At 67.9% G+C, this 55,052-nt stretch carries 55 protein-coding genes (1 of these 55 running past the window's edge); 31 read left to right on the forward strand and 24 right to left on the reverse strand.

The features are described 5' to 3' along the window. Together ASE63_RS27735 and ASE63_RS11505 are read left to right on the forward strand one after the other, a co-directional pair. The coding region (locus tag ASE63_RS27735) for a hypothetical protein (RefSeq protein ID WP_056801061.1) at positions 1-207 on the forward strand (207 nt) is incomplete at its 5' end. Positions 208-478: 271 nt separating this feature from the next. Next, entirely contained in the window at positions 479-1,447 is a 969-nt protein-coding gene (locus ASE63_RS11505) for a LysR substrate-binding domain-containing protein (RefSeq protein WP_348271351.1), read from the forward strand. Positions 1,448-1,526: 79 nt separating this feature from the next. Here the strand turns inward: ASE63_RS11505 and ASE63_RS11510 are convergent, their stop codons facing one another. The 3 genes from ASE63_RS11510 to ASE63_RS11520 are packed head-to-tail and all read right to left on the reverse strand — an operon-like array spanning position 1,527 to position 3,827. Further along, positions 1,527-2,690, reverse strand: a complete 1,164-nt coding sequence (locus tag ASE63_RS11510; protein WP_056801064.1) for an acyl-CoA dehydrogenase family protein — start codon at positions 2,688-2,690, stop codon at positions 1,527-1,529. 13 nt (positions 2,691-2,703) lie between these two features. Continuing rightward, positions 2,704-3,297 (reverse strand): thiamine pyrophosphate-dependent enzyme, encoded by a 594-nt coding sequence (locus ASE63_RS11515; protein WP_056801066.1) that lies wholly within the window; start codon positions 3,295-3,297, stop codon positions 2,704-2,706. Then, positions 3,285-3,827, reverse strand: coding sequence for a thiamine pyrophosphate-binding protein (locus ASE63_RS11520; RefSeq protein WP_056801068.1), 543 nt, complete (start codon positions 3,825-3,827; stop codon positions 3,285-3,287). Before ASE63_RS11520 ends, ASE63_RS11515 begins: the two co-directional genes overlap by 13 nt. Positions 3,828-4,215: 388 nt before the next feature. Between ASE63_RS11520 and ASE63_RS11525 the strand changes: the two genes are divergently transcribed. The 7 genes from ASE63_RS11525 to ASE63_RS11555 are packed head-to-tail and all read left to right on the forward strand — an operon-like array spanning position 4,216 to position 10,034. Further along, entirely contained in the window at positions 4,216-5,445 is a 1,230-nt protein-coding gene (locus tag ASE63_RS11525; protein WP_056801070.1) for an ABC transporter substrate-binding protein, read from the forward strand. Positions 5,446-5,487: 42 nt separating this feature from the next. Beyond that, a complete protein-coding gene (locus ASE63_RS11530; RefSeq protein ID WP_056801072.1) occupies positions 5,488-6,348 on the forward strand; it encodes a branched-chain amino acid ABC transporter permease in 861 nt (286 codons plus the stop codon). Next, positions 6,345-7,328 (forward strand): branched-chain amino acid ABC transporter permease, encoded by a 984-nt coding sequence (locus tag ASE63_RS11535; protein ID WP_056801074.1) that lies wholly within the window; start codon positions 6,345-6,347, stop codon positions 7,326-7,328. The genes ASE63_RS11530 and ASE63_RS11535 overlap by 4 nt, the downstream gene beginning before the upstream one ends. Beyond that, a complete protein-coding gene (locus tag ASE63_RS11540) occupies positions 7,328-8,050 on the forward strand; it encodes an ABC transporter ATP-binding protein (protein WP_056801076.1) in 723 nt (240 codons plus the stop codon). Before ASE63_RS11535 ends, ASE63_RS11540 begins: the two co-directional genes overlap by 1 nt. A gap of 16 nt (positions 8,051-8,066) precedes the next feature. After that, positions 8,067-8,786: an ABC transporter ATP-binding protein gene (locus ASE63_RS11545; RefSeq protein WP_056801079.1), complete on the forward strand. Its 720-nt coding sequence runs from the start codon at positions 8,067-8,069 to the stop codon at positions 8,784-8,786. Positions 8,787-8,822: 36 nt separating this feature from the next. After that, positions 8,823-9,218, forward strand: a complete 396-nt coding sequence (locus tag ASE63_RS11550) for a carboxymuconolactone decarboxylase family protein (RefSeq protein ID WP_056801080.1) — start codon at positions 8,823-8,825, stop codon at positions 9,216-9,218. A gap of 9 nt (positions 9,219-9,227) precedes the next feature. Further along, the gene (locus tag ASE63_RS11555; protein ID WP_244491379.1) at positions 9,228-10,034 is read left to right on the forward strand and encodes an N-acyl homoserine lactonase family protein; all 807 of its coding nucleotides are present in this window, start codon (positions 9,228-9,230) and stop codon (positions 10,032-10,034) included. 6 nt (positions 10,035-10,040) lie between these two features. On the opposite strand, the gene ASE63_RS11560 is transcribed toward ASE63_RS11555, so the two are convergent. From ASE63_RS11560 to ASE63_RS11570, 3 genes are all read right to left on the reverse strand, one after another. Beyond that, positions 10,041-11,249: an alpha/beta hydrolase gene (locus ASE63_RS11560; protein ID WP_056801084.1), complete on the reverse strand. Its 1,209-nt coding sequence runs from the start codon at positions 11,247-11,249 to the stop codon at positions 10,041-10,043. Next, on the reverse strand, positions 11,246-12,160 hold the full coding sequence (locus tag ASE63_RS11565) for an NAD(P)-dependent oxidoreductase (protein WP_056801086.1): 915 nt from the start codon (positions 12,158-12,160) through the stop codon (positions 11,246-11,248). The genes ASE63_RS11560 and ASE63_RS11565 overlap by 4 nt, the downstream gene beginning before the upstream one ends. Before the next feature lie 71 nt (positions 12,161-12,231). Continuing rightward, entirely contained in the window at positions 12,232-12,930 is a 699-nt protein-coding gene (locus ASE63_RS11570; protein ID WP_056801088.1) for a GntR family transcriptional regulator, read from the reverse strand. Positions 12,931-13,012: 82 nt separating this feature from the next. On the opposite strand from ASE63_RS11570, the gene ASE63_RS11575 reads away from it, so the two are divergent. Further along, the gene (locus ASE63_RS11575; RefSeq protein ID WP_056801090.1) at positions 13,013-14,014 is read left to right on the forward strand and encodes a tripartite tricarboxylate transporter substrate-binding protein; all 1,002 of its coding nucleotides are present in this window, start codon (positions 13,013-13,015) and stop codon (positions 14,012-14,014) included. 107 nt (positions 14,015-14,121) lie between these two features. Next, a complete protein-coding gene (locus tag ASE63_RS11580) occupies positions 14,122-15,054 on the forward strand; it encodes a lipid kinase (RefSeq protein ID WP_056801092.1) in 933 nt (310 codons plus the stop codon). Positions 15,055-15,084: 30 nt separating this feature from the next. Here ASE63_RS11580 and ASE63_RS11585 read toward each other — a convergent pair whose 3' ends face one another. Then, the gene (locus tag ASE63_RS11585; protein WP_210169314.1) at positions 15,085-16,053 is read right to left on the reverse strand and encodes a LysR substrate-binding domain-containing protein; all 969 of its coding nucleotides are present in this window, start codon (positions 16,051-16,053) and stop codon (positions 15,085-15,087) included. 248 nt (positions 16,054-16,301) lie between these two features. Between ASE63_RS11585 and ASE63_RS11590 the strand changes: the two genes are divergently transcribed. From ASE63_RS11590 to ASE63_RS11625, 8 genes are all read left to right on the forward strand, one after another. After that, on the forward strand, positions 16,302-17,465 hold the full coding sequence (locus tag ASE63_RS11590) for a mandelate racemase/muconate lactonizing enzyme family protein (protein WP_056801094.1): 1,164 nt from the start codon (positions 16,302-16,304) through the stop codon (positions 17,463-17,465). Between the two features lie 195 nt (positions 17,466-17,660). Next, on the forward strand, positions 17,661-18,956 hold the full coding sequence (blh, locus tag ASE63_RS11595) for a bifunctional sulfur transferase/dioxygenase Blh (protein WP_056801096.1): 1,296 nt from the start codon (positions 17,661-17,663) through the stop codon (positions 18,954-18,956). Positions 18,957-19,133: 177 nt separating this feature from the next. Further along, positions 19,134-20,075, forward strand: a complete 942-nt coding sequence (locus ASE63_RS11600; RefSeq protein ID WP_056801098.1) for an aminotransferase class IV — start codon at positions 19,134-19,136, stop codon at positions 20,073-20,075. 2 nt (positions 20,076-20,077) lie between these two features. After that, the gene (locus ASE63_RS11605) at positions 20,078-21,559 is read left to right on the forward strand and encodes a M81 family metallopeptidase (RefSeq protein ID WP_056801100.1); all 1,482 of its coding nucleotides are present in this window, start codon (positions 20,078-20,080) and stop codon (positions 21,557-21,559) included. Positions 21,560-21,804: 245 nt separating this feature from the next. Further along, positions 21,805-22,845, forward strand: coding sequence for an ABC transporter substrate-binding protein (locus tag ASE63_RS11610; protein WP_156410331.1), 1,041 nt, complete (start codon positions 21,805-21,807; stop codon positions 22,843-22,845). A gap of 71 nt (positions 22,846-22,916) precedes the next feature. Continuing rightward, positions 22,917-23,978, forward strand: a complete 1,062-nt coding sequence (locus tag ASE63_RS11615) for an ABC transporter ATP-binding protein (protein WP_056801708.1) — start codon at positions 22,917-22,919, stop codon at positions 23,976-23,978. Next, positions 23,975-25,144 carry an ABC transporter permease gene (locus ASE63_RS11620; protein WP_056801105.1) on the forward strand — a complete coding sequence of 390 codons (1,170 nt, stop codon included), beginning with the start codon at positions 23,975-23,977 and terminating at the stop codon, positions 25,142-25,144. Before ASE63_RS11615 ends, ASE63_RS11620 begins: the two co-directional genes overlap by 4 nt. Further along, positions 25,144-25,935 carry an ABC transporter permease gene (locus ASE63_RS11625; RefSeq protein WP_056801106.1) on the forward strand — a complete coding sequence of 264 codons (792 nt, stop codon included), beginning with the start codon at positions 25,144-25,146 and terminating at the stop codon, positions 25,933-25,935. The genes ASE63_RS11620 and ASE63_RS11625 overlap by 1 nt, the downstream gene beginning before the upstream one ends. Positions 25,936-25,944: 9 nt before the next feature. Here the strand turns inward: ASE63_RS11625 and ASE63_RS11630 are convergent, their stop codons facing one another. The 4 genes from ASE63_RS11630 to ASE63_RS11645 all read right to left on the reverse strand — a co-directional run bounded on the left by ASE63_RS11630 (position 25,945) and on the right by ASE63_RS11645 (position 31,718). Beyond that, on the reverse strand, positions 25,945-26,154 hold the full coding sequence (locus ASE63_RS11630) for a hypothetical protein (protein ID WP_056801108.1): 210 nt from the start codon (positions 26,152-26,154) through the stop codon (positions 25,945-25,947). Positions 26,155-26,240: 86 nt separating this feature from the next. After that, positions 26,241-28,046, reverse strand: coding sequence for a DUF882 domain-containing protein (locus tag ASE63_RS27905; protein ID WP_056801111.1), 1,806 nt, complete (start codon positions 28,044-28,046; stop codon positions 26,241-26,243). 180 nt (positions 28,047-28,226) lie between these two features. Next, positions 28,227-30,104 (reverse strand): L,D-transpeptidase family protein, encoded by a 1,878-nt coding sequence (locus ASE63_RS11640; protein ID WP_056801113.1) that lies wholly within the window; start codon positions 30,102-30,104, stop codon positions 28,227-28,229. Between the two features lie 120 nt (positions 30,105-30,224). Beyond that, positions 30,225-31,718, reverse strand: coding sequence for a sigma-54 dependent transcriptional regulator (locus ASE63_RS11645; protein ID WP_056801114.1), 1,494 nt, complete (start codon positions 31,716-31,718; stop codon positions 30,225-30,227). 209 nt (positions 31,719-31,927) lie between these two features. On the opposite strand from ASE63_RS11645, the gene ASE63_RS11650 reads away from it, so the two are divergent. Beyond that, entirely contained in the window at positions 31,928-33,790 is a 1,863-nt protein-coding gene (locus tag ASE63_RS11650) for a M3 family oligoendopeptidase (protein ID WP_056801709.1), read from the forward strand. A gap of 48 nt (positions 33,791-33,838) precedes the next feature. Here the strand turns inward: ASE63_RS11650 and ASE63_RS11655 are convergent, their stop codons facing one another. Next, positions 33,839-35,365 carry an outer membrane beta-barrel protein gene (locus ASE63_RS11655; RefSeq protein ID WP_056801116.1) on the reverse strand — a complete coding sequence of 509 codons (1,527 nt, stop codon included), beginning with the start codon at positions 35,363-35,365 and terminating at the stop codon, positions 33,839-33,841. Between the two features lie 154 nt (positions 35,366-35,519). Between ASE63_RS11655 and ASE63_RS11660 the strand changes: the two genes are divergently transcribed. Further along, a complete protein-coding gene (locus tag ASE63_RS11660) occupies positions 35,520-36,494 on the forward strand; it encodes a KpsF/GutQ family sugar-phosphate isomerase (protein ID WP_056801118.1) in 975 nt (324 codons plus the stop codon). Between the two features lie 126 nt (positions 36,495-36,620). Here the strand turns inward: ASE63_RS11660 and ASE63_RS11665 are convergent, their stop codons facing one another. From ASE63_RS11665 to ASE63_RS11685, 5 genes are read right to left on the reverse strand one after another with little or no spacing between them, the layout of a single operon-like run. Continuing rightward, positions 36,621-36,956, reverse strand: coding sequence for a nitrile hydratase accessory protein (locus ASE63_RS11665; protein ID WP_156410332.1), 336 nt, complete (start codon positions 36,954-36,956; stop codon positions 36,621-36,623). Between the two features lie 37 nt (positions 36,957-36,993). Continuing rightward, positions 36,994-37,653 carry a nitrile hydratase subunit beta gene (gene nthB, locus ASE63_RS11670; RefSeq protein ID WP_056801122.1) on the reverse strand — a complete coding sequence of 220 codons (660 nt, stop codon included), beginning with the start codon at positions 37,651-37,653 and terminating at the stop codon, positions 36,994-36,996. Beyond that, positions 37,650-38,270, reverse strand: a complete 621-nt coding sequence (nthA, locus tag ASE63_RS11675) for a nitrile hydratase subunit alpha (protein WP_056801124.1) — start codon at positions 38,268-38,270, stop codon at positions 37,650-37,652. The genes nthB and nthA overlap by 4 nt, the downstream gene beginning before the upstream one ends. 29 nt (positions 38,271-38,299) lie before the next feature. Continuing rightward, on the reverse strand, positions 38,300-39,496 hold the full coding sequence (locus tag ASE63_RS11680) for an amidase (RefSeq protein ID WP_056801125.1): 1,197 nt from the start codon (positions 39,494-39,496) through the stop codon (positions 38,300-38,302). Positions 39,497-39,510: 14 nt separating this feature from the next. Next, a complete protein-coding gene (locus ASE63_RS11685) occupies positions 39,511-41,100 on the reverse strand; it encodes a gamma-glutamyltransferase (protein WP_056801128.1) in 1,590 nt (529 codons plus the stop codon). Between the two features lie 181 nt (positions 41,101-41,281). Here ASE63_RS11685 and ASE63_RS11690 point away from each other — a divergent pair, with 181 nt between their 5' ends. Together ASE63_RS11690 and ASE63_RS11695 are read left to right on the forward strand one after the other, a co-directional pair. Continuing rightward, entirely contained in the window at positions 41,282-41,521 is a 240-nt protein-coding gene (locus ASE63_RS11690; RefSeq protein WP_056801711.1) for a hypothetical protein, read from the forward strand. Between the two features lie 209 nt (positions 41,522-41,730). After that, entirely contained in the window at positions 41,731-43,365 is a 1,635-nt protein-coding gene (locus ASE63_RS11695) for a glucan biosynthesis protein D (RefSeq protein WP_056801130.1), read from the forward strand. On the opposite strand, the gene ASE63_RS11700 is transcribed toward ASE63_RS11695, so the two are convergent. Beyond that, the gene (locus tag ASE63_RS11700; protein ID WP_056801132.1) at positions 43,347-44,093 is read right to left on the reverse strand and encodes a hypothetical protein; all 747 of its coding nucleotides are present in this window, start codon (positions 44,091-44,093) and stop codon (positions 43,347-43,349) included. The two genes, ASE63_RS11695 and ASE63_RS11700, sit on opposite strands and share 19 nt — an antisense overlap. Positions 44,094-44,225: 132 nt before the next feature. Here ASE63_RS11700 and ASE63_RS27210 point away from each other — a divergent pair, with 132 nt between their 5' ends. The 7 genes from ASE63_RS27210 to ASE63_RS11730 all read left to right on the forward strand — a co-directional run bounded on the left by ASE63_RS27210 (position 44,226) and on the right by ASE63_RS11730 (position 49,582). Beyond that, a complete protein-coding gene (locus ASE63_RS27210) occupies positions 44,226-44,375 on the forward strand; it encodes a hypothetical protein (protein WP_156410309.1) in 150 nt (49 codons plus the stop codon). Positions 44,376-44,389: 14 nt separating this feature from the next. Further along, a complete protein-coding gene (gene aztA, locus ASE63_RS11705) occupies positions 44,390-45,124 on the forward strand; it encodes a zinc ABC transporter ATP-binding protein AztA (protein WP_056801134.1) in 735 nt (244 codons plus the stop codon). Positions 45,125-45,317: 193 nt separating this feature from the next. After that, on the forward strand, positions 45,318-46,148 hold the full coding sequence (locus ASE63_RS11710; protein ID WP_056801713.1) for a metal ABC transporter permease: 831 nt from the start codon (positions 45,318-45,320) through the stop codon (positions 46,146-46,148). A 36-nt stretch (positions 46,149-46,184) separates the two neighbouring features. Beyond that, positions 46,185-47,120, forward strand: a complete 936-nt coding sequence (locus ASE63_RS11715) for a metal ABC transporter substrate-binding protein (RefSeq protein WP_056801136.1) — start codon at positions 46,185-46,187, stop codon at positions 47,118-47,120. A 44-nt stretch (positions 47,121-47,164) separates the two neighbouring features. Next, positions 47,165-48,127 carry a GTP-binding protein gene (locus ASE63_RS11720; RefSeq protein ID WP_056801716.1) on the forward strand — a complete coding sequence of 321 codons (963 nt, stop codon included), beginning with the start codon at positions 47,165-47,167 and terminating at the stop codon, positions 48,125-48,127. A 178-nt stretch (positions 48,128-48,305) separates the two neighbouring features. Further along, the gene (locus ASE63_RS11725; RefSeq protein WP_056801139.1) at positions 48,306-49,316 is read left to right on the forward strand and encodes a hypothetical protein; all 1,011 of its coding nucleotides are present in this window, start codon (positions 48,306-48,308) and stop codon (positions 49,314-49,316) included. Next, positions 49,316-49,582 (forward strand): hypothetical protein, encoded by a 267-nt coding sequence (locus ASE63_RS11730; RefSeq protein WP_056801141.1) that lies wholly within the window; start codon positions 49,316-49,318, stop codon positions 49,580-49,582. The genes ASE63_RS11725 and ASE63_RS11730 overlap by 1 nt, the downstream gene beginning before the upstream one ends. Positions 49,583-49,589: 7 nt before the next feature. Here ASE63_RS11730 and ASE63_RS11735 read toward each other — a convergent pair whose 3' ends face one another. Beyond that, positions 49,590-50,147 (reverse strand): flavin reductase family protein, encoded by a 558-nt coding sequence (locus tag ASE63_RS11735; RefSeq protein WP_056801143.1) that lies wholly within the window; start codon positions 50,145-50,147, stop codon positions 49,590-49,592. Positions 50,148-50,294: 147 nt separating this feature from the next. Between ASE63_RS11735 and ASE63_RS11740 the strand changes: the two genes are divergently transcribed. Further along, positions 50,295-51,482: a crosslink repair DNA glycosylase YcaQ family protein gene (locus ASE63_RS11740; RefSeq protein WP_244491381.1), complete on the forward strand. Its 1,188-nt coding sequence runs from the start codon at positions 50,295-50,297 to the stop codon at positions 51,480-51,482. Between the two features lie 19 nt (positions 51,483-51,501). On the opposite strand, the gene mutT is transcribed toward ASE63_RS11740, so the two are convergent. The 5 genes from mutT to ASE63_RS11765 all read right to left on the reverse strand — a co-directional run. Continuing rightward, positions 51,502-51,906, reverse strand: coding sequence for an 8-oxo-dGTP diphosphatase MutT (mutT, locus tag ASE63_RS11745; protein ID WP_056801146.1), 405 nt, complete (start codon positions 51,904-51,906; stop codon positions 51,502-51,504). A gap of 10 nt (positions 51,907-51,916) precedes the next feature. Then, a complete protein-coding gene (locus ASE63_RS11750) occupies positions 51,917-52,432 on the reverse strand; it encodes a hypothetical protein (RefSeq protein WP_056801148.1) in 516 nt (171 codons plus the stop codon). Further along, the gene (locus ASE63_RS11755) at positions 52,429-53,355 is read right to left on the reverse strand and encodes a DMT family transporter (protein WP_056801150.1); all 927 of its coding nucleotides are present in this window, start codon (positions 53,353-53,355) and stop codon (positions 52,429-52,431) included. Before ASE63_RS11755 ends, ASE63_RS11750 begins: the two co-directional genes overlap by 4 nt. A 115-nt stretch (positions 53,356-53,470) precedes the next feature. Beyond that, complete coding sequence (gene argJ, locus ASE63_RS11760) at positions 53,471-54,721, reverse strand: bifunctional glutamate N-acetyltransferase/amino-acid acetyltransferase ArgJ (protein WP_056801152.1); 1,251 nt, start codon at positions 54,719-54,721, stop codon at positions 53,471-53,473. Between the two features lie 231 nt (positions 54,722-54,952). Further along, positions 54,953-55,052 carry the final stretch of a peptidylprolyl isomerase gene (locus ASE63_RS11765; protein WP_056801154.1) on the reverse strand. It continues 746 nt past the right edge of the window, so the window shows 100 of its 846 coding nt (coding positions 747-846); its start codon lies off the right edge, out of view — the gene reads right to left on this strand; it ends in the stop codon at positions 54,953-54,955.

Here is a 55,052-nt window from a genome sequence, read left to right on the forward strand (position 1 = left end):
GACACGGTCACCGACTTCAGGACGACGGGCTCGAGTTCGGACGTCCTCGAGTTCGACACGGACGTCTTCGCCGATTTCGCGGCGGCGATGGAAGCGGCTGCGCAGGTCGGCAACGACACGGTGTTCACCGTCGATGCCGACACCACGCTGACGCTGAAGGGCATCCAGCTCACCAGCCTAGCCCAGGACGACTTCCGCTTCGTCTGAGCGGCGGTCTCCTCAAATGTCACCGACGGCGCTACGGCGCCGTCGGCCGGCCAGAGCCGGAAATCTGACGCCATGGGCTGCCGGCTTGCGTGGAATGCCCAGGCTCCAGATGGCTGAGCGATGACGTCACTTGATTTCGCCGGATCAACTGCGTCTGGTTCCAAGGCTGTCTTTCTGGAGCGCTTCCGCGTTTCTCCGAATCGCGGAATCGCTCCAGCTATTTGTTTTGACGCATTTTCTTCACGCGAGCCGGGGCCCGCTTCGATCGAAAATGCTCTGGAACGGCGCTTGGACGATGGACATAGCACAACTGAAAACGCTGATTCATGTCGCCGAGCTGGGGAGCGTGAGCCGGGCCGCCGATCGGCTGAACATCGCGCAGCCGGCATTGAGCCGGCAAATCCGCCTGCTCGAGAAAGAGCTCGGCGTCTATCTGTTCGAGCGGCACGGCCGCGGCATGGAGATCACCGAGGTCGGCAGGGACGTCGTCGAGCATGCTGCGCGCATAATGGTGGAAATGGATGCGATCCGCGTCCTGGCTAATTCCGGTGCAAGCTCGCTACGCGGGACCGTGATGCTGGGCACGACACCGACCGTCGCGGAAATCGTGACTGTTCCCCTGGTCAGAAGGATCAGAGAGGCCCATCCTCAACTGGGAGTCCGTTTTTCATCGGCCTTCAGCGGTCATTTGCTCGACTGGCTCCAGCGCGGCGAACTCGAACTCGCAGTTTCCTACGACCCCGCACCGCTGCGCTCCCTGAAGGTCGTTCCAGTGATGATGGAGGAACTGCTTTTCGTCCACGCGGGTGAGACGCGGCGACCGGTTTCAGACCCGATGCCGTTTGCACAGCTCGCGAACGAGCCGCTGATTTTACCGAGTCCTCGTCATGGCCTTCGGGCAATCGTGGAAGAATGCGCGCGCCGCGCCGGAATCACCTTGCGAGCCCATGTCGAAGCCGATTCGTTCGGAGCGCAGATCGCCTTGGTCCGCAGCGGCTTCGGTGCAACGGTCCTGCCGCTGGCGCCGATCTACTCTCTGGTGCGGTCCAAGGAACTGCATGCCGTTCCGCTCACCGATCCGACGCCAAGTCGCAAGCTCGTCATTGCCTATCCGGCCGATCGGCCTGTCAGTGCCGCGGCACGCTTTGTCGGAGAGACCTTCATCGACATCGCCGGGGACCTGGTCGAGCGCGGGGTCTGGACCGGACATATGCTTGCGCCCCGCAAGGCGCGCCCGTAGCTGCGGCATTGCCCCGTCACATTCCAATCGCGGACCGATAGGCGGCGTTGTCGATCCTGCGCTGGCCGCGCCGAGGCCATCAGAACGACCTCGGCAGGCCGAGCACATGCTCGGCCACATAGGACAGGATCAGGTTCGTCGAGATCGGCGCGACCTGGTAGAGCCGGGTCTCGCGGAACTTGCGCTCGATATCGTATTCGCAGGCGAAGCCGAATCCGCCATGGAATTGCAGGCAGGCATTGGCCGCCTCCCAGCTCGCCTTGGCGGCTAGGTATTTGGCCATGTTGGCCTGGGTGCCGCAGGGCAGATGGGCGTCGTAGCGCCGGCAGGCCTCGTAGCGCATCAGGTTCGCCGCCTCGACCTCGATGAAACTCTCGGCGATCGGGAACTGCACGCCCTGATTCTGGCCGATCGGCCGGCCGAAGACGACGCGCTCCTTGGTGTATTCGGTGACCTTGTCGATGAACCAGTAGCCGTCGCCGATGCATTCGGCCGCGATCAGCGTGCGCTCCGCATTCAGACCGGTGAGGATGTACTTGAAGCCCTGGCCTTCCTCGCCGATCAGATTCTCGGTCGGGATCTCGAGATTGTCGAAGAAGAGCTCGTTGGTCTCGTGGTTGACCATGTTGAGGATCGGCCGGACCTCGAGCCCCTTGCCGATGGCCTCTTTCAGGTCGACGACGAAGATCGACATGCCTTCCGACTTCTTCTTCACCTGGTCGAGCGGGGTGGTGCGCGCGAGCAGGATCATCAGGTCGGAGTGCTGGATGCGGCTGATCCAGACCTTCTGGCCGTTGATGACGTAGCGGTCGCCCTTCCTGACCGCGGTCGTCTTGATCTTGGTGGTGTCGGTGCCGGTGGTCGGTTCGGTCACGCCCATTGATTGCAGGCGCAGCTCTCCGGTCGCGATCTTCGGCAGGTAGCGCTGGCGCTGCTCCTCCGAGCCGTGCCGGATCAGCGTGCCCATATTGTACATCTGGCCGTGGCAGGCGCCGGAATTGCCGCCGGCGCGGTTGATCTCCTCCATGATCACCGAAGCCTCGGTCAGCCCGAGCCCGGAGCCGCCATACTGCTCCGGGATCAGCGCCGCCATCCAGCCGGCCTTGGTCAGTGCGTCGACGAATTCCTCCGGGTAGCCGCGGGCCTCGTCGATCTTGCGGTGATACTCGGCGGGAAACGCGGCGCAAAGGTCGCGGATCGCGTCGCGGATCTCGTCGAAACCCTCTCCAGCGGTGGTCTGCATCGCTTGACGCTCCTCAGATCGGCGCGTGGCCGAGCGCGGCCCTGAAGCGGTTCTTGATATAGGCGCCGTCGCGGGGCGGCAGCACGCGCGGCGGGTTCTCGGGCCTGATCTTGACCGTGACGAACTTGGTGCCGTCGCGGGTCGAAAGCCGCGGCTTCAGGTCGTCGACCGCTGCCATGTCCTTGATCGCGCGCGTCCATGAGAAGCCGCAGATCTCCGCGACGCGCTCCAGATCGATGCCGCGGCCGGCATGGCTGATCTGCATGCCGGTCTCGCCGAAATGCCCGTTGTCGAGCACCACGATCGAGAGGTTCGCCGGCTTCTGCAAGGCGATGGTGGCGATGGCGCCGAAGCCCATCAGCATCTCGCCGTCGCCGGTGATGACGACCACCGACTTGTCCGGCTGGGCCCTTGCGAGGCCAAGGCCGACCATCGCGGCGCTGCCCATGGCCGCCCAGAGGTAATAGTTGTTGTCGTGGTCCCCGGCAGCCATGACGTCGTAGGAGGCCGAGCCGAGGCCGGTCACCACGAGCAGATCCTTGCGACCTTCCAGCAGCCTGGCGACCACCGCGCGGCGGTCGAGCGTTCCGCCCGTCACTTGAGCCATTTCTTCTCTCCGATCAGGCGCTGCCCCAGAAGCAGGGCGCAGGAGGAGTCGCCGTTGAATGCCATGGAGGCGGCGCCGTGGAGCAGGGGTTCGACCTCCGCGGGCTCGTCGGCACGCCAGGTCATCACGCCCATCAGGTTGAGCGCCTTCTCGGTCGCCTGGCCCATCGGGTTCTGCCAGCCGTTGAACTCGGCCCAGTCCCCGCGCATGGTTACGACCATCAGCAGCGGGAAGCGGGCCACGGCCGGCAGCGCCAAGGTGTTGATGCAGTTGCCGACGCCGCTCGACTGCATCAGCAGGGCGCCGCGCTCGCCGCCGAGCCAGGCGCCGGCGAGATAGCCGATGCCCTCTTCCTCAGTCGTCAGGACGACGGACTGGATCTCGTTATCGGCCTCGGCAAGCTTGATAGCTGTCGAATGGCCCGCATCCGGCACGTAGACGATATGCTTGACGCCATGGGCCTTGAGGACGCTGAACACGTTCTCCTGCCAACCGGCTTCGTATTCCGGCACCGTCTCTGCCACGCCCATATCGATCTCCCGAGGATCCGCGTTGGTTCGGTCTGCGGCCTTGCTATGCGCGTCGGATCGATAAAGCGAATAGCCATTTTGGCATTGAGATATGCCGATCTGCGATAGCGGCCGGGATGACAGAGCCGCCGAAGCCCGCAGCCGCGGCGCGCGCCTCGCGCATCGAAGGGGCGCGAGGGCTGTCAGGAAGCTGGAGCAGGCCTCTCGGTTATCGTCGCCGCGAGCCGTTGCGGCTTCAGAAATGTCCGGCCGAGCTCGAGGCGAGGCCTCGTCCAGGCCGTCGATCGTTTAGTATCAGACAATCTGTCAATCAGTTGACAGCTCAATTGTTTCAGAACACTGTCCCGGCAGCAAGCCCGCAGAAGGCAAGAGCTACCGGAGGAATCTGATGTCTGGATCGAAGAATTCGCAGTCGTCGCGCGGCATCGACCGCCGCAGCCTGATGCTTGCCGCAGCCGGCTCGGTCGCCGCGCCCTGTGTCATTCGCGACGCCGTCGCCCAGGGCAAGGCCGTCAATGTCGGCGTGATCATGCCGCTATCGGGCGCCAACGCGCAGTTCGGCATCAATTCGCGCCACGGCATCGAACTCGTCGCGGACGAGATCAATGCTGCGGGCGGCATCAAGGCGCTCGGCGGTGCCCGCATCAACCTCGTGGTGGCCGACTCGACCTCGACGCCCACGACCGCGGCGAACGTTGCGCAGCGCCTGCTGACCCAGAACGACGTCGTCGCCATCCTCGGCGCCTTCGCCTCCTCGCTCACCATCGCGATCTCCGAGGTCACGGAACGCCGCGGCGTCCCGCTCCTGACCATGTCCTTCTCGGACCAGATCACGGGCCGCGGTTTCGAGAACATCTTCCAGGTCGTCGCCAAGGCCTCGGTACTCGGCAAGGCGCAGTTCGACGGTACGGCCGCCATCGCCGCCGCTGCGGGCCAGAAGCTCGAGAAGGTCGCGATCATGTACGAGGACACCGCCTACGGCACCTCGCAGGCGGCGGGCCTGCGCGAGGGTGCCAAGGCGGCGGGCGTCCAGGTCGTGATGGACGATGCCTATCCGCTCGGCATCACCGACGTGACGCCGCTGATCAACAAGCTGCGCACCTCGGGGGCGCAGGCGGTGTTCCCGGTCTCCTATCTCAACGACTCGCTGCAGATCATCCGCGCGATGCGCCAGCAGCGCATCGCCATCCCGGCGATCGGCGGCGCCGCCGGCTACGTCATCCCCGATTTCGAGAAGGGTCTCGGTGAGTTCGCCGAGGGGGTGCTCTCGATCTCGCCGGCGAATTACGACCTGGCGCCGGAGCTGACCGAGCGCTTCCGCAAGCGCTACGGCTATTTCATGGTCCACGAGGCGCTCGAGCATGCCGTCTGCATGGATGTGCTCGCCCAGGCCATCGAGAAGGCCAAGTCGGTCAAGCCGGACGATCTGCGCAAGGCTCTCCAGGGCGCGCGCTTCGAGGGCGGCTGGACCAAGGCGATGACCGGCGGCGCCGTCCAGTTCGACAAGACCGGGCTCAATACGCTCTCCGTGCCGGTCATGGTGCAGTGGCGCAACAAGGAGCTGGTCTCCGTCTGGCCTTCCGACGTCGCCAAGGCGAAGGCGGTCTGGTCGAACTGAGGCGCAGGCCGGGCTGCTGGCTATGGGCGGAGAGTGACTGATATGGCGGTGGTGCAGGCCATCCTGGATGGGCTGATGATCGGCGGCGTCTATGCCGTGATCTCGATCGGATTGACCCTGGTGTTCGGCGTCATGGGCATCGTGAACTTCGCGCAGGCGGAGTTCCTGATGCTCGGCATGTTCGTCGCGTATTACGCCTGGGCCTGGCTGGGGCTGGACCCGCTGTTGGCGGCGCCGCTCGCCTTCGTCGTCGTCTTCCTGCTGGGGGCGGCGATGCAGCGCGTGCTGATCCGGCGGGTGCTGAAGGCGCCTGAAGTGGCGCAGATCTTCCTGACGGTCGGCCTGCTGATCGTGCTGGAGAACGCGGCGCTGCTGATGTTCGGATCGAGCTTCCGCTCGGTCTCGACGCCCTACCAGACCTCCTCGCTGCAGCTCGGCCCGCTCTTCGTCTCGGTGCCCTATCTCGCCGCCTTCGCCATGTCCGTCGCCTCGGGGCTGGCGCTCTGGATCTTCCTGAAGTCGAGCTGGTTCGGCCGGGCCATGCGCGCCACCGCCCAGGACCCGATGGCCGCGCGGTTGATGGGCATCAACGCCGATCGCATGCACATGCTCGCCTTCGCGCTCGGCGTCGGCCTCACCGCCTTCGGCGGCGCGGTGATCCTGCCCTATCTGACGGCCTCGCCGACGGTCGGCGCGCAGTTCGTCGTGCTGATGTTCACTGTCGTCGTGCTGGGCGGTCTCGGCTCGGTCGCAGGCGCCGTGGTCGGCGGGCTCGCGGTCGGCATCATCCAGTCCCTGTCGACGCTGGTCTTTCCGATACAGCTGCAGAACCTGGTGCTGTTCGTCGTCTTCATCGGGGTGCTCGCGTTCCGGCCCAAAGGCCTGCTGGGGGCAGCGCGATGAACCGCCTCTCCCCGACGCAGTGGCTCGGGCTCGCAGCGTTGGCCGCGCTCGCCATCGCGCTGCCCTTCGCCTTCGATCCGCGTGGCTACGGCATCCGCATCCTGTGCCTGGCCCTGCTTTTCGCCGCCATGGCGCAGGCCTGGAACATCGTCGCGGGGCTGGCCAACCAGATCTCGCTCGGCCATGCCGCCTTCTTCGGCATCGGCGCCTACACCTCGACGCTGCTGCTGATCCATTTCGGCGTCTCGCCCTGGCTCGGCATGGTCGCGGCGGCGGTGCTCGGTGGCATCGCGGCGCTGCTGATCAGCCTGCCGACGATGCGGCTGCGCGGGCACTATTTCGCGCTGGCGACGCTCGCCTTCGGCGAGGTGATGCGCGTGATCGGCAATAGCTGGGGCGGGTTGACCGGCGGGCCCGTCGGTATTTCGGTGCCGTTCTCACAGCCGAACTTCGTGCTGCTGCAGTTCCGCGAGACGCGCTCCTATTACTGGCTGATGCTGGCGGCGCTGATTCTCGTCACTCTCGTGTTCATCGCGATCAAGCGCAGCCGCCTCGGATACCGGCTGCGGGCGATCAAGGAGAATGCCGATGCTGCCGAGGTGATCGGCGTCGACACGACCCGGACCAAGATCATCGCGGCGGTGATCTCGGGCGCGCTGACCGCAAGCCTGGGCACGCTCTACGCGCAGTTCCAGTTCTTCTTCGACCCGGACACCGTGTTCGGCGTGGCGTCGGTCTCGGTGCGCATGGCCATGATCGCGATCGTCGGCGGCATCGGCACGGCGGCTGGCCCGGTGCTCGGAGCCTTTTTCGTGATCCCGCTCGAGGAGGTCGCCAACCAGGTCTTCTCGGCGCAGGCGGCGGGGCTTTCCCAGCTCGTCTTCGGCGTGCTGCTGATCCTCGTCATCCTGGTCGAGCCGCGCGGCTTCATGGCCATCGGCCCGCGGATCAAGCGCCTGCTCGGGAAGGGAGATCGCTGATGGCCACCCCTCTTCTCCAGGTCTCCGGCATCGGCAAGCGCTTCGGCGGCCTGCAGGCGCTATCCAATGTCTCGCTCACCGTCGGTACCGGCGAGATCGTCGGGCTGATCGGTCCCAACGGCGCCGGCAAGACGACGCTGTTCTCGACGCTGGTCGGGCTGTACAAGCCCGATAGCGGCTCGATCCGGCTCGACGGCCGTGATCTCGTCGGGCTGAAGCCCCACAGGATCGCCGCGGCGGGCATGGTCAAGACCTTCCAGAACGTGGCGCTCTTCCTCGATTCCTCGGTGCTGGACAATGTCCTGACCGGCGGGCTCATGCGGCATTCGGTCGAGGAGGCGCGTGCGCTCGCACGACGCTGCCTCGAACGCGTCGGCATCGGCGCGATCGCCGACAAACTCGCGCGCGATCTCTCCTTCCCGGAGCGGGCCCGCGTCGAGGTCGCCCGGGCGCTCTGCACCGAGCCGCGCATCCTGCTGCTCGACGAGGCGATGGCGGCGCTGAACCATGCCGAGATGGACGAGTTCATGACCCTGCTGCGCCAGCTGCGCGAGGAGGGGCTGACCCTGATCGTCGTCGAGCACCACATGCGCGCCATCATGTCGCTCTGCGAGCGCCTGGTGGTGCTGAACTTCGGGCAGATGATCGCGACCGGCACGCCGGCGGAGATCGCCCGCGATCCCGCCGTGGTCGAGGCCTATCTCGGCCGGTCGGCCGCGTGAGGGGGAGGAGGAGATCATGACGAGCGCATCTCCGCTCCTCGCGATAGAGGGACTCAATGCCGGCTACGGCGCGATCGACGTGCTGCACGACGTCTCGATCAGCGTTGGCGCGGGCGAATTCGTCTGCGTGATCGGCGCCAACACCGCAGGCAAGAGCGCGCTGTTGCGGACGATCTCGGGCCTGGTCGCTTCGCGCGGGAGCATCCGCTTCGACGGGACCGAACTGGTCGGGCGGCCCTCGCACCTGATTCCGGAGCTCGGCATCGCACATGTGCCGGAAGGCCGGCACGTCTTTCCGGAGATGACGGTCGAGGAGAACGTCATGCTCGGCGCCTATGCCGTGCGCTCCGCGAGCGATCTCGCCCAGCGCCGCGAGCAGGTGATGACGATGTTCCCCCGTCTGCGCGAGCGGCTGAGCCAGCTCGCGGGCACGCTGTCGGGCGGCGAGCAGCAGATGGTGGCGATCGGCCGCGCGCTGATGCTCAAGCCCCGCCTGCTGCTGCTCGACGAGCCGAGCCATGGGCTGGCGCCGAAGATCGTCGACGAGCTGCACGACACCTTCCTCGCCGTCAGCCGGACGGGGACGGCGATCCTGCTGGTCGAGCAGAACACGACGCTGGCGCTCTCGGTCGCGGGGCGCGGCTATGTGCTGGAATCCGGGCGGGTCGTGCTGTCGGGCACGAGCGCGGAGCTCTCCGGAAACGACGCCGTCAGGAGCGCCTATCTCGGGCTCTGACGGTTCCTGAAGATCGCATCACGAAAGGGCAGACAGATGTCGCACAGCGATCAGTTCAACAAGGGTCTCGAGGTTCGCCGCAAGGTGCTCGGCCCCGACTATGTCGATGGCAGCCTCGCCAAGGCCGACGATTTCATGATGGCCTTCCAGAACATCACCACCGAATGGTGCTGGGGCTATGCCTGGACGCGACCGGGCCTCGACCACAAGACCCGCTCGATGCTCAACCTCGCCATGCTGACGGCGCTCGGCAAGCCGGCCGAGCTGAAGCTCCACGTCAAGGGCGCGCTGACCAACGGCGTGACGGTCGACGAGATCAAGGAGATCCTGCTCCACGCCACGGTCTATTGCGGCATTCCGGCCGGCCTCGACGCCTTCAAGGCGGCGCATGAGGTCCTCAAGGCCGAGGGCGCCGTTCCTCCCGGCAAGTGAGCCGAGCAAGTGAGCCGAACCATGGCCTTCTGGGAGGTCTTCGCCCTGCGCTACGCCCTGCATGAGCGCAGGGCGTTCGAGAACTTCATTCGTGCGCCCGACCCGCATGACGCCCCCATGCCGATGGACTATTTCGTCTGGGTGGTGCGGCGGGGCGAGCGCGCGATCGTCGTCGACACGGGCTTCACCCCGGAAGGCGGGGCGCGGCGCGGGCGGGTCCTGGTCCGCCCCGTCGAGGTTGCGCTGCGGCAGCTCGGCGTCGCGCCGGAGGCGGTCGAGGACGTGGTGATCACGCATCTCCACTACGATCATGCCGGCAATCTCGATCTTTTCCCGAAGGCCAGGTTCCATCTCCAGGAGGCAGAGATGGGTTTCGCGACCGGCCGGCACATGTGCCAGGCCTGCCTGCGCTATCCCTTCGACGTCGAGGACGTGGTCAGGATGGTGCGCGCGGTCTATGCCGAGCGCGTCGTCTTCCATGACGGCGATGCCGAGCTTGCCGAGGGCGTCAGCCTCCACAAGGTCGGCGGCCACAGCGCCGGTCTGCAGATGCTGCGCGTCGAGACCGAGCGAGGCCCGGTGGTTCTGGCCAGCGACGCGGCGCATTTCCTCGCCAATATCGAGCGGCAGAACCCGTTCCCGATCTTCTTCGATCTCGGTGATCTCGCCCAGGGCTGGCGCGCGGCGCGGCGGCTGGCCGGCGGTGCCGACGAGCGCGTGATCCCGGGCCATGACCCGCTCGTGCGCGCGGTCTATCCCGCGGTGCCAGGCTCGGACGGCGAGACCGTCGCGCTCCACCTGCCGCCGCTAAGGTGAGTCCGCCTAGCTCGAGACGTGTTCCAGCGCCGCGACGAGATGCGGGCGGAACAGGTCGGGATGCTCGCACATCGGGAAGTGGCCGAGCCCGTCCATCACGCGCAACTGGGCGCCGGGGATGAGGGCTGCGAGCCGCGCGCCGTCCTCCGGCGTCGCCGAGTAGTCATAGGTACCGCAGAGCAGCGAGACCGGCATGCGTGCGGCGTCGATCCGTGGCGCGACCAGCGCCCCGTCGAACTCGTCCGAGTAGAAGGCAAGGTCCCCGGCATAGATCTCCGGCGCGCCTTGCGAATAGATCCAGGCGGCCCGGCGCCGGGCGTCGACCGGGCTGGTCGGGCTCATCAGCCCGCGCACGAAGGCGGCGTTGTGCAGGCCGGCATGCACGCCGACATGGTGCTGGAACGGGTTGCGCCGACCCGCCGAGCGGAAGGGCGGCTCGATCGCGATGACGCCTGCGACGAGATCGGGGCGCTCGGCCGCGATCAGCAGGGCGAGCGCGGCGCCCATCGAGCCGCCGGCGACGATCGCCTTCTCGCCGATGACCTGCTCGATGATCGCCGCGCACCAGCCGAGATAGCGCTCCCCGGTTAGGCGATAGGGTTCGCCCTGCCAGCCTTCGGGCGGCATCGAGCGACCGTGGAAGGGCAGGTCCGGCGCGATCATGCGCCAGTCGCGCGCCAGTTCGGTATCCGACAGCTGGCCGTGGAACTGGCGTGCATCCGCGCCGGCTGTGTGCAGGAGCAGCACGGGCCGGCCGCTGCCGGCCGTCTCGATATGCACTTCTGCCGCACCCTCGGGCAGGGTGAGGCGGTGATAGCGCCCGGCGATAAGGCTCATGTCGCGACCGACCGTCTCGGCCGGCGCGACCGGCGAGACCACGATCTGTTCGAATAGCCGCTCGATCACGGCGCGCGCCCGGGCGATCCGCAGCGGATCGCCCGAGAGCGTGAAGGCGGGGTTGGCGATGGCGAGCGCGGTGAAGGCCTGGAACCGCGGCGGTGGCGGCGTGCTCATCAGCCTGTGCCAGTCCTCGGACGCGGCCGAGAGCACGATGTCGGGCGCAGCCTCCATATCGAAACGGGGGATGCCGTCGTCGAGGCGCAGGACGATGTCCTTGCCGGCGCCCTCGATCCGGAGCACGGCGGTCAGGCCTGCGCCGAGCCTGCGGAGCTCGGCATCGGCCGCCGCGGCGGCGACCCGGGCGCGCAGGCTCATCGGGCGTTCTTGCCGGCCGCGCTCAACGCCTCGAGGTGGCGGTGGATCTTGGTGTGGTCGGCATCGGGCTCGAGGCCGGCCTTGGCCTCTTCCCAGAGGGTCGCGACGGACTGGATCTGCGGCAGCGGCAGGTCGAGATGATCGGCAAGGTCGGCGGCGATGCGCAAATCCTTGGCCATCAGCGCCAGCGAGAAGCCGGAATTGAACGCCTCGGTGATGACGAAGGGTTTCATCTTCACCTCGGTCGAGTTGTTGCGGCCGGTCGAGGCGTTGAGCACGTCGACGATCGTCTCGGGCGCGAGGCCGAACTTGCCACCGACGAGCAGCGCCTCGCAGGCCGCGATCAGGCCGGCGGCCGAAACATAGTTGTTCAGCGCCTTCATCGCATGGCCCGAGCCGACCGGCCCGGTCGCGAAGATCGACTTGCCCATCGCCGCCAGCACGGGGCGCGCCTGCTCGACGGCATCCGCAGGTCCGCCGGCCATGATCGCGAGCGAGCCGTCGATCGCGCGCTTGACGCCGCCGGAAACCGGCGCGTCGAGCAGCATCAGGCCGAGCGGCGCGAGATCGGCCGCGAGGGCGACCGTGTCGGTGGGCGCAGAGGAGCTCATGTCGATGATGAGCGTGCCCTTGGGCAGTCCATGCGCGGCGCCGCCGCTACCCAGCAGGACGTCGCGAACGACGCGGCCGTTCGGCAGCATGGTGATGACGGCAGCGGCACCCGTGACCGCCTCGGCTGCGCTGGCGAAGGCGGAGCCGCCGGCCTCGGTCAGCGCACGCCGCGCCGTCTCGGCGGGGTCGGCGCCGTGCAGCGTGAAGCCGGCTGCGATGAGACGCCGCGCCATCGGCATCCCCATCTGGCCGAGACCGATGAAGGCAATCGTGGCGGGGCCCGTGATCGGGTTCGACATGGCGGCTTCCTCCGATTTGACAGCGATGCGTGCGCTAGTCGCGGAAGTTCTGACCGCCGTCAGACAATCTGTCAATCAGCTCGACGACCGGCCGGTTGCGGGTCATGGGCCAGCACGGCGAGGGCGACCGTGGCGGCCATGGCGATGTGATGCTTGCAGGCCTGCTCGGCCCTCGCCCCGTCGCGCGCGGCGATGGCCTCGAAGATCGCCTCGATCTCCGCGACGCTGTCGTCGAGCCGGCCCTGCTGGGTCATCGAGGTGAAGCGGAGCAGGGTGATGCGGTTGTGCAGCATCGTCAGGGACTGCTTCACGAAGACATTGCCGGCCCCCTCCATCAGCACGCTGTAGAAGCGGGTCTTGGCTGCGACGAGCTGGGCGCGATCCCCGTTCTGGGCCGCCTGGCGAAAGCCGGCAACCGCCTGCTTCAGTTCGGCCATCGCCTCTTCGCTGCCCTGCTCGGCGAACGCCCGGCCGGCGAAGCCTTCCAGGAGCGCGCGCACCTCGTAAAGCTGCCTGGCCTCCTCGAAATTGATCGAGGAGACTTCCGGCCCCCGATGGGGGACTGTGATGACGAGGCCCTCGGCCTCGAGCTGCCGCAGAGCCTCGCGGACGGAGGTCCTGCCGACCCCGATCTGCTCGCAAAGCTCGCGCTCCACAAGACGCTGCCCGGGCTTGAAGTGGCCGGAGGCGATCGCCTCCCGGATGCGGTTCTCGACGAGAAGGCGAAGCGTGGCCGCCTGTCGCGGAATGCGAAGATTCATATCGGTCATGATGGGACACATTGCTGTGGCGAGCGCCGCCGTCAATCTCCATGCTTGACGCCAAGTCTGACTGATTGTCTGATAGCAGGCAATGACCAACAAGAAGCTCAACCTGGAGGAAGCAGTGAAGAAGATCGCGCTCACCGTTGCGGCAGTCGTCGCGCTCGCCGTCTCGCCGGCGGCGGCCCAGACCTATCCCGACCGCCCCGTGACCATGCTCGTGCCATTCGCGCCGGGCGGAACCACGGATGTGCTGGCCCGCATCGTCGCGGAGGCGATGGGCAAGGAACTGGGCCAGAACGTGATCGTGGAGAATGTCGGCGGTGCCGGCGGGCGCACCGGGACCGAGCGTGTCATCAAGGGAACGCCCGACGGCCAGACGATCCTGTTCGGCAATATGGGCCCCATGGCCGCCGGGAAGGCGCTGTTCAAGGACCAGCGCTATGACCCTAGGACCGACCTGAAGCCGATCGGCCTGGTCGCCGACGTGCCGATGGTCATCGCCGCCAGCAAGAAGAGCGGCATCACCGACCTGCAGTCCCTCGTCGCCAGGATCAAGGCGGAGGGGGACAAGGTGACCTTTGGCACCGCCGGTTTTGGCGCCACCTCGGATATGGCGCCGCACCTCCTCCTGCATCTGACCAAGCTCAAGGCGACCATCGTTCCGTACAAGGGGGCGGGGCCGGCAATCCAGGACCTGATGGGCGGCTTCGTCGACGGCGTCATCGACCAGACCGCGACCTTGCTGCCGCTGAGCAGCAGCGGCTCGGTGACGGCTCTCGCGGTGACCGGCGACAAGCGCCTGCCGCAGGCGCCCGACCTGCCGACCTTCGCCGAAGCCGGTGTTCCGGAATTCAACATGAAGGTCTGGAACGCGATCGCCGTCCATAAGGACACTCCGCCCGCCATCGCGGACCGCCTGGTCGCAGCCCTGGATGCAAGCCTGTCTTCCGAATTCGTGACGAAGCGCTTCGCGGATCTGGCCGTGCCGGTACCGCCGACCGAGATCCGTGGCCCGAAGCATCTCGGCAAGCTGGTGGAGACGGAGGTGGAGCGCTGGGGGAGCGTCTTCAAGGACGTGGCGAAGCCGTAAGGTCGATGGCGCCTGGATCGGCTTTGGCGGCGATGTGGCTTTGGCGTTGAAATTGCCGGCCGGCGACGCCACCTGCACGTCCCACGTATTCTTCGCTCCGAGGGCCGATGTCGCCGTTTCCAAAGAGGCGCGCCTTGCTGTTGCGCAATCCCAAGGCGCGGCGCGGGCAGGAGCCGATCGATCCCCTGCTTCGCCGCCTGGAGGCTGGCGGGCTCGATGTGACCGTCGAAACCTTCGAGGCCTTGCCCGAGCTGGCGCGCGATATCGTGCGGCTGAGGCATATCGCGGATCTTGTGATCGTTTGCGGTGGGGACGGCTCGATCTCGTCCTCGGCTCTCGCCGCGATGGAGAGCGGATTGCCGCTGGGCATCATTCCGATGGGCACCGCGAACGACCTCGCCCGCACCCTCGACATCCCGATGGAGCTCGTCGGGGCGGCCGACGTCATCGTGGAAGGCCAGGCACGGCTGGTCGATGTCGGCACCGTCAATGGCCACGCATTCTTCAATGTGGCCAGCATCGGCCTGAGCAGCGAGCTTGCACAGAGCCTCGACCCGGCGCTCAAGAAGCGTTTCGGACGCTTGGGCTATGCTGTGGCTGCGATGAAGGTCCTGACCCGCGCATCGCGATTCAGCGCGACCCTCACCGAGAAGGGGCGGGCGATCGACGTCGATACCTATCAGATCGCAGTCGGCAACGGCCGGCATTACGGCGGCGGCAACGTTGTCCAGGAGAGCGCCGAGATCGATGACGGCCATCTCGACCTGTACAGCCTCGAGATGAAGAACCTCTGGAAACTGGCGACGATGCTACGCTCGTTCCGATCCGGGACCCATGGCGCGTGGCGCGAGGTTCGGACGGCGCGATGCGTCGAGTTCGATATCGAGACCAAGGAGCCGATGCCGATCAACACGGACGGCGAGATCGTGACGGCCACGCCCGGCCATTTCAAGGTTCATCCGAAGGCGATCTCGATCTTCGCGCCGCCGGTCCTGGGGCCGCCGAAAGCGGCCATTCATCTCCCGATGTACCATCGCTGAGGCGCCCAAGATGCGGCCTGCCCCTGCAGGTCACGTCGCGGCAGCACCATTCGCGCGGGCGGGCCTTCCGTGCCCGGCCGCTCCGTGCGATGCGCATTCGACCAGGCTGTCGACCAAGAGCTGAACCGGCGGCCGGGGAGAAGCATCTCGCGTCACGATGACGAACTGGCGCAGCGCCCAATCATTGCTCAACGGTACGATGCTCAGCCCCAGTGCCTGCTGCATCGCCTGTGCCTCCTCGCGCGGCACGATCGCGACGGCGAGCTTGGCGGCTACGATACGGCAGGCGGCATCCACGGTCGAAACCTGGATGCGATAGCGCATCTGCTTTCCGCCTGTGGCCGCGGCACTTCGCTGGACAGCCTGCATGATGCTGCGTGCCGCGATGTCGACATGCTCGTAATCGATCGTCTCCTCGAAGGAGAGGCAGGTTCGGCCGGCGAGCGGATGGGTCGGGTGAGCCACCATGACGAGTTGGTCGCGATGATAGGGGCGCGTCGGCAGACCGCGCAGATCGACCGCATCCCAACAGACGCCGATATCGGCCCTGCCGTCTTCGACCGCGCGCACGACCTCCCAGATCTCGCGCTCTTCCAGGCTGACCCGCACATCCCGGTAACGCTGTGCGAACACGCCGACATCCTGCGGCAGGAACTGCGCGACGGCCGACTTGCTGCCGAAGACGCGAACATGACCCTGCACACCCTCGGCAAAGGCGGCGAGTTCTGCGCGCATCCGGTCAAGCAGCTGGAGCGACTCGCGCGCATAGCGCCAGAGCGTCTCACCCGCCGGGGTGATGGTCACGCCGCGCCGTCCGCGCTCCAGCAATGCGACGCCGGCCTCCTCCTCCATCAGGCTGATCCGCTTGCTCACCGCGGATGGCACGATCGCCTCGCGACGGGAGGCGGTGGCGATGTTCCGCTCCTCGCAGACGGCGATGAAGAGGCGAAGCGACACGGGGTCGAAGCTCCGCATGGCAAGCTCGCGGCCGGTCATCATGCCATCTCCAAATGGAACGGTTGCGGTGAAAAATTACCATTCCTGCGATGGCTGACAAGCGCCGCGCGTCGAATATCATCCAGTCCAACAATAACGCCGCCGAGGAACGATCGACCCGACAAGGCTACGCCCGCCGCCCTGGCCACGGCGCTCGAGAGCGAGGTCGCGCGATGGCGCCCCTCATCAATGCAGCCGGCCAAGACGCCGACTGACCGTCCCGCTGAACATCCCAAGGAGCTATCCTCCTCATGCGTATCGTCGACATCCGGGAGCGCACCGCTCCCATCGCTTCTCCCATCGCCAATGCCTTCATCGACTTCTCGAAGATGACGCTCAGCCTCGTCGCGGTCGTCACCGACGTCATCCGCGATGGCAAGCCGGTGATCGGCTACGGCTTCAACTCGAACGGCCGCTACGGCCAGGGCGGGCTGATCCGCGAGCGCTTCGCCCCGCGCGTGCTCCAGGCCGCGCCCGAAAGCCTGCTCGATGCGGAAGGTGGCAACATCGACCCGGGCAAGGTCTGGGCCGCGATGTTCACCAATGAGAAGCCGGGAGGCCATGGCGAGCGCTCGGTCGCCATGGGCACCATCGACATGGCGGTGTGGGATGCGGTCGCCAAGATCGCCGGCAAGCCGCTCTTCCGCCTGTTGGCCGAGCGTGCCGGCGTCGTCGCCGATCCGAAGGTCTTCGTCTATGCCGCCGGCGGCTACTACTATCCCGGCAAGGGGCTGGAGGGGTTGGCGGCCGAGATGCAGGGCTATCTCGACCGCGGCTACACCGTCGTGAAGATGAAGATCGGCGGGGCACCGCTCGCCGACGATCTCGAGCGCATCGAATCCGTGCTGAGGCTGCTGCCGGCCGGCTGCAAGCTCGCGGTCGACGCCAATGGCCGCTTCGACCTCGAGACCGCCATCGCCTATGCCAAGGCGCTGCGCCAATACGACCTGTTCTGGTACGAGGAAGCCGGCGACCCGCTCGATTACGAGCTTCAGGCCAGGCTCGCCGAGCATTATCCCGGCCCGATGGCGACTGGCGAGAACCTGTTCTCGATGCAGGACGCCCGCAACCTCATCCGCTATGGCGGGATGAGGCCCGATCGCGACTGGCTGCAATTCGACTGTGCGCTGAGCTACGGCCTGGTCGAATATCTGCGCACGCTCGACATGCTCAAGGAAAACGGCTGGTCCTGGCGCCGCTGCATTCCCCATGGCGGCCACCAGATGTCGCTGAACATCGCCGCCGGCCTCGGCCTCGGTGGCAACGAATCCTATCCGGACCTGTTCCAGCCCTATGGCGGCTTCCCCGACGGCGTGCGCGTCGAGGCCGGCCATATCGTCATGCCCGACCTGCCGGGGATCGGCTTCGAGGGCAAGTCGGACCTGATCAAGGAGATGCGAAGCCTGGCCTCGTGAGCGGGAGCGCCGATGGTCTGACCTGTCGGAGGCTCGGGGCGATCGCTTCGGCAGCGTGGCTCACATGCACCGTGGCGGCCGCCGCCGAGGCCGAGTAGCCTTGTGGAGAGGCCGCTGTTTCAGGCGGTCGGCAAGACTGCCCGGGAGCCCGGTGCGATTTCGAGGGCTCTGCCAGGCAGCGGGGGAGGCTCGACCATGAAGATCGTCAAGATCACCGAGCGGCTGTCCGTCGCCGCCCAGCCGGTGCCGGGGGATTTCGATGCATTCGCCGGGCAGGGCTACGGGGCGGTGGTCAATGTGCGGCCGGATGCGGAGGAGCCCGGCCAGATGGGCAGCGCAGCGGAAAGGGCGGCGGCCTGTAAGGCAGGGCTGTCCTACGGCTTCGTGCCCGTGACCGGTTCCACCATCACGGAGCCCGACATCCGAGCCTTCCAGCGGGCGCTCAGTGCGGCCGATGGGCCGGCCCTCGTCCATTGCCGGAGTGGCACCCGTGCGCTGACGCTCCATGCCCTCGGCGAGGTGCTGGACGGGCGGATGAAGCGCGAGGATCTCGCAGCCTTCGGCCGCGGGTTCGGTTTCGACCTCTCGGGCGCCGTGCGCTGGCTCGACAGCGAGGCTGCCCGCATCCCGCTGGTCAAGGGCTTCCACGAGGGCCGGACCGGCAGTGTCCAGTATGTCGTCACGGACCCGGCGACGAAGCGCTGCGCCATCATCGATCCGGTCCATGACTTCGACGAGAAGTCCGGATCGACGGCGACGACCCATGCCGATGCGATCCTCGCTTATGTCGCGGAGCAGGACCTGTCCGTCGCGTGGATCCTCGACACCCATCCCCATGCCGATCATTTCTCGGCCGCCCAATACCTCAAGCGGAAGACCGGCGCCCGGACCGCCACCGGCGCCCATATCGTCGATGTGCAGAAGCTCTGGAAGACGATCTACGACTGGCCGGAGCTCGAGACCGACGGCTCGCAATGGGACCGGCTCTTCGCCGAGGGCGACAGCTTCGAGCTCGGCGCGCTGACCGGCCGGGTGATGTACTCGCCCGGCCACACGCTCGCCTCGGTGACCTATGTCGTCGGCGACGCCGCCTTCATTCACGACACCGTCTTCATGCCGGATTCAGGCACGGCCCGTGCCGATTTCCCGGGGGGCAGCGCGAAGGCTCTGTGGAATTCCATCCAGCGAATCCTGGCGCTTCCCGACGAGACACGCCTCTTCACCGGCCATGATTACGAGCCGGGCGGGCGCCATCCGAAATGGGAGAGCACGGTGGCGGAGCAGAAACGCGGCAACGCGCATCTCGTCGACATGACGGGAGAGCGCTTCGTCGCTCTACGCGAGGCGCGCGACAGGAGCCTGCCGATGCCGAAGCTGATCCTGCATGCGTTGCAGGTGAATATCCGCGGAGGCCGCCTGCCCGAGCCCGACGGCAGCGGGAGGCGCTACCTCAAATTCCCGCTCGACGCCCTGCCGGGCGCCGCCTGGTGATAGCGCGTGAACCGGGTGGCGCCGTCCGGCCGCGCCTCTGCCCGTCCATTCTGGCGCCAGGCCCGGCCTGCGGAGCGCGCGGGGTGCGGCCCCGCGCGAAGTGGTTGCCGGGCTGGAACGTCACTGTCTAAGCTCCGCGTCTCGCCGCCATGTCGCGGCGAATAGCGGAGGCTAGCGATGAGCACGTCACGATTCGCCGATGGCGCAGCCTATGTCCGGGGCCGCTTCGTGCCGATGAGCGAGGCCACGCTGCCAGTGACCGACTGGGGCTTCACGCGCTCGGACGTGGTCTATGACGTCGTCCATGTCTTCAAGGGCGGCTTCTTCCGGCTGGAAGACCATCTCGATCGCTTCGAGTACGCCATGGCCGGGCGCCGCATCCGCCCGCCGGAGGATCGCGACGCGATCCGGGCGATCCTGCATCGCTGCGTCGCGCTGGCCGGCCTCTCCGACGCCTATGTGGCGATGGTCGCCTCGCGCGGGCGGCCGCGGGTGGCGGGCTCGCGCCGCCCGGCCGATTGCGACAACCACCTGATCTGCTACGCGATCCCCTGGATCGACGTGATCCCGAAGGACGTGCAGGAGCGCGGCGCGCATGTCTGGATCGCCTCGACGCCGCGCGTGCCGGACGCCTCCGTCGATCCAACGATGAAGAACTATCAGTGGAACGACCTGACCTCCGGCCTGCTGGAGGCTCATGACGAAGGTTTCGATACCGCGCTGCTCTGCGATGCCGAGGGTTTTCTCACCGAGGGGCCGGGCTTCAACGTCTTCATCGTCAAGGACGGGCGCGTCTCGACGCCCGATCGCGGCGCCCTGCACGGCATCACCCGCCGCTCGGTGCTGGAACTCTGCGAGGAACTCGGCATCGAGGCTGCCGTCGAGCCGATCCCGCGTGCGGCGCTCGAGGATTGCGACGAGGTCTTCCTGGCGACGACCGCCGGCGGCGTGATGCCGGCCTCGCGCATCGGCGGGCGCATCCTCGGCAACGACCGGCCGGGGCCGATCTCGGCACGGCTGAAGCAGGTCTATTGGGCGAAGCACGAGGAGGGGTGGCACCGCACGCCGGTGCTCCCGCTCGATGCGGACGAGAAGGCGGCGGCGGAACGGGCCGCCTGACCATGGCGCGCATCCTGGTCGGCCAGCTCTGGCATGAGGGCCATTCCTTCAACCCGGTCGTGACCGACCGTGACGAAGTCTCGATCCTGCGCGGCGACGAACTGCTCGCCCAGGCGCGGCAGTCCCAAACCGCCTTCAGCGGCATCGTCCGCGAGGCGGACAGGCTCGGCCACACCTGCGTGCCGGTGCTGGGTGCCCGCGCCCGTCCGGGCGGGCCGGTGGCGCAGGATCTGTTCGAGGAGATCGTCGCGGAGTTCGTCGCTGCGGCGCGCAAGGGCGATTACGACGCGATCTGCCTCGAACTGCACGGCGCCACCATCTCGCAGGATACCGTCGATACCGAGGGCGAGCTTCTGCAACGGCTGCGCGAGGCGGTCGGGCCGGAGATGCCGATCAGCGTCGCGCTCGATCTCCACGCCTATCTGACCGAGAGGATGGTCGCCAACGCCACGATCATCACCGGCTACCGCACCCAGCCGCATGCCGACATGGTCGAGACCGGCGAGCGCGCCATGGCGCTGCTCGACGCGCTGCTGAAGGGGACGCCGAGACCGACGGGGATGGTGACCTTCATCCCGTTCCTGATGCGCGGCAGCGACGAGACCGATGCCGAGCCGATGCGCGGCATCTGTGCGCAGGCCGATGAATGGCGCAGCCAGCCTGGCCTCGTCGATCTCTCGATCTTCAACATCCACCCCTTCATCGACGGGCCGCGCGCCGGGCAGGCGGTACTCGCCTATGACGATGGCGGCGATGCCGGCGAGCGCGCGTCGCGGGCGCTGTCCGAGACGCTGTGGCGGCTGCGGGACCGTTTCGTCGAGACGCTGCCGGGCGTGGCCGAAGTCCTGTCCAGAGCCGGCGAGAACAGCGGCCTGCCTTATGTCCTCGGCGATCAGGGCGACCGCGTGCTCGGTGCGGGACCGGGCGATTCCGTCGAGATCGCGCGGGTGGCGCTGGAGCAGTTCCCCAGGCTCGCGGTTGCGTTGCCGGTGTACGATCCGGAGGCGGTGGCCGCGGCGCAAGCGGCCGGCGCGGGCGCCACGCTGAGGCGCGCCATCGGGGCGTCCGTCAATCCGGCGCTGCATCCGCTGGAGGCGGAGTGGCAGGTCCGGCGTCTCGGCCGGGCCCGCTTCGTCAACAAGGGGCCGTACATGGCCGGCGTCGAGGCCGATTTCGGCGACTATGCCGTGCTCGCTGCGGGGGCACTCAGCGTCGTCGTGACCAGCCTGGTGCCCAATGCCCACGACCCGGCCTTCTACGACTGCGTCGGGCTGCCATTATCGTCGCAGCGGGCGGTGGTGGCGCGCTCGGCCAATCATTACAAATTGTCCTTCGCCGGGGTCGCGATACCGGTCACGGTGGATACCGCGGGGATGACCGCCTTCCGGCCCCAGGACCTGCCTTTCGACAAGATCAGGCCGGTTTATCCGCTCGACGAGGTCCACTGGGATTTCGAGGGCGGGTTCATGCGCCTGCCCGCATGAGCCCAAGGCCGATATTGCATTGGCGGTGACGCCATGATTGCCTGTCCGGCGAGGCTCTGGCGCGGCTCTTGCCTCGTCGGGAAACGAGGTCCGCCGAGGTGGGGCACTTGCACAATTCCGCGTCCCGTGACGCGATAGGGACAGATTGCCGAAGCGCAGAAGCGCACGGCAAGAGCAATGCTCGGAAGGCAGCTCGCGAGGGGCGGGAACCGGCCGGCAGACAGGGAGAAGAAGCGATGACTGCGATGCGCAACATCAAGCTGGCCGGGCTTGTCGCCGGCGTGCTCGGGCTGTCGATGACGGGTGCGATGGCCCGCGATCTCACCGTGGTGTCCTGGGGCGGCAATTACCAGGACGCCCAGCGCAAGATCTACTTCAAGCCGTTCTCGGATCTGTCGAAGAAGCCGGTCCTCGACGAATCCTGGGATGGCGGCATCGGCGTGCTGCAGGCCAAGGTCAAGGCCGGTGCGCCGAACTGGGACGCGGTGCAGGTCGAGGCCGAGGAGCTTGCGATCGGCTGCGCCGACGGGCTGTTCGAGAAGCTCGACTGGGCCAAGCTCGGCGGCAAGGACAAGTTCATCGACAGCGCGGTGAGCGAGTGCGGCGTCGGCGCGATCGTCTGGTCCACGCTGCTCTCCTACGATTCCGAGAAGCTCAAGACGGCGCCGACCTCCTGGGCGGATTTCTGGGACACGACGAAGTTTCCGGGCAAGCGCGGCCTGCGCCGCGGCCCGAAATACGCGCTCGAATTCGCGCTGATGGCAGACGGCGTGCCGGCCAAGGAGGTCTACAAGGTGCTGCGCGCGCCCGGCGGCGTCGACCGCGCCTTCAAGAAGCTCGACGCGATCAAGGGCGACATCCTGTTCTGGGAATCCGGCGCGCAGCCGCTGCAGCTGCTGAAGAGCGGCCAGGTGGTGATGACCTCGGCCTATAACGGCCGCATCTCGGCGATCAACAAGACCGAGGGCACCAAGTTCAAGACGGTCTGGCCCGGCAGCATCTATGCGATCGACAGCTGGACGATCCTGAAGGGCAGCCCGAACAAGGACCAGGCGATGGACTTCATCGCCTTCGCCAGCCTGCCGGAGAACCAGTCGAAGCTGCCGCAGGACATCGCCTACGGCTTGCCGAGCAAGGCCGCGGCCGCTGCCGTGCCGGCCGATCTCGCGGCAGACCTGCCGACCGCGCCGCAGAATTTCGAGGGCGCGATCGCGATCGATGTCGATTTCTGGAACGATAATATCGAGGAGCTGACCAAGCGCTTCAACGCCTGGCTCGGCAAGTAGCAACAGGCAAGTAGCAACAGGCAAGGATGGCCGCCCCCCGCAGGGCGGCCGTCCGCCCCAAGGCCGACCGGATGCAATCCTTCATTCATTTCGAGAGCGTCTCGAAGAACTTCGGCGCTGCAAAGGTCGTCGACGAGCTCGATTTCCATGTCGGCAAGGAAGAGTTCGTCAGCCTGCTCGGCCCGTCCGGATCGGGCAAGACGACGCTGCTGATGATGCTGGCCGGGTTCGAGCGGCCGTCGAGCGGCGCCATTCATCTCGATGGCCGGCGCATCGAGCATCTGCCGCCCTACAAGCGCGAGATGGGCGTGGTGTTCCAGAACTACGCGCTGTTCCCGCATATGACGATCGCCGAGAACGTCGCCTTCCCGCTGAAGATGCGCGGCGTCGGCGCGGCCGAGCGCGAGTCCCGGACATTGAAGGCGCTGGAGCTGGTCCAGCTGGCGCATCTGCGCGAGCGCAAGCCGTCGCAATTGTCGGGCGGGCAGCAGCAGCGCATCGCCCTGTCGCGGGCACTGGTCTACGAGCCCAAGGTCGTGCTGATGGACGAGCCGCTGAGCGCGCTCGACAAGCAGCTGCGCGAGCATATGCAGCTCGAGATCCGGGAGCTGCACCGCAAGCTCGGCCTGACCGTGATCTTCGTGACCCATGATCAAAGCGAGGCGCTGACGATGTCGGACCGCATCGCCGTGCTCAACCATGGCAAGATCGAGCAGTTCGATACGCCCACGGGCCTCTATGACCGGCCGCGGACGCGCTTCGTCGCCGAGTTCATCGGCGAGACGAACCTCCTGCCCGGTACCGTCGAATCCAGTCGCGATGGCGAGAAGACCATTCGCATGGCGGATGGAACCGGCCTGACCTGCCGGGACGCCTCCGATTTCAGCCCCGGCGCTTCCGTGATGGTCTCGGTGCGACCCGAAATGATGCATGTCGCTGGCGCTGCCGGCGAGAACCGGATCGAGGCGACGCTCGACGATTGCGTCTACCACGGCGACCATGTCCGCCTGCACATGCATCGCGGCGATATCAGGCTCGTCGCCAAGGCTCATCGCCGCGATGCGCAGGCCGCTATGGGCGGGGCGGTCGGCGTCAGCTTCCGCTCCGATGAATGCACGCTGGTCGCGCCATGATCAGGCAGCGCCTCAACGCCTGCCTGCTCGTCGCCCCGCTCGTCGTCTTCCTCGGCCTGTTCTTCATCTGGCCGCTCTGGGCCATGCTGGTCACCTCCGTCCAGGGCGGCACCGTGCGGGAGACCTTTCCGCAGACCGCCATCGCGCTCGCCGATTGGGATGGTGCCGGCGAGCCGCCGGCCGCCGCGGGGGATGCGATCGTCGCGGATCTGCGGCTCGAGGTTCCCACCGAGCGCTTTGGCGACAGCGTGCGGACGCTGAACAGCCAGTATCCCGGCTTCCGCACCCTGCTGCCGCGCACGGCGCGGGCGGTGCGCGAGGCTCCCGCCGGCGAGAAGGTCGATCTCGCCGGGATCGACCCGCGCTGGACGGACCGGGCGCTCTGGCTCGTCATGAAACGGGCGATGCCGGCCTATACCGACGCCAACCTGCTGGCGGCGCTCGACCTAAGGCGGGACGATGCCGGCGCGATCGCGGCGGTGCCGCCGGAGATGGCGGTCAACCGCGCGACGATGACCCGGACCTTCGTGATCTCGGCGCAGGTCACGCTGCTCTGCATCGCGATCGGGCTGCCCTTCGCGATGATCACGGCGAGCCTGACCGGGTGGAAGCGCAATCTGCTGCTGGTCGCGGTGCTGCTGCCGCTCTGGACTTCGCTCCTGGTCCGCACCGCCTCCTGGATGATCCTGCTGCAGGACAACGGCCTCATCAACCAGGCCCTGCTCGGCCTCGGCATCATCGACCGGCCGCTGGCGCTGATCTACAACCGCGCCGGCGTCCTGATCGCGATGACGCATGTGCTGCTGCCCTTCATGGTGCTGCCGATCTATGCCAGCCTGCTGGCGATCCCGAAGAACCTGCTGCCGGCCGCCGCAGCGCTCGGCGCGCGGCCGTGGCAGAGCTTCCTGCATGTGCTGCTGCCGCTGGCGATGCCGGGGCTGCTGGCCGGCTCGCTGCTCGTCTTCATGGTCGCGCTCGGCTACTACATCACCCCGGCCCTGACCGGCGGGGCCGGCGACCAGATGATCAGCTCGGTGATCGCCTTCTATGCGATCGGCACCGCGAACTGGGGCATGGCGGGCGCGCTTGGGCTCTTCCTGCTGATCCCGACGACGGCGCTCTATCTCGTCTATGGCCGTCTCTCGAAACCGGCGGGGGCGGCGTGATGCTCGGCGCGTTCAAGCTGGTCTTCGGCGCGCTGGTGGTCGGCTTCCTGCTGATCCCGCTGATGGCGATCCTGCCGCTGGCCTTCACCGACAGCGTCTTCCTGACCTATCCGATGAGCGGGCCTTCGCTGCGCTGGATGAACACGCTGGCCGAAAGCGATGCCTGGCGCCGCTCGATCGTCAATTCGCTCATCATCGGAACGGGCGCGACGATCGTCTCCACGCTGGTCGGCACGCTGGCTGCACTGGGTTTGCGGCGCGACCTCGTGCCCTTCGCCGGTGTGCTGCGCTCGGCCTTCCTGCTGCCGATGGTGGTGCCGGCGGTCGTGCTCGGCGTCGGCATGCAGATCCTCTATGCCCGTATGGGGCTGGCGAGCAGCTATACCGGCGTCATCATCGCCCATGCAGTCCTGTGCGTGCCCTTCGTGATGATCAACGTCTCGTCCTCGCTGGCCGCGATCGAGCCGGCGCTGGAGCGGGCGGCAGCGAGCCTCGGTGCCTCGCCGCGCCGGGTTTTCACGAACGTCACGTTGCCGCTTGCGATGCCCGGCGTGCTGACCGGGGCGGTCTTCGCCTTCGCGACGTCGCTGGACGAGGTGGTGATCACGCTCTTCGTGGCCGGGCCGAACCAGACCACGCTGGCGCGCCAGATGTTCTCCTCGCTGCGGGAGAACATCAGCCCCGCCATCGCGGCGGCGGCGCTGATCATCATGATCCTCACCTTCGTGCTGATCGGCGTCGCGAAGCTGATCCCGATGCTGAAGGCGCGGAAGGCCGCGGCGGAAGCCTGAGCCGGGCGTTCAGCCGTGCTCGATCTCGGCGATATAGGCGGCTTCGAGCATCTGGCGGCAGGCTGCGGCCTGCTCGCGCACGGCTTCCAGGGTGGAGTGCCTGCCGATATCGGCCAGATCGCGCAGCGCGAAGTCCACGGCCGAGAGCAGATCGAGCGCAAGCCCGGCGGGAAGATCGTCCCGCCTCGGCGGAAGTCGGAACTGCAGAACCTGACCCATGTCACTCTCACGGCTAGCGAATCGCCGGCAGTTTGCCGTGGGGCAGGTCAGGAATTGGTTAATGCGCAGCGGCCAGGTTCTGCGGCTCAGTTCTGGACGAAGTTCGTCGGCAGGGCGCGCACCGCCGGGCCGCTGAAGGAGCCGGTCTTGGCGTCGTTCGGCTCGGCATGGCTGAAGCCCAGCGCGGCGGCGGGGCTCGGGCCGGTGATCGGCGCGCTCGCCGGTGCGGTCGTCCTGGCGCGGGCGGTGGCCACGGTGACGCTGCGGCCGGCGGGCGCGGGCGGGCGCGTCACGGCGGCGAAGAGCGAGTCGAGGCCGGAGCGGTCGGCGTCGTATTGCTGCTCGATGGGCGTCGGGGCGCGGCGGGCCTGCGTCGAGGCCGCGACGGTGACGCCGCCGGCCTGCGGGCGGCTCGGCGGCAACGGGTGGCTCACCGCGACGAGCCGGCCTTCCGGGATCGCGGCCTGGGCTGCAGCGTCCGAGCCGCGCAGTTCCGTCGGGGCGAGCGGAACTGCCTGGCCGGCGAGCGCGAAACTGGTCAGTGCCGGCCGCGTGGGTGGCAGCGGGGCCTCCATCGGCTTGCCGGCGACGATGGTCTGCGCAAGCGGGGCGACCTCGCCCGGCCGGCGCGGCGGCAGGGCGGCGAGGACCAGCCTTTGGTCGGCCCCGGGGCCGGACGGGGGCGCGAAGGCCAGCGCACCGCCGCTGCCGGCGAGGGCTGCGACCTGGACCGCCGCGCCATCCTGGGCGGGCTGTTCCGGCACGGTCAGTCCGCGCGGGCGCGCGAGCGGGATCGGGGCGTCGACCAGCGCGGGCCTGCTGTCCTGCGCAGGCGCGGCGGCATTGACGGGTGCAACGGCTTGCGCTGCCGGTGCTTCGGCTGCGCGCGGGGCCAGCCGCTCGGCTCGCTCCTGGGCCAGCGAGCGCGCCGGGGGGGCCGCCGGGGCCATGGCGATGGGGAAACGACCGCCATCGGGCGAATTGTTGTCGGGGTAGGCGGTGTTGTTGGCATAGGCCATGACGGTCGGCTGTGGCTTCGGCGCGGCGCGGCGGCCACGCGTCGGGCGGGCATCCGCCTCTTCCTCGTCGCCGCCGAACAGCGCGGCCCAAAGGCTCTTGCGGCCCGAGGACAAGACGGCGCCTTCGTCGAGATCGGCAGCAGCATAGCCCGCGACGGCGCCGCCGCCCGACATGATCTCGGCCCTGGCAAGTTCGTAGCCACCGAGCGGCTGCCCGTCGGCCGGCAGGTGGACTGTCTTCTCGTCCGGGAACAGGCGCACCAGTTGGTCGCGCGTCATCCGCGGCCAGGAGCGCACGGAGCCGGCATCGAGATGGATGAAGGGGGTGTGGGCGCCGGGATAGAAGCCGACGCCGCCGCGCTGGAGCCGCATGCCGGCCTCGCGGATGCGGGCGGTCGGCGTGTCCGGCAGGTAGAAGTCCATCGCCTTGCCGAGGGTGTGCTGGCTGTGCTTGGCGACGGCGCGCGAGCGGCGCCGCAGCATCGAATTGGTGCCCGGCGAGCGATAGGCCGAGACGACATGGAAGGGCTGCTCCGAGCCGACCATGCGCTGGACTTCCCAGGCCACGTCGAAGAGCCGCGGATCCATGCGTATCGGCTCGTCGGTGCGCCAGTCGCGCAGCGCCCAGTTCAGCTTCTCGAGGGCCTCGGAGACATAGCGCCCGTCACGCCGGAAGGTGACGGTCGTCTCCTCCTTTGTGTGCATGTGCTTGATGGTGATCGTGCGGGTGTCGCCATTGGCGACGGCATCCTGCGTGCCGCGCACGCCGAGCAGAAGCGCGCCCGCGGCGACGCCCAGCGCCAGTGCCCGAGGAAGAATCGGCTTCGAACCCGACAGAAGCCGTCCCGAAAGCGTGGCGTTTGACCTGCCCAATCTGCCTGACCCGTCTCGATGCCCCGACTGAGCGGCGCGAATGAACGTGAACGAACAGTTGCGGAGAAGCGTTAACGACTCGTTAGCAAGCCGCGGCGAATCCGGCCATCATTTTCTGCGCCAAGCTGGCTAACCTTGGATCGTGGCGAAAAGGTGCCACGATCGCCACTTGGCCGTTTGTCAGCTCCGCTGCTCCAGCGCCTGCCGCACCAGACGGTGGAAGCCGTAGAGGTCTTCGAAGGTCGAAAGTTTGCCCTCCGCGTCGACGACATGGGTGTTGTAGACGAGGTGGACCGGCATCTTCTCGGTCAGCCGGATCGTGCGTTCGCCCTTGCCGATCAGGCCCTTCAGGCGCGCCTGCGTCCATTCCGGACCGAGCAACTGGTCGGCCAGCGCGAACGGGTTGTCGACGCGGACGCAGCCGGCGCTGTAGGCGCGCTTGTCCGTCGCGAAGAGGCGCCGGTTCGGCGTGTCGTGCAGATAGACGGCGTGGTCGTTCGGGAACATGAACTTGACCCAGCCCAGCGCGTTGCGCTCGCCCGGCGGCTGGCGCACCGAGATCGAGCCGTTCTTGCCGCGGGTCACGACGTAGCCACGCTTGGCGGCGTAGTCCGGATCGGCCGCGAGGCCCGGCAGCACGTCCTTGCGCAGGATCGAGGGTGGGATGTACCAGCTCGGATTGACGACGAGATGGTCCATCAGATGCGAGAAGACGGGCGTTGCGCTGGTGGGCTTGCCGACGATGGTACGCGCGTCGAGCGCGACCGAGCCGCCGCGATAGACCCGCATCCGGTATTCGGGGATGTTCACCCAGATATGGGCGGCCCCGAGATCGGCCGGCAGCCAGCGCCAGCGCTCCATCTGCGCGATCAGGTCCTGCTCGCCGCGGGCGGTCGCGGGTGTGCCCAGCGCGGCCAGCGTCTGCGCGCCGAGGATGCCGGTGGCCGGCAGACCGGCCCGCTTCTGGAAGGTGGCGATCGCGGTCGCGGTCGAGCGGTCGAAGACCGGCTCCTCGGTCGGTCCGAGGCCGAGCCGGGCGCGGACCAGCGGGACGCGTGCGTCACGCATGCCGAGCTTCAGCGCGGGGCCGGCGGGAATGCGCACCAGCGGCGTATCGTCGATACGCTTGCGCTGCTCGGCGAGCTTCGCCTTCAGCCGGCGATAGCTTTCATGCGGTGGGTTGTAGGCGGCGAGCGCCACACCGGCATCGCCCGCGCCGGCGAGCTCGGAAAGGACCTCGGTGGCGGAGGGCAGGTAGAGCGTCGGCGTCAGGTTTCGCGAGAGGCGGCGGGGATCGACACGCGCGCCGCGGGCGTCGCGGGCATAGAGCACGGCAAGCGCCGAGAGCCGGACGTCGGCCTCGGCGAGGCTGCCCTTGTCGCTCGCCTCGAAAACGGGGAGGGGGTAGTCGCTCGCCCGCAGCCCGTCCTCTTCGGCGCGGCCGATCTGGGCCACCAGGCGCCGGCCAGCCTCGCTCCAGCCCTTGTCCTTGATCCAGAGCGGGCGATTGCCGGTGGCCTCGTAGGCGGCGAGGATCTCGCCGCGCTCGCGCTCGGCCAGGCGCGGCAGGGCCAGCGCTTCGGCGGACCGCAGGGTGATCTCGCCGGCAAGCTCGGAACCCGGCGGCAGGTCGAGCACGAGCGCGGGCATCTCGGGCAGGGGGATATTCGGCTCGGCCGCCTGCACGGGGGCGGGCGCGGGCAGCGGCTGCGGAGCCAGCGCCGGCCGCAGCACGGGATCGATCGGCGGAAGCTCGATCTCGGGGATGTCGAGCGAAAGCGCCTCGTCCGGCTCATCGGCCGCATTCGCCGCGTCGGGCTCGAGCAGATTGCCCAGTGGCCGGGCGGAGGGCGTGACGGCGCCGGTCACCATGCCGGGCTCGTCCTTCGCGGCGGCCGACGGCACGGCATCGGGAAGCACGAGCGCGGGTTGTTCCGGCAGCGGAATGCCGAGCGTCGGGTCGGTCGCGCCGACGCCCTGGGCCGAAGCGGTCGCGCATCCCAGCGCAAGGGCCAGCGCCGAAACGCAGGCCAGTTTCGCCGTTTGGCGACGAGGCATGGTAGCTATTCCTGACTTGAGCCGAGCGCGGCCATTCCTGCGTGACTCGGTCTGTTTCGACAAGATGCGGCGGCGCAACAGCCAACCGCGTTCGAGAAAGGACGGCGAGCTTCCGATCGGCTAGGCCGCATCGGTGCTCTCGCCTGCGGCGTCGCCCTCGATCAGCCCGTAATCCTTGAGCTTGCGATAGAGGGTCGAGCGGCCGATGCCGAGCTTGCGCGAGATCTCGGACATGTGCCCGCGATAATGCGCCAGTGCGAACTTGATGATCTCGCGCTCGAGTTCGTCGAGGGTGCGCATGTCGGAGCCGGCGACGAGATCCAGCGCATTGGGGTCGCGGACCGGCATCTGGATGATGCGCGGCGTCTCGCTGCGCGCCTCGGCCGGGCCGAGCGGCGCCGGTGCCGGCGGGATGCGGACGTCGAAACCTTCCATCTGCGCCGCGATCTGCGGGAACTCGGCGATGGTCAGTTCGTCTCCATCGGCCAGGACCACGGCGCGGAACATCGCATTCTCGAGCTGGCGGACATTGCCCGGCCAGTCATAGCCACCGATCAGCGAGACCGCCTCGGCGCTGAGCCCGCGCAGCTTCTTGCCCTCCTCGGCGGCGAAGCGGGCGAGGAAGCCGCGGGCAAGGTCGGGAATGTCCTCGCGGCGCAGGCGCAAAGGCGGCAGCGTGATCGGGAAGACGTTGAGGCGGTAATACAGATCCTCGCGGAACTCGCCGCGCTTCACCTGGTCGAGCAGGCTCTTGTTGGTGGCCGAGATGATGCGGATGTCGACGCGGATCGATTTCTTGCCGCCGACGGGGTCGACCTCGCCCTCTTGGATGGCGCGCAGCAGCTTGACCTGCGCGTCGAGCGGCAATTCGCCGACCTCGTCGAGGAAGAGCGTGCCGCCATTGGCCTCGACGAACTTGCCGATATGGCGCTCGGTGGCGCCGGTAAAGGCGCCCTTCTCGTGGCCGAAGAGGATCGACTCGACGAGGTTGTGGGGGATCGCGCCGCAATTGACGGTGACGAACGGCTTGCCCTTCCGGTCGCTGGAGCCCTGGATCGCGCGGGCCAGCACCTCCTTGCCGACGCCGGACTCGCCTTCGATCAGGATCGGGATGTTCGACTTGGCGGCGCGCTCCGCGAGGCGCACGACGCGGGCCATGTCGGGACTCTTGGTGGCGAGGTCGCGGAAGCCCAGCGTTCCCGCGTTGCGGCGCTTGATGTGGCGCAGCTCGTGTTCGAGTGCGCCGAGCTTGAGCGCGTTCTTGAGCGAGATCTGCAGGCGCTCGGCACCGACCGGCTTGACCACGAAATCGATGGCGCCCGCGCGCATCGCCTGGACGACGGTCTCGATCGAGCCGTTCGCGGTCTGGACGATGACGGGCGTGTCGATGCTGCGCTCGCGCAGGGCGGCGAGCACGCCCATGCCGTCGAGCCGGGGCATGACGAGATCGAGGACGACCGCGTCGAAGCGCTCGCCTTCCGGGCCGGCCAGCAGCGCGACGGCGTCTTCGCCGGTCTCGGCGCTGGCGACGTCGTAGCCGAAGCGCTTGAGCATGGCGTCGAGCAGGCGGCGCTGGACGGGATCGTCGTCAACGACGAGGACGGTGGCGGTCATGTCACCTCGAAACCGGCAATGCGCTGCTGGAAAAATCGATGAAGCCGGAATCGCTGTTCCGTTCTGGGGCATCCTCGGCCAGAAGGGTTAAGCGGCGCTTAAGCCGGTGCGGCTCGGGCCATGCCGGTCGGAGGGCCGGGTGCTTATCGTGCCACGAGCCCATGCCTATGTGTTACGAGGTGCCGGCGAATCTGCGAGGTGATCCGGATATGACGATTGCGTTTGACGGGACGGTGCGGGCCAGCGCCGCAGCAACGGCAACGGCGAGGGCCGCAAAGGACAGCACGGCGAAAGCGCTCGGCACGCTGCCCGAATGGGATCTCGGCCACCTCTATCCGTCGATGGATTCGGCCGAGCTCAAGGCCGATTTCGACCGCGGCATGGCGGAAGCGCAGGCGTTCGCGGAGCTTTATCGCGGCAGGCTCGGCGCGCTGGCCGAGGGCGAGGATGCGAGCGAGCGCCTGGCCGAGGCGGTGCGCGGCTTCGAGGCCTTGTCCGACCTGCTCGGGCGGATCGGCGCCTATGCCGGGCTGATCTACGCCGGGGACACCACCGATCCGCAGCGCGCGAAATTCTACGGCGATTCGCAGGACCGGCTGAACGCAGCGGTTACCGAGCTCCTGTTCTTCGAGCTCGAACTCAACCGCATCGACCCCGAACTGATGGCGCGCATTGCGGCGGAAGGCCCGCTGGCGCATTGGAAGCCCTGGCTCGAAGACCTCGCCAAGGACAAGCCGCACCAGCTCGAGGACCGGATCGAGGCGCTGTTCCACGAGAAGTCGATGACCGGGCATTCCGCCTGGAACCGGCTGTTCGACGAGACCATCGCCTCGCTGCGCTTCAGGATGGGAGAGGAGGAGCTGACGCTCGAGCTGACGCTGAACAAGCTGCAGGATTCGGACGGCGCGGTGCGCAAGGCGGCGGCCGAGGCGTTGAGCGAGGTCTTCCGCGGCAATCTGCGGATCTTCTCGCTGATCACCAACACGCTGGCCAAGGACAAGGAGATTTCCGACCGCTGGCGCAAGTTCGAGGATGTCGCGGATTCGCGCCATCTCGCCAACAGGGTCGAGCGCGAGGTCGTCGATGCGCTGGTTTCGGCCGTGCGTGAAGCCTATCCGCGCCTGTCGCACCGCTACTACAAGCTGAAGGCGAAATGGTTCGGCCGCGAGGAGCTGGATTTCTGGGACCGCAACGCGCCGCTGCCGCAGGTCGAGCAGCGCACGATCCCCTGGAGCGAGGCGCGTGACACTGTGCTCGACGCCTATGGCGCCTTCTCGCCGGCCATGGCCGGCATCGCCCGGCGCTTCTTCGACGAGAACTGGATCGACGCTCCCGTGCGCCCGGGCAAGGCGCCGGGCGCCTTCGCCCATCCGACGGTGCCGTCCGTGCACCCCTATGTGCTGGTCAACTACCAGGGCAAGCCGCGCGACGTGATGACGCTCGCCCATGAGCTCGGCCATGGCGTGCATCAGGTGCTGGCGGCGCCGAACGGGGCGCTGATGGCGCCGACGCCGCTGACACTGGCCGAGACGGCCAGTGTCTTCGGGGAGATGCTGACCTTCCGCCGCTTGCTCGACGGCACGACCGATCCCAGGCAGCGCAAGGCGATGCTGGCGGCGAAGGTCGAGGACATGATCAATACGGTCGTGCGCCAGATCGCGTTCTATTCCTTCGAGCGAAAGGTGCATGAGGCGCGCAAGGGTGGCGAACTGACGGCCGAGGCCCTGTGCGAGCTCTGGATGAGCGTGCAGGCCGAGAGCCTGGGGCCGGCGATCCGGCTGGGGCCGGGCTACGAGCCGTTCTGGTGCTACATCCCGCACTTCATCCATTCGCCCTTCTATGTCTACGCCTATGCCTTCGGCGATTGCCTGGTGAACTCGCTCTACGGCGTCTACCAGAATGCAGCCGAGGGCTTCCAGGAACGCTATTTCGCCCTGCTCTCGGCGGGCGGCACAAAGCACCATGCCGAGCTGCTGAAGCCCTTCGGGCTCGATGCGCGCGACCCGGCCTTCTGGCAGATCGGCCTGACGATGATCGAAGGCATGATCATCGAGCTGGAGGGGATGGAGTAGGGGGCACAGCGTCATGGCCGGATCAAGCCCGGCCATCCCGGCTAACGGTCAGAACTGCACCCGCAGCCCCACCTGGGCGACGTTCGCTGTGTAGTCCGAGCCCGGCGCCGTCGAGTTCAGGCGCTCATGGGTGAAGCTAGCGCGCACGGCGAAGGTGCGCGTCAGCTTGTATTCGATCCGGGCGCCGAGGCTGGCATAATCCTCGCGCGGGTTCGGCCCCTCATATGCGGTGCGGCTGAAGACGCCGATGCCGGTGACGATCAGGTTGCGCCGCAGGGCATGGGCGATCTCGAGCGTGGCGCGGTGGACGCGGGTGCCCGAGGAGCCGGCGATGGTGGTGTCGCCGAGCTCGGAGGTCCCGCGCAGCGTCACGGTCGTCAGGGGCGTCGGCGCCCAGATGATAGCGGCATCGCCGACATAGCCCTTCATGTTGCGCAGGCGGTTGTCGTCGTATTTCCGGTTCTGGTAGCCGCCGGAGATCTCGCCGGTGAGCTGGCGGCTGATCTCGAAGCTGGTGCCGATGCGGCCGGTCGCGCCGTCCGAGGAGCGCCGGTAGCCGTTGGAGTCGACCGGCTCGTCGAACTGGCGCGTGTCGATCTCGCCCTGGATGAAGGGCTTGAAGCCCGGCGTCACCTCGTAGGCGGCACGCAGGCGCAGGCCGTACTGGGTCTGGTTGCGGTCTGCCTGGCTCAGCGTCGCGCCGTTGACCAGCGTCGCGTTTTCGTAGTCGCTGCGGTCGACCGAGCCGCGCAACGTCAGCTGCAGGCGGTTGAAATCGTGGCTCACCCCGGCCGAGCCGCCATATTGATAGACCAGCGGGCGGCCGACGACCGGCGCGTTGAGATCGGGCGAGCCCGGGCGCTGCGTGTCGAGCCTGAAGCGCGATTCGAGCAGGATGCGGGTGTCGCGGGAGGCGTCGAGCCTGAGGTCGAGATTGCCCTCGCCGTCCGGGCGCGAGGCCTCGTGATTGCGGAAATAGGAGCTGTAGCCGCCGCGCAGCCTGCCCTTGAGTTCGTGCACGTTCCAATCCGACTGGATTTCCAGTTCGCCGTCATGCCGGCTGAACGGCGAGGCGTTGCGATTGGGGCCGGAGGTGCGCTGCGGATTGGTGTCGTAGCCGATGCCGTTGGTGAGCGAGGGCTTCAGCACGATGCTGCCCAGCCGCAGGCCGAGCGCGGCGTAAGGGTCTTCCTCGGCCGCAGTGCGGCGACGCGGAGGGAGCAGTGGCTCGGGGGTGGCCGGCAAGCCGGTGACGGTCGGCTGCGGCGGGCGGAACTGGCGCTGCGTGACGCCGCGCACCGCGCCCGCGCGCACCGGCCGGCTCGCCTGCGGCGGTGCGCGGTTCGAGACCGTCGAGGGCTGGTCGCGGATTAGTGCGGCGGGATCGGGAACGCTCTCGGTCGAGGTCGGGCGGGTGCCCTGCGATTCAGGTGCCGGCTGCTGCGCGACATAGGCGGGAACCGTTGAGCGCAGGCCTGCGCGTGGAGCCTGCTGCGCCATGGCGACGGGCGTGGCGAGCGTCAGGCTCGCCACGGCGACGCCGGACAGCAGCAGGGTCGTGACGCGGCGGGACACGAGGCTTCGTCGCTCCAAGGCACAGGCCATGGCACGCCCGGGAGGACGCGCATGGTTAATGGAGTTAGAACGAACTGGGTTAACGGGGCGTCAATGCAGTGGCGGCAGCGGCGATACTGGCAAGCGCCGCTGGGTGTATGCTAGAGCGCGCGCCATGACAGCCGATATTCGCGCTTCCGCGCTTCGCACCATCGCCACCGAGCGGGCCGGCCTCGACACCCTGCACGCCGCCCTGGGCAACGGGCTGGGCGAGCCCTTCGCCGCTGCGGTCGCGATGATCCGGGCTGCCGGCGGGCGAGTCGTGGTGTCCGGGATGGGCAAGTCCGGCCATGTCGGGCGCAAGATCGCGGCGACGCTGGCCTCGACCGGCACGCCCGCCCATTTCGTCCATCCGGCCGAGGCGAGCCATGGCGACCTCGGCATGGTCCAGCCCGAGGACGTGGTGATTGCGCTGTCCTGGTCGGGCGAGACGGCGGAGCTTGCCGCCATCGTCGCCCATACAAGGCGTTTCCGGGTCGGGTTGATCGGTATCACCGCCAACGCCGAGAGCGCGCTCGGCCGCGAGGCAGATGTCACGCTGCTGCTGCCGAAGGCGCAGGAGGCCTGTCCGAACGGGCTCGCGCCGACTACCTCGACGACGATGCAGATGGCGCTCGGCGATGCGCTGGCGGTGGCGCTGCTGGAGGCGCGCGGCTTCTCGCGCCAGGACTTCTTCGTTTATCACCCGGGCGGCAAGCTCGGCGCGCAGCTCAAGACGGTCGCCAGCATCATGCATCGCGATGCCGGCCTGCCCGTGGTCGGGCTCGATGCGGTGGTGTCGGACGTGATCGAGATGATCTCGGCCAAGGGGTTCGGCTGCGCCATCGTGATCGACCCCGACGGCCGGCTCGCCGGCGTCGTCACCGACGGCGACCTGCGCCGCAAGCTGCTGGCTGGCGGCGGTCTCGCCCAGCGGGCCCGCGACGTGATGACGCCCAACCCGCGCCGCATCGCGCCCGACGCGCTGGCGGTCGAGGCGCTGGAGATGGTCAACCGGCTTCGCATCACCGCGCTGATCGTTGCGGATGCCGAGGAGCGACCGGTCGGCCTCGTGCATGTGCACGATCTGCTCTCGCTCGGGGTGGCGTGAACTCGCGCTGAATCGTGTTCTTTTTCCTCTGAATAACGCCCGTCACCCCGGAACTGCGCGGCTTCGCCGCTTGTCCGGGATTACGGGGTATTTCGGAGGTCGAGTGGTGTCGGAACAGTGCCCGCTTCAACCCTGCTGCGGATCGTTCGCCAGCAGGATCGGCTTGCCGTGGGGCGTCGCCTCCGCGGCGCGGGCCCAGGAGGCGGCCAACGCATCGATGCCGTCGTGCGAGGTAAGGCCCTTGGCGATGAGCAGATGCTCCAGCGCCTCGCACCAGCGCTCGTAATAGTCGGAACCGTCGCGGCAGCCGCCATTGGCGACCGCTTCCCGGATTTCGGCGCCCAGCGCCTGCGCCCATTCATCGGCGCTGAACACGCCTTTGTTCAGGAGCGCGACGGTGAGCGCGAAGGCCTGCGCCTGCCAGGGCTCGGCGAAGACCGGCCCTTCGGCATCGCGCGGGATCGGCGTGTCGGTGGCGAGCGCGGCCGCCAGATCGGTCTCAGGCCGGCTCAAGATAGCTCTCCCACGCCTCGATCGAGACGGTTGAGGTCGGGTCGGCGTCGCGGCCCCAGAGCTCGCGACCGGTGAAGACCACCGTATAGAGCCATTGCGCCACCTCGGGCTGCCGCTGCGCGCCGGTGTCCGGGAAGACATGGCAACCGGTGACGCGCTCGATGACGCCCTGCTTGCCGCGGGCATAGCGTGGCAACCGGGTGTGGTGCTGCGGATGCATCACGGCGGTGCGGACCCTGTCGCCGACGGCGAATTTCGCGGGACCGGGTGCCTCGCGCTCATAGGGAAAGCCGCGGCGTAGCACGGCCGGGACATCCTCGCCCTTGAGCACGCGCTTCGGCTCGCGGCGCTGTGGCACCGGCTTGCCCGAGGCGAGCTCTTCCTGTGTCAGGAAGCCGTGTTCGACGAGAATCCTGTCGAGGGCGGCGAGCCAGATCTCGTAATAGGTTGAAGAGAGGTACTGCGCCGGTGGCAGGCTCTCGCGGGCATGGCGGATCTCGTCGATGCTCCAGGCGCCCATGGCGCCGGCGGCGACGTTGATCGCGAGAACGCGCTTCTCCCAATCGCCATGGAAGACCGGCTCGCCGGGCTCGGGCAGGACCGGGCCGAAGGCCATCTGGCCGCCGAGGTCATGGGCGCTGTTCACGGCGCATCCTCCGGGCGGGGCAGGCCGGTGCCGATCATCGAGTCGCGGTTGACGATGGCGGCGAGCTTGTCCTCGCTCCAGCCCTCGGTGCCGGCCGGGCGCATCGGGATGACGATGAAGCGGGTCTCGGCAGTCGAGTCCCAGACGCGGACGCGCTGGCCCTCGGGCAGCGTCACGCCGAAATCGGCAAGCGTGCCGCGCGGGTCGATCACCGTCTTGGCGCGGTAGGGCGGCGATTTGTACCAGACCGGGGGCAGGCCCAGCACCGGCCAAGGGTAGCAGGAGCACAGCGTGCAGACGATCAGGTTGTGCTCATCGGGCGTATTGAAGCAGGCGACGATGTGCTCCCCGCCGCGCCCGCCATAGCCGAGTTCGGCGACGGCGGCCGTGCCGTCGGCCTTCAGCCGCTGCGCATAGTCCGGGTCAGTCCAGGCCCTGGCCACGACGCGGGCGCCGTTGCGCGGCCCGACCCTAGTCTCATAGGTCTCGACGATGGCGTCGAGCGCGGCAGGGTCGACATAGCCCTTCTCGACCATCAGCGATTCAAGCGCCTTCACCCGCGCCTCGATGGACGTGAAGTGGTTGTCGTGGTCGTGGTCGTGGTGATGACCGCTCATCGCTTCTCTCCCGTCCGGCCCTGATGGTATCACGCAATCCGGATGCGCGCCGCCCGTTCCAGCCGGACCGCGAAGGCGACGAGGGACTTGTCCGAGCCTTTGGGGCCGATCACGGAGAGGCCGAGCGGTGCGCCGTCGCGCCGCGTTACGGGGATCGAGATCTGCGGAAAGCCGGTCAGGCCGGCGAGGCAGAGCAGCCGGATCGCCCGGTTGCGGAAATCCTCGAGTTCGTCGTCGCTCGCGCTGGCGAGCGGGGCGATGTCGGGGACGCTCGGCAGCAGCAGCACGCCGTAGCTGCCCAGCAGCCTCGCGAGTTTGCCGCGGATGCGCTTGCGCACCGCATCCGCCTTGGCGACATCCTCGTCGCTGACAGCCTTGGAATAGGCGAAGCGCTGCGCGACGCCCGGGCCAAGCGGCATGCCGAAACGTTCGATCATCGCCCCGTCGGAGGCCCAGGCCTCGCGGCCCTGGATGCGGCGGACCGCCCAGTAGAGCGGATCGAGATCGCGGGCGATGCTGACGGTCTGCGGCTCGCCGAGTGCAGGCACGATGCGCTGGACCACATTGCGCAGCAGCGTTTCGGCCTCCGGCACGGCCTGGGCGAAGAGCTCGTCGGCGAGCAGCAGGCGCGGGGTTTCGGGAAGGGTGACCTTGTCGGCGCCGAGCAGGACGTCGCCGATGCGAGCGAAGACCTCGCCGTCACGCGCGAACCAGCCGGCGGTGTCGAGGCTTTCGGCCAAGGGCCAGACGCGCTTGAGCGAGAGGCGGCCGTGGCTCGGCCGGATACCGAAGAGCCCGCAATAGCTCGCCGGTGCGCGCACCGAGCCACCGGTATCGGAGCCGAGCGCGAAATCGGCCAGCCGCCCGGCGACCGCCGCGGCCGAGCCGGAAGAGGAGCCGCCGGTGATGCGCTCGGGTGCAGCCGGATTGATCGGCGCGCCGAAATGCGCGTTGTTGCCGTTCATCGAGAAGGCTAGCTCGTCGGTGTGGGTCTTGCCGACGAAGCGGGCGCCCGCGTCGAGCAGTGCCTTCACGATCGGGGCGGTCTTGGCCTTGATGCCGGACTGGGCCAGCACGAGCGGCGAGCCGGCGCCGGTCGGGTAGCCCTTGACGTCGAACAGGTCCTTGACCGCGAAGCTCAGGCCCGCGAGCGGGCCGGTGGCCGCATGCTTCACCGCCGCCTGCGGATAGGGAACGAAACAGCGGAACGGATCTTCGACGAGCATCTGGTTCGATCCCCCTAACAGCCTTTGGCATCACCGTCGGAGCGCGGATCATGCGTCGCTTCGACATGGCCCTTCGGATGCTTCACCAGCATGCCGGCATGGCCGAACTGGTCCGAATAGGCTTCCGAATATTCCTCGACCGGATGGCCGGCGCCTGTCAGGCGGGCGAGCAGCATCGGGTCGAAGCGGCTTTCGAGCTTCAGCGAGATCGACCCGGCGCCCCAGGTCCGGCCGAAGAGCCAGCGCGGCGCGTCGACGGCCTCCGCCGGGCTCTGGCCGAAGCGGTAGCGGCTCAGGATCTGCGCCTGGAATTGAGGCTGGCCGTCGCCGCCCATCGCGCCATAGGACATGACGCGGCCGTCGTCGAAGCGGGCCAGCGCCGGGTTCAGCGTGTGGAAGGGCTTGCGGCCGGGCTGCAGCGGGTTCACTGCCTTCGGATCGAGCGAGAAGGAGACGCCGCGGTTCTGCCAGTTGATCCCGGTGCCCGGCAGGATGCAGCCGGAACCGTATTCCCAGTAGATCGACTGGATATAGGAGACGGCGAGGCCGGACCCGTCGATCGCGCCCATCCAGACGGTGTCGCCGTCGCCCGTGCGGAAGGGCCAGGGCGCGGCGCGGCGCTTGTCGATCGCTGCGGCCTCGCGGGCGAAGACCTCCTCGGTGAGCACGCTCGCGGGATCGACGCTGGCGAAGGCCGGGTCGGTGACGATCCGGTCGCGGATCGCGAAGGCGCGCTTGGTCGCCTCGACGAGACCGTGATGGTGGTCGAAGCCCTCGGCGCGGGCGATGCCGAGCTTCTCGAAGATGCCGAGGATCAGGAGCGAGGCCAGCCCCTGCGTGGGCGGCGCGAAGTTGTAGGCGGTGAGGCCCGGCAGCTTGACCTGGAGCGGCTGGACGAGGCGCGCCTCGAAACGCTCGAGGTCGGCGCGGGTGACGGGGGCGCCGATCCGCTCGAGGTCGGCGGCAATCTCGCGGCCGACATCGCCGCGGTAGAAGTCGCCGAGCCCGGCATCTGCGAGCTGGCGGAAGGTGGCGCCGAGCGCCTCGGGCTTGCGGCGCGCACCGGCCTTGGGTTGCTCGCCGCCCGGCCAGAAGAAGTCGCTGAAGCCGACCGCCTGCTTCACGGCCTCGACCTCCTGCGGCCAGGTCCGCAATTCCGAGGGCGAGATTTCGTAACCCTCCCTGCAATGGCGGATCGCGTCGGAAAGCAGGTCCTTCAGCGGCATGCGGCCGCCGAGATTGGCTGAGAGTTCGAGCGCGGCCTCCCAGCCCCCGATCGCGCCCGCGACGGTGACCGCCGAGTCCGGCCCGCGCGAGGGAATGACGTCATGGCTCTTGTCGCGGTAGCGCGCGATGGTGGCAGCCGAACCGGCCGGGCCGCAGGCCTCGATGGCGTGCACCTTGCCACCGGGCTCGTGCACCAGCCAGAAGCCGTCGCCGCCGATCGCGTTCATATGCGGGTAGACGACGGCGATGGTCGCAGCCATCGCGACCATCGCCTCGATGGCGTTGCCGCCTTCGGCGAGAATGGCGCGTCCGGCTTCGGAGGCAAGGCGGTGAGGAGCGGCGGCGGCGGCCGCGCCGAAGACAGGCGTGTCGATCATCAGGTCTTTTCAAGCGTGGCGGCAGTGGCCATATCGGCCGGGCGGTTGCGATTTTGTTGCATGCCGCAGCCGGCTTCGCTAGAGCTTGCCCCCGAAATCGGGCGGCCTGCCGGAAGCAGGCAGACTTGCCGCAAGGACTTTGGGCCGCGCTTTGCGCAGCCCGCGACCGAGGATGGAGAGCATGGCCGGACGACACACCAACTGGCGCACCCTGATCATGGTGGTTTCGCTCGGAATCCTGATTGCGGTCGAGCTGTTCGGCGTGGCGCTCGCCTCGGGCTGGGCGCTGGCCGGCCTGTTCGAGCTCGGCCATATCGTCGGCTATGCGCTGATGGCGCTGTTTTCGGTGGCGGCGGGCTATGCGATGGTCAACCTGATGCGCCGCGTGCTCAAGGTCGAGCGCCTGACCGAAGGCGGCTGAGCCCAGGCTCTCGAGCCTCGTTTCAGGAGCGCCGCGCGGGCAACCGCCGCCAGCAGCGGCGAAAGCCGCGCGCATGCCGCATCTCGCCTTGCCGCCGCACCTGTTTTGCCATGTTTGACTGCCTATCTCGGAGACGCGCTCCGGTTGCCCTCCTTCGTGGGACAGGCTAGCCCGGCGCGCAGGACCGCAACATGCGAACCGGGACAGACATGCCAGACCGCGCCACGCACGGTGTATCCGTGCCTTCCTCCCTTGACCGCCGCAAACTGCTCGCTGCCGCGGGTGCCACCGCCGGCCTTGCCGCATTAGGCTTTTCTCCTGCGGCACTGGCGCAGCAGGGCTTGCGGCTCGGCGAGGCCGAGGCCTTCAGCTTCGAGGCGCTGAAGACACGGGCGCGCGACCTGGTTGCGAAGCCCTATCAGGCGCCGCCAAGCCCCCGCCCGGACGTGCTGGAGCGGATCGACTACGACGCCCATGGCAAGATCAGGTTCAAGCCGGAGATGGCGCTCTGGGCCGAGGGCCCTTCGCCCTGGCCGGTGACCTTCTTCCATCTCGGCCGCTACTTCCAGAAGCCCGTGCGCATGCACGTCTTCGACGGCGGCAAGGCGCGCGAGATCGTCTATGACGAAAGCTATTTCGAGATGCCGGCGGATTCGCCGGCGCGCGAGCTGCCGCGTGGCGCAGGCTTCGCCGGCTTCCGTTTCCAGGAAAGCCGCAGCGGCCATCCCGGTCGCAAGGGCGAGAAGCTGGAGTGGCAGAAGAACGACTGGGTCGCCTTCCTCGGCGCCTCCTATTTCCGCGCCATCGGCGAGCTCTACCAGTACGGGCTCTCGGCACGCGGGCTCGCCGTCGACCCGGCCGTCGCCGGCCGGTCCGAGGAGTTCCCCGACTTCACCCATATCTGGCTCGAGACGCCGCAGCCCGGCGCCGAGCATGTCGTCGTCTATGCGTTGCTCTCCGGCCCGAGCGTCGCCGGCGCTTATCGCTTCCGCATGCATCGCGGCAAGGGCGTGCTGATGGAGATCGAGACCGCGCTGTTCCTGCGCAAGGATGTCGAGCGGCTCGGCGTCGCGCCGCTGACCTCGATGTACTGGTATTCCGAGAAGGCCAAGGCGACGGCGGTCGACTGGCGCCCCGAGGTGCATGATTCCGACGGGCTTGCGCTGTGGACCGGCACGGGCGAGCGCGCCTGGCGGCCGCTCAACAATCCGGGCCATACCACCGTCTCCTCCTTCATCGACGAGGCGCCGCGCGGCTTCGGCCTGATGCAGCGCGACCGCGAGGTCGGCCATTATCTCGACGGCGTCTTCTACGAGCGCCGGCCGAGCCTCTGGGTCGAGACGCAGGGCGACTGGGGCAAGGGCGCGGTCCAGCTCATCGAGATCCCGACCGACGACGAGATCCACGACAACATCGTCGCCATGTGGGTGCCGGCGGGTCCGGCCAAGGCCGGCGCTTCCTACGCTTTCCGCTACCGGCTGCACTGGCTCGCGGACGAGCCCTTCCCGACCGAGCTCGGCCGCGTCGTCGCGACGCGGCTCGGCAATGGCGGCCAGCCCGGCACGACGCGCCCCAAGGGCGTGCGCAAGTTCATGATCGAGTTCAAGGGCCCGGCGCTGGAATCCATTTCCTTCGGCGTGAAGCCGGAGGTGGTGCTCTCGACCTCGCGCGGCAGCTTCTCCTACATTTTTGCGGAAGCGGTGCCCAACGACGTACCCGGCCATTGGCGCGCGCAGTTCGATCTCACGGTCGAGGGCAACGAGCCCGTCGAGATGCGCTGCTTCCTGAAGGCAGGCGACGTCGTGCTGACCGAGACCTGGCTCTATCAGTACCTGCCGTTCTGAGGCAGGTCGGCTTCCAGCCTGCGGTAGATATGGGCCCCCGCAATCGCGGCGCAGATCATGAACAGCTGCGCCGTGATTACGGCCAGCGCCGACCAATATGATCCGTTCAGCTCGGGGTCGGCGCCGCTCATAAATGCCAGCAGCATCAACGCCAGGGCCGTCGCGGCGAAGGCCGCGAGCGGGAGCAGCAGGATCGCCAGCAGACGCAACGTCTGGCCCGAGGTTTTTGCGATCGAGCGGGCGAAGCCGAGATCCAGCCTGCCGAGCGCGAGCGAGGTGAAGGTCAGCGTCGCCCTGAGCGAGAACAGGATCGAGCCGATCAGAAGAGCCGGTATCACCACCATCAGGAGAGGCGAATTTCCGTCGAGCAGCAGGATGGGCTCGGCCGCGAGCAGAAGTACGGCGTTGAACAGGGCGTAGCGCTGCGTTGCAGGCGAGGGCGGGCCATCGAGGCGCAGGGGCAGGGCGGTGCCTGAGACGACCTCGCGGACCGCGACGAGCCAGAGCGGCAGGCAGACGAGGAACTGCGCAAGCACGGACATGCAGGACTGCAACAGGCCGGCGAACGTCGCCGGGTCGTCGGTTTCGTCGAGCGGCAACCCCAGCCATCGATCCAGCAGGACGCAGCAGGCCATGGCGAGCAGCACCGCCAGCGGGTGCCGTATCAGGAAGCGCGCAAAATCACGCAACGCCGCCGTGACGACGGCGAAGACCGGCAGTTTCATCATCCTCGATCCCAGCTCAAGCGGGCGCCAGACAAGTCCATCGCGCGGGAAACCGCAACCGCGACATGTGGATCGTGCCTCGGCGATGTCGGCGGCAGCTTGCCGTTTTCTGGATGTAACAGTATATCATCCAACATGGTCCATGCGCACGCCCGTCACGTCTCCCATGCCGCCCCGGAGAATCCGGGCTGGTCGCTGCTGCGACTGTCGGCGGCGGGGCGGATCGGGCTTGCCGGAATCGTCGTGGCGCTGGTCTGGGCCGCGACGCTCGCCGTGATCCTGTGAGTGAGTTTTCGCCCGTGTCCGCCATCCGCCTCAACGACCTGACGCTCGGCTATGATCGCCACCCGGCGGTCCACCACCTCTCGGGCGAGATCGCGGCCGGCAGCCTGACGGCGATCGTCGGTCCCAACGGCGCCGGCAAGTCGACCCTGCTCAAGGGCATCGCGGGTGCGCTCGCGCCGCTCGGCGGCGACGTGAATGTGGCGCGCGGCCGGCGGCTCGCCTATCTGCCGCAATCGGCCGAGCTCGACCGCTCCTTCCCGATCCATGTCTACGATCTCGTCGCCATGGGTCTCTGGGGCAGTGCCGGCATCTTCGGGCGCATCGGCCGCGGTTCGGCCGGCAAGGTCGAGGCGGCGATCGCCGCCGTCGGGCTCGCCGGCTTCGAGCGCCGGCCGATCGCGGCGCTCTCCGGCGGTCAGATGCAGCGTGTGCTGTTCGCGCGGCTGCTGCTCCAGGACGCAGACATCATCCTGCTCGACGAGCCCTTCACCGCGATCGATGCGCGCACCACGGCCGATCTGCTGGCGCTGGTCCAGCGCTGGCATGGCGAGAGCCGCACCGTCATCGCCGTCCTGCACGACATCGAGACGGTGCGCCGCGCCTTCCCGCAGACTCTGCTGCTCGCGCGCGAGCCGGTCGCCTGGGGCGAGACGGCCGAGGTGCTGACGCCTGCGAACCTGCTGAAGGCGCGCCGCATGGTCGAGGCCTTCGACAGCCACGCCGCGCCCTGCGAGCGCGACGCGGCGTGACAAGCGGACCGATCAGCCTCGTTCCGTCATTGCGAGCGTAGCGAAGCAATCCAGGTCTTGGCGCCGAGCCCTCTGGATTGCTTCGCTACGCTCGCAATGACGAGTTGGCACCGCCGAAGCCGATCTTCTCCAGCCACGAAACGTGCCCGTGCTCCACGACCTCTTCATTGGCCCCTTCGTCGAATTCGACTTCATGCGGCGCGCCCTGGTCGGCATCGTCGCGCTGTCGGTATCGGGGGCGCCGATCGGCGTCTTCCTGATGCTGCGACGGATGAGCCTCACCGGCGACGCGATGGCGCATGCGATCCTGCCCGGCGCCGCGCTCGGCTATCTCGTCGCAGGCTTCTCGCTGCCGGCGATGACGCTGGGCGGGCTCGCGGCCGGCTTCGCGGTTGCGCTCGCCGCCGGCGCGGTGGCGCGGGTCACGGTGATCAAGGAGGATGCCTCGCTCGCGGCCTTCTACCTGATCTCGCTGGCGCTCGGCGTCACCATCGTCTCACTGCGCGGCTCGGCGGTCGATCTCTTCCATGTCCTGTTCGGCAATGTGCTGGCGCTCGACAACGAGGTGCTGGTCCTGCTCTCCTCGGTGGCGAGCATCTCGCTGCTGGCGCTGGCCGCGCTCTATCGCCCACTGGTGATGGAATGCGTCGACCCGGGCTTCCTGCGTTCGGTCAGCCGGTCCGGCGGCATCGTCCACCTGACCTTCCTCGGCCTCGTCGTGCTCAATCTCGTCGCCGGATTCCACGCGCTCGGCACCCTGCTCGCCGTCGGCCTGATGATGCTGCCGGCGGCGGCGGCGCGGTTCTGGACGGCCGACATCACCCGGCTGATCCTGCTCGCCAGCGGCTTCGCCATGGTCTCGGGCTATACCGGACTGGTCGTATCCTATTCGGCCGGCAGCAATCTCCCGGCCGGGCCGGCCATCATCCTCTCGGCGGGCGCACTCTATCTCGGCTCGCTCCTGCTCGGCTCGCAGGGCGGATTGCTGCGACGCCTCTTGCCTCGCGCCCATCTTCAGCGATAGTTATGTTATAGTGTTTCATTATCGCTGGAGTTTCCGATGCCCAACCGCCGCACCCTTCTCGCCGGGCTCGCCGCCGGCCTGATCTCCGCCGCGCTGCCCGGCGTCGCCGCTGCCCAGGAGAAGCTGCCGGTGCTGGCGAGCTTCTCGATCCTGGCCGATTTCGTCGGCCAAGTCGGCGGCGACCGCGTCGCGGTGACGACTTTGGTCGGCCGCGATGGCGACGCGCATGTCTATTCGCCGACGCCGGCCGACGCCAAGGCGATGGCGGCTGCGAAGCTCGTGGTGGTCAACGGCCTCGAATTCGAGGGCTGGTTGACGCGGCTGGTGAAATCCTCCGGGACCAAGGCGCCGGTGGTGGCGGCGACCGAAGGCATCACGCCGCTGAAGGGAGAAGACGATCACGGCAAGGGCGGCCATGGTCACGGCCACGCCCATGACGTCGATCCGCATGCCTGGCAGAGCGTCGCCAATGCCAAGCTCTATGTCGCCAATATCCGCGATGCGCTGGTCAAGGCCGACCCGGCCGGCAAGGACGCCTATTCGGCCAATGCGACGCGCTACCTCGCCGAACTCGATGCTCTGGAGGGCGAAATCCGGGCGGCGGTGGCACGGATTCCGGCCGAGAGGCGCAAGGCGATCACCTCGCATGACGCCTTCGGCTATTTCGCCAAGGCCTATGGCATCGCCTTCGTCTCGCCGCAGGGCGTCTCGACCGAGGCCGAGGCCTCGGCGAAGGATGTCGGCCGCATCATCCGGCAGGTGAAGGCGCAGAAGGTGCCGGCGGTCTTCCTCGAGAACGTCACCAATCCGCGGCTCGCCGAGCAGATCGCGCGCGAGAGCGGCGCGAAGATCGGCGGACGGATCTACTCGGATGCGCTTTCCGCGGCGGATGGCCCGGCCGGGACTTACATCGCGATGATGAAACACAATATAAGCGAGATCGAAAAGGCGCTTGCCGCCGGCCCGGCCTGATGGTCGCGCCTCCGCTCGCCCCCGCCACGCATCAGGTCAAGACCATGTCCGAGAAAATCCCCGTCACGGTGCTCACCGGCTATCTGGGCGCCGGCAAGACCACGCTCTTGAACCGCATCCTCACCGAGGATCACGGCAAGAAATTTGCCGTCATCGTCAACGAGTTCGGCGAGGCCGGAATCGATGGCGACCTCGTCGTCGGCGCCGACGAGGAAGTCTTCGAGATGAACAATGGCTGCATCTGCTGCACGGTGCGGGGCGACCTGATCCGCATCCTCGACGGGCTGATGAAGCGCAAGGGCAAGTTCGACGCGATCATCGTCGAGACCACGGGACTGGCCGATCCGGCCCCCGTCGCCCAGACCTTCTTCGTCGATCAAGATGTCGGCGACGCCACCAAGCTCGATGCCGTCGTGACCGTGACCGACGCGAAGTGGCTGCAGGAGCGGCTGAAGGACGCGCCCGAGGCGAAGAACCAGATCGCCTTCGCGGACGTCATCGTCCTCAACAAGGTCGATCTGGTGACGGCCGAGGAACTCGCAGACGTCGAGACCGCGATCCGCGCCATCAACCCCTATGCCAAGCTGCACAAGACGACGCGCTGCGAACTTCCGATCGAAAACCTGCTCGACCGCAACGCCTTCGATCTCGACCGCATCCTCGACATCGAGCCGGATTTCCTCGAATCCGGCCATCACCACCATCATTCCGACGATGTCCGCTCGATGTCGTTCACGATCCCCGGCGATGTCGATCCCGAGAAGTTCATGCCCTGGATCAACGACATCAGCCAGGCTCAGGGCCCGAACATCCTGCGTTCCAAGGGCATCCTCGCCTTCAAGGACGAGCCGCGCCGTTTCGTCTTCCAGGGCGTGCACATGATCCTCGACGGCGATCTCCAGCGCGACTGGAAGGCCGGCGAGAAGCGCGAGAGCCGCCTCGTCTTCATCGGGCGCGATCTCGATCCGAACGAACTGCGCAAGGGCTTCGAGGCCTGCGCGGCGTAACCACCTTGCCGTCATTCCGGGGCGCGGCGAAAGCCGCGAACCCGGAACCCACGACCGGGCGATGCCGTCAGCCGCTTGGTTCCGCTTCACCCAGTCATGGGTTCCGGGTTCATTGCTGCGCGATGCCCCGGAATGACAGCGGTTTGCGAAACACGCCGGCCGAGCTAAAGCGTTGCCCATGAACACGATCCCCAAGCCCGTCTCGCTGCGCGAGCATGTCGTTCCCGTCGAGGCGGGAGAACATGTTGTCGGTGCCCAGTGGTTGAAGCAGACGCTCGCGCTCGCTCTGTCGGATGGGCGCGTCCTGCGCTGGACCGATGGCCAGATCGACAGCGTCGAGGCGCATCGCGGTGGCTTGCTCTGCGCCACCGGCGACGGCGAGCGGCTGGTCAGCGGCGGCGATGACGGGCGCGTCGTCGCAACCTCGGCCGCAGGCGAGCCGGTCGAGGTCGCCGTCGATCCCAAGCGCCGCTGGATCGATGCAGTGGCGCTGTCGGCGTCCGGCAGCATCGCCTGGAACACCGGCAAGAGCGTTCATGCCCGCGACGACAAGGGCAAGGTCAAATCCTTCGACTTCGCCACCACCCCGCAGGGCCTCGTCTTCGCGCCGAAGGGCTACCGGCTCGCCATCGGCCAGATGAACGGCGTCTCGCTCTGGTATCCGAACACCGAGGCCGCGCCTGAATTCCTCGAATGGAAGGGCTCGCATCTCGACGTCGTCTGGTCCCAGGACGGGCGCTTCGTGGTCTCCTCGATGCAGGAGAACGCGTTGCATGGCTGGCGCCTCGGCGACAAGCCGAGCCATATGCGGATGACCGGCTATCCGGCCAAGCCGCGCTCGCTGTCCTGGTCGCATGACGGGCTCTGGCTGGCGTCGAGCGGCGCGGATGCCGCGATCGTCTGGCCGTTCCAGGGCGACGGGCCGCAGGGCAAGGCGCCGCGCGAATGCGGCGCACGCCACGCCAAGGTCACGCGCGTCGCCTTCCATCCCAAGGCGCTGGTGCTGGCGGTCGGCTATGACGACGGCTGCGTCCTGATGATCCGCCTGACCGACGCCTCGGAACTGCTGGTGCGCCCGCCCTTGCGCGGCAGCGGCATCACCGCCTTCGCCTGGGACAAGGGCGGCAAGCGCCTGGCCTTCGGGGCCGAGGACGGCGCGGCCGGCGTGCTGACGCTGCCGGCGGGCTGATGCGCTTCGGCCTCTTCGGCAGGAAGGACGATGCCGCGGGCAAGGCTGCGGCGGCACGGCTCAAGGACGATGTCCGCCGCCTGCTCGGCCTGCCCGAGGCGGCGGCGATCGCGGTCAACGAGATCATCTGCGCCGACCCCGCCTGCCCGGGCACGGAGACGGTGATCCTGGTGATGAACCCCGGCGAGAAGACCCGCGCGTTCAAGGTCCAGATGGCGATGGCCGAGGTCACGGAGGAGGCGCTGCGCGCGGCGCTGGGCGGCTAGGCCGACCTCACAGCATTTCCGGCTTGAAGGCCGAGCGGCGGCTGACCGCCCGACCGGCGACCATGAACTCGCCGTCGCCGCGATAATGGAAGGTCCGCGGATTCTTCGGAGAGGCTGCGACATGCGCCTTGACCACGCGCCAGATGAACAGGTTTTGCGCCGCGGCCAGGCTGTCGTCCTCCAGCTCGCATTCGAAGCTGGCATAGCACTCGCCGATCAGCGGCGCCGGGACCTTTTCCGCTTCGACCGCGGTCAACCCATAGGTCTCGAACTTGTCGATCTCGGCGCCGGTCGAGTTGCCGATCGCGACCGCGGTGTCGAGGAGCTCGAAGGTCGGCACGTTGATCACGCAGGCACGAGAGCGGGTGATCAGTTCGTGGCTGTGGTTATGGCTCCAGATGTAGCAGCCGAAGAGGGCGGGGGTGAAGCCGAGCATCATGTGCCAGCCCATCGTCATGATGTTGCTCCGGCCGTCATGGGCGCTGGAGACCAGCACGATCGGTCCGGGTTCGAGATGCCGGCGGATTTCGGAGAGCGGATAGTCCCGCTTGTCGTAGAGCTTCATCGCGCGCCTCCGCTGCCGTGTCATGTGACGAACGCAGAAGGGCAGGGCGGAGGTTCCGGGCTCGCATGCTCTCTCCTGCCGGCGCCTGTCAGCGGCTCGCGGGCGAGCGGCTTAACAGGAGGCGCCGGGCCGGCTAGCCTGCGTCGCGTGGCTGCCCGACGTTCCATCACGACACTCACCCCGGCGCAGGCCCGGGCGATCTGGCTCAGGGCCCAGCGGCTCGATGTCGCGGAGCCGTTCGGCGGCGGGCCGGCGGCGACGCGGGCGGCGGTCGAGCATCTCGGCTATGTCCAGATCGACACGATCAACGTCATCGAGCGCTGCCACCACCACATCCTGTTCAGCCGCATCCCGGCCTATGAGCGGGCGCATCTGGCGCAGGCGCAGTCGGCCGAGAGGAGCGTCTTCGAGTACTGGACGCATGCGCTCTCCTACGTGCCGGTGCGCGACATCCGCTTTTTCCTCGGGGCGATGAAGGCGCATCGCGAGGAGCCGAAGCGCTGGTCGGCGGTCGGGGGCGGCGAGGAGGCCCGCAAGCTGCTGCGCCGCATCCGGCGCGACGGCGCGCTGACGATCCGCGACATCGACACCGACGTGCTGGTCGAGAAGGCGCATCTCTGGGCGAGCAAGAAGCCGTCCAAGGGCCTGCTGGAGCGTGCCTTCTACGATGGCGAGCTCGTCATCGCGGCGCGTTCGGGCATGCTCAAGACCTACGAGCTGATGGAGCGGCATTTCGGCTGGGAGAAGCGGCCGGCGCCGGCGACCGAGCGCCAGGTGACGGCCTACAGGCTCGACCGGACCTTGCGGGCGCAGGGCGTGGTCAGCCTCGATTCGATCTGCCATCTCGATGCGCCGAGCAAGAAGACGATCGCCGAGCTGATCGAGGCGCGGGTGAAGCGGCGGGAACTTTTGCCGGTGCATGTCGCGGATTCGAAGGTGCCGCACTGGATGGCGCGGGACCTCGCCCCGCCCGAAAAGTCTCCTGACGAGGCGCTGGTCCATATCCTCTCGCCCTTCGACCCGCTGATCATCCAGCGCAGGCGGCTCAAGCTGTTCTTCGGCTACGACCACGTCTTCGAGGCCTATCTGCCGAAGGAGAAGCGCGTCTTCGGCTATTTCGGCCTGCCGGTGCTGATCGGCGACACGGTCGTCGCGGTGCTCGACCTCAAGACCGACCGCCAGGCCGGCAGGCTCCTGATCCAGCAATGGACCTGGCTCGACGGGCAGGAGAGCGCCGAACGCAAGGCGTGGATCGAGCAGGCGCTGCAGCGCTTCGAGCGGTTTCAGCTCGGCGCGGGCGAGCCGGCCGTTCCAGCCGATGTGCAGATCGGCTGAACGGGCTGAGGCCGAGACCTCACGCCCCCAGCAGGTCGATCAGGTGCGGGATCAGTGGCTCGTCGGCGGGCGGCATTTCGAGCTCGCGGAGCTTTGCCGGGCGGACCCATTTCAGCGCCTGGCCTTCATGCGAGGCGACCGTGCCCTCCCAGCGCCGGCAGATGTAGAGCGGCATCAGCAGGTGGAATTCGGGATAGGCGTAGCTCGCGAAGGTCAGCGGCGCGAGGCACTCCTCCTTCACCGTGATGCCGAGTTCCTCCGCCAGCTCGCGGATCAGCGCCGGCTCCGGCCTCTCGCCGGCCTCGAGCTTGCCGCCGGGAAACTCCCACATCCCCGCCAATGCCTTGCCCTCGGGGCGCTGGGCCACGAGGACGCGGTTGTCGGAATCGATCAGGGCGCAGGCGACGACGAGGAGCAGCTTCACGAAAGGAGACTCAGTGGCCGGAGAGGATGACGTGAACGGGTTCCGTTTCCTTGCCCGTCAGCGTGATGCTGTCATAGACCGAGCCGCCCTCACGCGTGAAGGCCGTCTCGTCGCCCCAGATCACCTGGGTGGTGACGAAATAGCTGCCGGGCGCGACCTTGTCGAAGGCGAAGCGGCCATTGGCCTCGGCCTTGGTCGTGCGGGTGTGCTCGGCATAGCCCGGGTCCGCCTTATCCTCGGCGGGATAGCTGGAATGCGGCACGTATTTGCGGGTGCCGTAGAAATTCGCGAAGCGCTCGCGCGCGAAGGCTGTCGCCGGGACCAGCCGCACCACCTCGCCCGCGGCATTGACGACCACGCCGCTCGGTTTGGTGCGGAAGGCATGACCGGTGACGACGCCGGTGCCGGGCTTTTTGATGTAGGCAGCTTCCTCGGCCGAGAAGGCGACCGTCGCCGGCTGTCTGGCCTGGCAGCCGGCCATGATCGCGCCGGCCAGCGCCGCCGCCGCAACAAACCCGATCCTCATGGTGCCCCCACCCTGCGCGGCGTCATGGTCACGAGGAAGACGCCCGCGAGGATGATGCAACCTGCCGCGACCTGCCGCAACTCCAGCGTTTCCCCGAGCACGGCGACTCCCATGATAGCCGCGACCGTCGGGACGAGGTAGCCGGTCATCGCGGCGCGCGTCGGCCCGACCGCGCGGATCAGGCGCATGAAGATGGTCATCGGCACGGCCGTGCAGGCGAGGCCGAGCATCAGCATGGCGGGCCAGCGATCTGCCAGGGCGAGCATGCTGGTCGGGCCGGCGACGGCGAGCGCGAGTAGCAGCGCGACGCCGCCGGAGCAGACCTGCTGGCCGAGCGCCAGCCGCATCGGATCGCCGGAGGAGGCCGGCACGGCCCGGACATAGAGATTGCCGGCGGCATAGCTCAGCATGGTCGCGACCATGGCCAGCACACTCAGCGTCGTGGCCCCGCCCTCGAACAGGCGCGGGCCGATCAGCAGGGCCACGCCCGCGAGCCCGATCAGGATGCCGGCGAGCCTGCGGCCGCCGAGACGCTCCTCGGCGAAGATCATATGCGCGACAAGGGCGGTGACCAGCGGGCCGGCGGCCTGGATCATCGCCGCCGGGCCGCTGGCGAGCTGGATCAGCGCATAGGCGACGAGGATGTTCGGCAGCCAGCCATTGGTCGCGCCGAGCACCAGCCAGTGGCGGATCTCGTGGCGGCGGGGCAGCGGGCTCTGCCCGAGCCAGCGTATCCAGAGCGCCAGCGAGGCGGCGCCGAGCAGGCCGCGTCCGGCCGCGATCGCGAAGGGCGAGACCTGCCCGCTCATCAGCTTGATGAAGAGATAGCTCGAGCCCCAGAAGAAGGAGCAGACAAGAAGGTTGACGACGATGAAGCTTCGGGTCGGTTCAGCCCGCCCATCCGCGGTTGCGGTCTCGGTCATGATGCAGGGCCATCGTCGGGGATTGTCGTCGCGGGGACGGAGATCGTCCCGAGGCGTATCCGGTGCCCGGGACGATCGCGAGACTCATCCTGCCGGATGCCGGGTCAACCGCCTGTCAGGAGCGATAATCGCCGTTGATCTCGACATAGGCCTTGGTCAGGTCGCAGGTCCAGACCGTCGCCTTGCCGCGTCCGATCCCGAGATCGGCCGTGATGACGATGTGCTCGCCGGTCATGTAGTTCGAGACCGCCGTCTCGTCATAGGACGGTGCGCGCGCGCCCTGATTCGCCACCATGATCTCGCCGAAGGAGATGTCGAGCCGGTCGCGGTCGGCGGGCTCGCCGGCCTTGCCGACCGCCATGACGACGCGGCCCCAATTGGCGTCCTCGCCGGCGATGGCCGTCTTGACCAGCGGAGAATTCGCGATCGAGAGCGCAACACGCTTGGCCGAGCGGGCGGAGGCCGCGCCGGCGACTCGGACTTCCACGAATTTCCGCGCGCCCTCGCCATCCTTGCAGACGAGATGGGCGAGTTCGAGCAGCAGCGAATTCAGCGCGCGCTTGAAGCCGGAGAGGCGGGCATCGTTCAGCTCGGTGATCGCCGGTACGCCGCGGGTGGCCGCCTTGCCCGTCGCGAACAGCATCAGCGTGTCCGAGGTCGAGGTGTCGCTGTCGACCGTGACCGCGTTGAATGACCCCTTCACGCCCTTCGACAGCAGCGCCTGCAGCACCGGCGCGGCGATGGGGGCGTCGGTAAAGACGAAGGAGAGCATCGTCGCCATGTCAGGCGCGATCATGCCGGCGCCCTTGGCGATGCCGGCGAGCACGACCTCATGGCCGTCGATCTTCGCCTTGCGGGTCAGGGCCTTTGGGAAGGTGTCGGTGGTCATGATCGCGCGCGCCGCGTCGATCCAGGGACCGTCGGCGACGCGGCTGGCGCAATCCTGCAGCACGCCCTCGAACTTGGTGGCGTCGAGCGGCTCGCCGATCACGCCGGTCGAGGCGATGAAGACCTCTTCCGGCTTGCAGCCGGCAGCCTTGGCCGCGATCTTCGCGGTGAGCGCGACCGAATCGCGCCCCTTCAGCCCGGTGAAGGCGTTGGCGTTGCCGGAATTGACGACGATGGCGCGGGCGGAACCCTGCTTCAGGTTCTCGCGGCACCAGTCGACCGGGGCGGAGGGGCATTTCGAGCGGGTGAAGACGCCGGCGACCTGCGTGCCCTCGTCGAGCAGCGCGAACCAGACATCCTGGCGGCCCTTGTAGCGGATGCCGGCCTCGGCGGTGGCGAAGCGGACGCCCGGCACGGCCGGAACCTTGGGCTGGCGCTTCGGCGCGAGCGGGGAAACGGGAACATCCTTGCCGGCCATCGGGGCATCTCCTCCGGGCAACCGTACGAAAGGCGGCGAATCCCCTCGCCACCGGCCGGTGCCTCACATCCAGCTGCCTCTGCCGCAGTCGGATGACGAAAACAAGAAGGGCGGCCGCAGGGCCGCCCTTCCAAATTGAGGCTTCGTCATGCTCGGGCTTGGCCCGAGCATCTCCTGCAAGAAATTCTCGGGTCTGCGCTTCGCGTCGCCCGAGAACGACGGCTTGGGGAATCAGGGCTTCTTCGGCTCGGCCGGGGCGGGCGTCGCCGGGGCCGCAGGCTGGTCAAGGCGCTCGACCTTGGCCTTCTCGCGCAGCGCGACGATGATGTCC

The sequence above is a fragment of the Allobosea sp. Root381 genome (assembly GCF_001429395.1).
Classification (GTDB): Bacteria; Pseudomonadota; Alphaproteobacteria; order Rhizobiales; family Beijerinckiaceae; genus Allobosea.

What these genes read in the sequence shown, in the direction of transcription:
- ASE63_RS11505 (WP_348271351.1), top strand. Translation starts at nt 479, where the DNA reads ATGCTCTGGAACGGCGCTTGGACGATGGACATAGCACAACTGAAAACG.
- ASE63_RS11510 (WP_056801064.1), bottom strand. Translation starts at nt 2,690, where the DNA reads ATGCAGACCACCGCTGGAGAGGGTTTCGACGAGATCCGCGACGCGATC.
- ASE63_RS11515 (WP_056801066.1), bottom strand. Translation starts at nt 3,297, where the DNA reads ATGGCTCAAGTGACGGGCGGAACGCTCGACCGCCGCGCGGTGGTCGCC.
- ASE63_RS11520 (WP_056801068.1), bottom strand. Translation starts at nt 3,827, where the DNA reads ATGGGCGTGGCAGAGACGGTGCCGGAATACGAAGCCGGTTGGCAGGAG.
- ASE63_RS11525 (WP_056801070.1), top strand. Translation starts at nt 4,216, where the DNA reads ATGTCTGGATCGAAGAATTCGCAGTCGTCGCGCGGCATCGACCGCCGC.
- ASE63_RS11530 (WP_056801072.1), top strand. Translation starts at nt 5,488, where the DNA reads ATGGCGGTGGTGCAGGCCATCCTGGATGGGCTGATGATCGGCGGCGTC.
- ASE63_RS11535 (WP_056801074.1), top strand. Translation starts at nt 6,345, where the DNA reads ATGAACCGCCTCTCCCCGACGCAGTGGCTCGGGCTCGCAGCGTTGGCC.
- ASE63_RS11540 (WP_056801076.1), top strand. Translation starts at nt 7,328, where the DNA reads ATGGCCACCCCTCTTCTCCAGGTCTCCGGCATCGGCAAGCGCTTCGGC.
- ASE63_RS11545 (WP_056801079.1), top strand. Translation starts at nt 8,067, where the DNA reads ATGACGAGCGCATCTCCGCTCCTCGCGATAGAGGGACTCAATGCCGGC.
- ASE63_RS11550 (WP_056801080.1), top strand. Translation starts at nt 8,823, where the DNA reads ATGTCGCACAGCGATCAGTTCAACAAGGGTCTCGAGGTTCGCCGCAAG.
- ASE63_RS11560 (WP_056801084.1), bottom strand. Translation starts at nt 11,249, where the DNA reads ATGAGCCTGCGCGCCCGGGTCGCCGCCGCGGCGGCCGATGCCGAGCTC.
- ASE63_RS11565 (WP_056801086.1), bottom strand. Translation starts at nt 12,160, where the DNA reads ATGTCGAACCCGATCACGGGCCCCGCCACGATTGCCTTCATCGGTCTC.
- ASE63_RS11570 (WP_056801088.1), bottom strand. Translation starts at nt 12,930, where the DNA reads ATGACCGATATGAATCTTCGCATTCCGCGACAGGCGGCCACGCTTCGC.
- ASE63_RS11575 (WP_056801090.1), top strand. Translation starts at nt 13,013, where the DNA reads ATGACCAACAAGAAGCTCAACCTGGAGGAAGCAGTGAAGAAGATCGCG.
- ASE63_RS11580 (WP_056801092.1), top strand. Translation starts at nt 14,122, where the DNA reads ATGTCGCCGTTTCCAAAGAGGCGCGCCTTGCTGTTGCGCAATCCCAAG.
- ASE63_RS11585 (WP_210169314.1), bottom strand. Translation starts at nt 16,053, where the DNA reads ATGATGACCGGCCGCGAGCTTGCCATGCGGAGCTTCGACCCCGTGTCG.
- ASE63_RS11590 (WP_056801094.1), top strand. Translation starts at nt 16,302, where the DNA reads ATGCGTATCGTCGACATCCGGGAGCGCACCGCTCCCATCGCTTCTCCC.
- blh (WP_056801096.1), top strand. Translation starts at nt 17,661, where the DNA reads ATGAAGATCGTCAAGATCACCGAGCGGCTGTCCGTCGCCGCCCAGCCG.
- ASE63_RS11600 (WP_056801098.1), top strand. Translation starts at nt 19,134, where the DNA reads ATGAGCACGTCACGATTCGCCGATGGCGCAGCCTATGTCCGGGGCCGC.
- ASE63_RS11605 (WP_056801100.1), top strand. Translation starts at nt 20,078, where the DNA reads ATGGCGCGCATCCTGGTCGGCCAGCTCTGGCATGAGGGCCATTCCTTC.
- ASE63_RS11610 (WP_156410331.1), top strand. Translation starts at nt 21,805, where the DNA reads ATGCGCAACATCAAGCTGGCCGGGCTTGTCGCCGGCGTGCTCGGGCTG.
- ASE63_RS11615 (WP_056801708.1), top strand. Translation starts at nt 22,917, where the DNA reads ATGCAATCCTTCATTCATTTCGAGAGCGTCTCGAAGAACTTCGGCGCT.
- ASE63_RS11620 (WP_056801105.1), top strand. Translation starts at nt 23,975, where the DNA reads ATGATCAGGCAGCGCCTCAACGCCTGCCTGCTCGTCGCCCCGCTCGTC.
- ASE63_RS11625 (WP_056801106.1), top strand. Translation starts at nt 25,144, where the DNA reads ATGCTCGGCGCGTTCAAGCTGGTCTTCGGCGCGCTGGTGGTCGGCTTC.
- ASE63_RS11630 (WP_056801108.1), bottom strand. Translation starts at nt 26,154, where the DNA reads ATGGGTCAGGTTCTGCAGTTCCGACTTCCGCCGAGGCGGGACGATCTT.
- ASE63_RS11640 (WP_056801113.1), bottom strand. Translation starts at nt 30,104, where the DNA reads ATGCCTCGTCGCCAAACGGCGAAACTGGCCTGCGTTTCGGCGCTGGCC.
- ASE63_RS11645 (WP_056801114.1), bottom strand. Translation starts at nt 31,718, where the DNA reads ATGACCGCCACCGTCCTCGTCGTTGACGACGATCCCGTCCAGCGCCGC.
- ASE63_RS11650 (WP_056801709.1), top strand. Translation starts at nt 31,928, where the DNA reads ATGACGATTGCGTTTGACGGGACGGTGCGGGCCAGCGCCGCAGCAACG.
- ASE63_RS11660 (WP_056801118.1), top strand. Translation starts at nt 35,520, where the DNA reads ATGACAGCCGATATTCGCGCTTCCGCGCTTCGCACCATCGCCACCGAG.
- nthA (WP_056801124.1), bottom strand. Translation starts at nt 38,270, where the DNA reads ATGAGCGGTCATCACCACGACCACGACCACGACAACCACTTCACGTCC.
- ASE63_RS11680 (WP_056801125.1), bottom strand. Translation starts at nt 39,496, where the DNA reads ATGCTCGTCGAAGATCCGTTCCGCTGTTTCGTTCCCTATCCGCAGGCG.
- ASE63_RS11685 (WP_056801128.1), bottom strand. Translation starts at nt 41,100, where the DNA reads ATGATCGACACGCCTGTCTTCGGCGCGGCCGCCGCCGCCGCTCCTCAC.
- ASE63_RS11690 (WP_056801711.1), top strand. Translation starts at nt 41,282, where the DNA reads ATGGCCGGACGACACACCAACTGGCGCACCCTGATCATGGTGGTTTCG.
- ASE63_RS11695 (WP_056801130.1), top strand. Translation starts at nt 41,731, where the DNA reads ATGCCAGACCGCGCCACGCACGGTGTATCCGTGCCTTCCTCCCTTGAC.
- ASE63_RS11700 (WP_056801132.1), bottom strand. Translation starts at nt 44,093, where the DNA reads ATGATGAAACTGCCGGTCTTCGCCGTCGTCACGGCGGCGTTGCGTGAT.
- ASE63_RS27210 (WP_156410309.1), top strand. Translation starts at nt 44,226, where the DNA reads ATGGTCCATGCGCACGCCCGTCACGTCTCCCATGCCGCCCCGGAGAAT.
- ASE63_RS11710 (WP_056801713.1), top strand. Translation starts at nt 45,318, where the DNA reads ATGCGGCGCGCCCTGGTCGGCATCGTCGCGCTGTCGGTATCGGGGGCG.
- ASE63_RS11715 (WP_056801136.1), top strand. Translation starts at nt 46,185, where the DNA reads ATGCCCAACCGCCGCACCCTTCTCGCCGGGCTCGCCGCCGGCCTGATC.
- ASE63_RS11720 (WP_056801716.1), top strand. Translation starts at nt 47,165, where the DNA reads ATGTCCGAGAAAATCCCCGTCACGGTGCTCACCGGCTATCTGGGCGCC.
- ASE63_RS11725 (WP_056801139.1), top strand. Translation starts at nt 48,306, where the DNA reads ATGAACACGATCCCCAAGCCCGTCTCGCTGCGCGAGCATGTCGTTCCC.
- ASE63_RS11730 (WP_056801141.1), top strand. Translation starts at nt 49,316, where the DNA reads ATGCGCTTCGGCCTCTTCGGCAGGAAGGACGATGCCGCGGGCAAGGCT.
- ASE63_RS11735 (WP_056801143.1), bottom strand. Translation starts at nt 50,147, where the DNA reads ATGAAGCTCTACGACAAGCGGGACTATCCGCTCTCCGAAATCCGCCGG.
- ASE63_RS11750 (WP_056801148.1), bottom strand. Translation starts at nt 52,432, where the DNA reads ATGAGGATCGGGTTTGTTGCGGCGGCGGCGCTGGCCGGCGCGATCATG.
- ASE63_RS11755 (WP_056801150.1), bottom strand. Translation starts at nt 53,355, where the DNA reads ATGACCGAGACCGCAACCGCGGATGGGCGGGCTGAACCGACCCGAAGC.
- argJ (WP_056801152.1), bottom strand. Translation starts at nt 54,721, where the DNA reads ATGGCCGGCAAGGATGTTCCCGTTTCCCCGCTCGCGCCGAAGCGCCAG.